The organism is Rhodococcus gannanensis, from assembly GCF_042681175.1.
In the GTDB taxonomy this organism is placed as follows: Bacteria; Actinomycetota; Actinomycetes; order Mycobacteriales; family Mycobacteriaceae; genus Rhodococcus_G; species Rhodococcus_G gannanensis.
In genome coordinates this window covers 1-56,970 of record NZ_JBHUFB010000012.1, presented here as the reverse complement: position 1 = coordinate 56,970, position 56,970 = coordinate 1, and the positions used below count along the sequence as shown (strand labels likewise).

Below are 56,970 nucleotides of genomic sequence, written 5' to 3'. Positions count from 1 at the left end.
GGTCTCGTCGACGTACCGCTTCCCCAGCGCGGTCCCCTCGGCGAACCGGCCGTCGAGCGCCGCCCCGGACCGTTCACCGCCGATCTCCACCATCGCCGCACCCCCGCATCGCAGATCGGCGAGCGATTCGGCGGTCCTGACGACGATCACCTGGGTGTCGCACACCTGACTCTCCAGCCGGGTACCGGTCGTGTACATCACGTACTCCTCTGCTGTTCTGTTGCGGTGGAACGAAGTTCGTCGACGAGGACACGGCGGAGAAGCTTTCCCGTCGGGGTGGTCGGAAGGTCGGAGCGGAAGACGACACGATCGGGTGTCCGGGACCCCCGCAACCGACTGCGCACGAACGACCGCAGGTCCTCGGCGTCGGCGCCGGTTTCGTCGCGCAGGACCACGACGGCGGCGATCACCTGTCCCCATTCGTCGTCGTCGACACCGACGACGGCGACGGCCCGAACGTCCGGGTGTTCGACGAGCACGTCCTCGATCTCGGCGGGTGCGATGTTCTCGCCGCCGCGGATGATGGTGTCGTCGGATCGTCCGCCGATGTACAGGTAACCGTCGGAGTCGACGGTCGCGACGTCGCGGGTGGGGAACCAGCCGTCGGAGTCGAGGACCGAACCGATCTCGGAGTACCGCCCCGAGACCTGCGGTCCCCGAATGAACAACTCCCCCCGCTCACCCGCCTGCACGACCGTCCCGGCGGCATTCCGGATCTCCGCCTCGACGCCCGGTACCACGCGCCCGACCGATCCGAGCCGACGCGCGACGACGGGATCGTCGCTGCCGCACGCCGCCCGGTGGTCCTCGGGACCGAGGACCGCGATCGTCGAACTGGTCTCGGTGAGACCGTAGGCGTTGACGAGACCGACCGAGGGAAGAAGGTCGAGGGTGCGTCGTACCAGCGGCAACGCCACCTTGGCGCCGCCGTAGGCGAGGGTGCGCAGGCTCGGCAGTGGGCGTGGCCTCGCGTCCAGTTCCGCGACGATTCGGTCGAGCATCGTCGGCACGACCGTTGCGTTGGTGACGGCCTCGGCCTCGACCAGGTCGAGCCAGTCGACCGGGTCGAACCGGCGCTGGTACACCATCTTCCGCCCTGCATAGAGGTTCGACAGGGCGGCCCCGACACCGGCGATGTGGTAGGGCGGAACACAGATCAGGACTGCGTCGTCCGGCGCAGCCGAGGCGAAGTCGACAGTGCCCATCACGTAGCTCGTCAGGTTCGCGTGCGTCAGTTCGACGGCCTTGGGTCGCGAGGTGGTGCCCGACGTGAAGAGCACGACGGCCACGTCGTCCGGTGCGACGTCCGTGACCGGGCCGCCCACCTCTGCCCGTGGCGACGCCAGGAAGTCGGCGGACTCCAGAACCTCCCACCCCGAGTCCTGGCACGACTCCGCGTACTCGCTGTCGGCGACGACCACAGGATTCGGCAGCCGACCGATCAACTCGCGCAGTGCGTCCTCACCCAACCGGTAGTTGAGCGGTGTGAACGGCAGACCAGCACGAGCCGACGCGAAGAGCAGCAGCGGCAGCATCAGCCCGCCAGTGCCCACGTAGGCGACGTGTCCTGCGCCGCTGCCCGCCAACCGTGCACCGGCGCACGAGGCGAACTCGGCCAGCTCACGCACCGTGACCCGACTGTCGTCGGACACCACCGCAATGCGGTCGGGGTCGGCAGATTCCGCCATCTCCAGCAGCAGTGACACGGTCATCGCGAATCTCCTTCTCCGAGAAGCCAGTTGTCCCCGAGTCGACGGCGCAACCGCCAACGCGCGACGCGCATCGTGACGTCGACGATCGTCCGCGCACCACGCCCGAATGGCTGGACGGCGCTGGACGTGGTCAGCATGAACGGGAGGTCGGAGCCGACGACCGTGCGCCGGTGACTGAACGTGTCGAATCCGGCCTTGCCGTGGTACGCGCCCATCCCGCTGTTCCCGACTCCGCCGAACGGCGCGCCGGACGGGAGCATCTGAAGTCCGAACTCGTTGCGCGCCACCCCACCGCTGCGAGTCCGCCGCAGGTAGTCCCGGAAGTCCGACCCGTCGGACCCGAACCAGTAAGTCACCAACGGCGCCGGCCCCGCATTGACGTGGTCGATCACGTCGGCGAGGCGTGTGTAGGGACGGACCACGAGCACAGGCCCGAAGATCTCCTCCCGGGCGATCGCCATCGCGTCGTCGACGCCGCGCACGATGGTCGGTGCGATCTTGCGTGCGACCGGATCCGGCAGGTGCTCCCCCGGCGGCACCACCGAGTCGATAAACGCGCCGCGCCGGCGAGCGTCCTCGATCAGGTCCAGGATCCGCTCGTAGTTGGCCCGGTTGACCACGGCCGGGTACTCCGGGTCGGCGACGATCGACGGGAAGGCCCGGGCGAGGGTGGCCTTGGCCGCGGCGACGAACTGTTCGGCTCGATCCTCCGGCACGAACACCTGGTCCGGGCAAATGCACACCTGCCCGCCGTTGACCATGCGGCCCAGCGCGATTCGTCGCGCTGCGCGGTCGATGTCGGCGTCCGGCGCCACCACCACCGGGTTCTTGCCACCGAGTTCCAACGTCACGGGCACCAGGTTCTGCGCCGCGGCTCGCTGCACGAGCTTCCCGACGTCAGAGGATCCGGTGAAGAACAGGTGGTCGAACGGCAGCGCCGCGAACGCGGCGGCGACGTCCGCGCCGCCGGTGACGACGGCCAGCTCGGTCGCGTCGAAGTAGCGGGGCGCCAGCCGGCGCAGCAGATCCGCCGTCGCGGGCGTCACCTCGGACATCTTGATCATGACGCGATTGCCTGCGGCGAATGCCGCGGCGCAGGGCAGGATCACCAGGTGCAGTGGGAAGTTCCAGGGCCCGATGATCCCGACGACACCGAGCGGCGTCGGCTGCACCTCGGCCCGCAGCCCTGCAACCCTGGCCACGCGTAGCAACGTCGTGTCCCGCATCCACCGACGGAGATGAGATCGCGTGTGCTCGATCTGCGCGATCGCCCCGACGATCTCGGTGGACACCGTCCCCAGCCGGGACTTGCTGCCGAAGTCGTCGACGAGCGCGTCCACGAACGCGTCGGCGTTGTCGACCACGAGGGCGACGAGCCGGTCGATGCGGTTACGGCGCAGCGCGAGATCGGGCGGCCCGTCCGCGACGAACGAGCTGCGCTGTCGTTTCAGGACCTCAGCCGGCTCCACTACGGCGGTTGCGTCCACGTGATCGTTCACCGCACTCATCGACACCCCTTCACGACAGGTCGAGCGGCCCGGAGTCCACGACCGACCGCAGCCAGCCGAGCTCGATGCCCGCCGCGTCGGCCGCCGTCGCGCACGCGGCGACATCCTTGCGCAGGAACGGCGCCGCGACCGCCCCGAATCGGTCCAGCCCGCCGAGCAGCTTCACCGAGTTCAGGGCATGACTGCGGCCGCTGGACAGCGCGACGGCCGACAGCAGTTCCGCGTCCCCGATACCGAGCTTCTGCCCGAGTTCGACGGCAGCGGCGACGAGTTGGGCGTTTGCGGCGAACAGGACGTTGTTGACGAGCTTCAGGTTCAGTGCCGACCCGAGCCCGCCGGTCCGGACGATCGGGTCGGCGTAGGCGACGAGCACCGACTCGGCACGCTCAACCGAGCCTTCGGCACCCCCCAAGAGCACGGTGAGCTTCCCTGCGGAGATGTCGTCGGCCGAACCGCTGACCGGTGCATCCACGACACTCGGCCCATCCGGGTGATCCGCGACCAGCGCCTCGAGAGTCGCGACGTTGCCGGTCACGTGCGAGACCACGACGGCACCGGGTTTCGCGTTCGCCATGAACCCGGTCTCACCGCTCGCCACCTCGCGAAGCTGCGCGTCCGAGAACAGGCAGAGGACGAGGACATCGGCCTGCGCGGCGACGTCCGCCACTGAATCCGCCACGGACACGCCCGCGTCCGCGAGCCGCTGACGGACCTCTGCCCTCCGCGCGTAGACCACTACCTTGTGCCCGGCGCCCAGCAACCGGTGCACCATGGGCTCACCCATCTGACCCGCGCCGATGAATCCGACGACGGTGCCTGCACCTGCCCTGCTCACCACCCTCACCCCTTCCGTGCTGATTCCCACCCTCATCCCCGCCAGGGAATCTGCTTGACGTAGCCGCCCGCGTCGATCCGCAACTGTGTGCCCGTGATGTACCGGGACGCGTCCGTCGCCAGGAACACCACCGCCTCGGAGACGTCGCTGGGTTCGATGTACGGAACCTTCATGGCCTGCATGGCAGGGAACGCGATCTCGGCGTCCTCGCGGGTGGGGTGCTCGAGATCGGGCCGGAACACCTTGTACATACCCTCGTTGTGCAGCATGTCGGTGTTCACGTTCGTGGGATGGACCGCGTTGACACGGATGTTCTTGCGCGCCAACTGGACCGCCAGATCGTTGACGTAGCGAGCCACGAGCTGCTTGGCGAGGCTGTACGCCGATCCGCCGGGCCCCTGGTTGGTGGCGCTGCCGAGCTGCGCGGCCAGCGAGCCCGTCGCGATGATCGAACCACCCGATCCGAGGTGCGGGAGGCTCCCCTGGATGACGTTGAAGACACCGGAGAGGTCGGTGTCGATGGTGTCGGACCACGACTGCAGCGTCTGGCCCGCGCCCATCGGGCAGATCCCTGCGTTGGCGACGACGACGTCGAGCTGGCCGAGGCGCTCCACTCCCTCGGCGATCGCGTTCCAGACGTCACGCCGTTCGCGGACGTCCGCGACGACGGTGTGCACCCGCACGCCCTCCTTCTCGACGAACCTGGCGGTTTCGGCCAGGTCGTCGGGCCGGGCCAGCGGGTAGGTGTTGCCGTCGAGGTCTGCGCACAGGTCGAGGGCGATGATGCTCGCACCCTGCGCGGCGAGATGAATCGCGTGGGATCGTCCCTGGCCACGTGCGGCCCCCGAGACGATCGCGACCTTGCCGTCGAGCTGTCCCATGCTTCTCACTCCTTCGTCGTCCTCGGCCGCCGCCAGCCGATGGTCTTGGTTTCCAGGTACTGCTCGAATCCCTCGAGGCCGCACTGTCGTCCGACGCCGCTGTTCTTGTAGCCGCCGAACGGTGCGTCGGCGCCGTAGAACATCCCGCCGTTGACACCGAGCGCGCCGGTGCGGATGCGGCGGGCCACCGCCATGCCCCGCTCGATCGACCCCGACATGACGGCCCCGGCTAGGCCGAAGGCGCTGTCGTTGGCGATCCGCACGGCCTCGTCGTCGTCCTCGAACGGAATCAGCACGACAACCGGACCGAAGATCTCCTCCTGCGCGATCGCGGAGCTGTTGTCGACACCGGTGACGACGGTGGGTGCCACGAAATGACCGCCCGACAGGTGATCCGCGAGCCCCGGCACGTCACCCCCACCGACGCGGAACTCGGCGCCGTCGTGACGTGCCCGCTCCAGGACCGCCACCACGCGGCTCTTCTGCGCGGCGCTGATCAACGGACCCACGAACGTCCCCGGCAGCGCCGGATCACCCACCGGAATCGCCGCGTACGCGGCCGTCACGTTCGCGACGACCTGGTCGTAGAGCGAACGGTGCACCAGGACACGGGTGTTCGCGGCGCAGGCCTGCCCGGCGTGCGCGCACGCACCGATCGCGGCCATCGTCACCTTCGCCGGGTCTGCGTCGTCGAGGACGATCAGCGCGGACTTGCCGCCCAGTTCGAGGAACGTGCGCTTCATCGTCTCCGCGCCGACGCGCATCAACTGCCTGCCGACCGCGGTCGAGCCGGTGAACGAGACCAGGTCGACGCGGGGGTCGGAGGCGAGGAGGCCGGCGACCGCGTTGTCGGGGGTGGTCACGACGTTCAGCACGCCGGCCGGGACATCGGTTCGTTCGGCGACGAGCCTGCCCAGCCGGGCCGCGTTCCACGGGGTGTGGGGATCGGGCTTGAGCACCACCGTGTTTCCGGCGGCGAGAGCAGGGCCGAGTTTGTTGAGGATCACCTCGACCGGGTAGTTGGACGGCGTGATCGCCGCGACGACGCCTGCGGGTTCCTTCGTCACCACGCGGACGTTGCGTGGGCCGAACAGTCCCCCGCCGTCGAGGGTGCGTTCCCACGGGAAGTCGTCGACGAGCGACGTGGGGTAGCGCAGCGCGTCGGCCAGTGGCCAGTCGAGCTGGGCGTCGGCGGTGGACATCACCGGGCAGCCGACCTCGGCGACGAGTTCCTCGCGCAGGTCCTCCTTCTCGGACTCGAGCGCGTCCTGGAGTTGGAGGAGGCACCGCTTCCGCAGCTCGCGGTCCCTCGACCACGCCGACTCGTCGAACGCTCGTCGCGCGGCGCCGATCGCCCGGTCCATGTCGACGGCGGTGGCTGCCGCCGCCTGCCCGAGGACCAAGCCTGTCGCCGGACTGTGGTTGTCGTACGTCGCTCCACCGGTGGCCTCCACCAGGTCGCCGTCGACGAGCATCCGCGCCTCGCTCCTGGCGGCCGCACGGCGTCCCAATTCGACACTCGTCACCGCCTCGGTGCCCACATCCGTCACCGCATCCTCCTCATCCGAAAGTCACCGCGTCAGCACCATCGACGCGCACTGTGGTCCGAAGCCGTTGGCCACGACGGACACCCGCGCCCCGGGCACCTGCCGGACACCGGCCTGGCCGCGCAGTTGCAGCACGGCCTCCGCCAGGAAGCTGAGCCCGTGCAGGCGGCCCTCGGCCAGCTGGCCGCCTGTGGTGTTGAGCGGCAGCGCTCCGCCGGGGCCGATGGTGTCGCCCTTGTCCACCCAGTCCCCGAACTCGCCCGGTCCGCAGAAGCCGAGTGCCTCGGTCCAGGAGATCGCGATGTGGGTGAACCCGTCGTACAGTTCGGCGACGTCGACGTCGGCCGGTGTCACGGTCGACTTGCGCCACATGGTGTCGGCGCACGCCTGGGTGCCGCCGAAGACGAAGTCCGGGGTGTAGGTCCAGTCGGCACGACGACCCGTCCCCATCGAGCTGGCGTCGATGAGCACCGTCGGCTGCGCGAGGTCGGCGGCCCGCTCGGCCGTCGTGACGACCACGGCGCAGGCGCCGGTCACGGGGTAGTCGCAGTCGAGCAGCCGGAGCGGTTCGGCAACGAACCGGGAGCCGAAGTAGTCGTCCGCGGTGACGGGGTCGCGCAGGACCGCGCGCTCGTTGAGCGCGGACCACTTTCGCGCTCCCACCGTGACGTGCGCGTACTGGTCCTCGGTGCCGCCGAACTCGGCGAGTCGACGCTGCTTCCGCATCCCCATGACGGGGATGACGCCGCCCATCACGCCGTACGGCAGTTCGAACTGGGCAGGCCCGGCGGCGGTGGGCAGTCGCTGCCCGCTCATGGTGCCCCATTCGCGGGTCACCGACCGGACGACCAGAGCCACCTCGCACGCGCCGGACAGCACCGCCATTTCGGCGCCGAGGGCGGCGGTGATCGCCGACGGGCAACGGGCGGTGTAGTCGGCGTAGGTGGCGAGGTTCTCGATGCCGAGCATGCGCTGGATGTCCTGGGCGCCCTCGTCTCCGGCGTACTCGAAGATCCCCTCGACGTCGCGGACCGCGAGTCCGGCGTCCGAGATCGCCGCTCGGCATGCGTCCACGACCAGTGGCCGCACGTCGACACCCTTCTCCCGGTGGATGGTCGAGTATCCGACGCCCACGACCGCGGCACGGGTTCGACTCATGCGGTCCCCTCCTCGCGTACGGGCCGGAACTGCGGAATCCGGAACTCCCCGCGGTCCTCGAACACCACTTCCAGCGCCATGTCCACCACCAGCTCGGACGGATCCACCTCCACCAGGTTCGTCAGAATGCGTATCCCGGGCGCGTCGTCCAGTTCGGTCAGCGCCAGCACGAGCGGACCGGAATCGGCATAGGCGGGATGGAATGCCTGGTGCAGCACCGTGTACGCGTAGAGGCTCCCGCGACCACTCACCGGAACCGGGATGCTCGCACCGACCGGCCCGGGCACTCCCTCCGCGACGGGTTGCGGCGGGAACTGTAGGACGTCGCTCCCTTCGAAGCCCTGCACCACCAGTTCGCCGCGACAGGCGGCCTCCCAGTAGAACGCGGTGACCGCATCGGGAATCGGAACCGACTTGTCCACCTCACGCCTCGCTTTCCCGGGTTCTGACACTGTCGACCGGACGTCTCACTGTAAGTCTTACAGTACTATCAATCAACAGTGCAGAGACACGTCTTCGGAAAGGGGACTCGAATGTCCGATCTACTGCGTGGTGTCGTCGTCGTGGAGCTCGCATCGTGGACATACGTCCCCAGCGCGGGAGCGATTCTGCGCGACTGGGGGGCCGACGTGATCAAGGTCGAGGACACCCGCGGCGGCGACCCGTGCCGCTACCTCACCGTCGGGGGCCTGCAACCCGAGGATTCCCGAGTGAAGGCCAATTTCATGATGGAGATCGGCAACCACGGCAAGCGCAGCATCGCCATCGACGTCAAGACAGAGGAGGGGTTCGCCATCCTCGGTAAGCTCATCGCCAAAGCCGATGTGCTGCTGACCAACTGGCTACCCGGCGCCCTGGACCGGGCGGGTCTGACCATCGAGAAGATCCGCGAGTTCAACCCGAACGTGGTCATCGCACGCGGCAGCGGGCAGGGTCCGGCAGGTCCCGATCGCGACCGCGGCGGATTCGACGCGTCCGGGTACACCGCCCGCGGCGGCGTCGCCTACGCGCTCACCCCCGACGGAGCGGAGTTTCCCTTCGCGCAGGGCCCCGCGTTCGGCGACCTACAGGGCGGCAGCACCCTCGCCGGCGGCATCACCGCCGCGCTGTTCCATCGCGAGCGCACCGGCCACGCGCCCGTCGTCGACGGTTCCCTGCTGGCCCAGGGGATGTGGGCCGTCGCCCCGGACATCGCGGCGGCCGACTACTTCGGCATCGACCGCATCCCGCCGTACGCCCCCGGCGACGCCCCCAACCCCGCGGTCAACCGCTACAAGACCCGGGACGGACGCTGGGTGCAACTCGTCTTCCTCCAGGCGGACCGGTACTGGCGCGGGTTCTGCGAGCGCATCGGCCGCCCCGATCTCGCCGACGACGAACTCTTCACCCCACTCGCGAACCTCACGCTGAACAAGGACGAGGCGACGGTCGTCCTCCGCGGGATCTTCGCCGAGCGTGACCTCGTCGAATGGCAGAAGATTCTCGGCGACGAACCCGGCGTGTGGGCGACGATCGCCTCGCCCGCGGAGGTGCTCGACGATCCGCAGGCCGTCGCGAACAACTACCTGATGAGCGTGCCGGACGCCGACGGCGCCGTGTACCGAACGGTGGCCGCCCCCGTCCAGTTCGACCAGAAGCCCGCGACCCCGGCCCGCTCCCCGGAGCACGGCGAACACACCGACCAGATCCTCGAGGAGCTGGGCATGTCGTGGGACGACATCATCGCCGCGAAGGTGTCCGGCGCGGTCCTCTAGAACGTCGGGGCCGGCACCCCCTGGGGTGCCGGCCCTGACGCGATGCCCTCGGTCAGCGGGACCGGGCGTAGCTCGGTTTCCCGAGCCCCAGTGCGTGCTGCGCGATCATGTTGCGGAAGACGTCGAGGGTGCCGCCGTAGACGCCGCACAGCGGCGCCCACCGGAACAGGTAGCCGCTCGCACCGTCGTCGATCGCGCCGTCCGTCTCGATCGGCAGGACGGACGCCGACCCCAGCACATCCATCAGTTCGGGTGCGACGTCCCGCATCGCCTGCGCCAACGCCACCCGGCCGTACATGTTCGGGGTGCTGAGCGCGGACTCGACCCGGGCGACACTGTGTCCCAGCCGGTACGCGACCGATCCGTCGTCGACTCGGCGTAGTCCGGTCACGTCCTCTCGGCCCACCACCGACGACACCCGGTCGAGCACCGCAGCCATGAACGAGCCCTGGTGCTGGAGGATCGAGACGTCCGACAGTCCGTCCGGATTCGGTGCCGTGACGCCGTGCTCGGTGTCCAGTGGACCGCGGAGCACTGTCCAGCCCTCGTTCACGTCGCCGAGCCGGTACCTGTCGGGGACACGCACGTTGCTGTAGTAGACGATGTTCGTGCGGTCGCCGTCGACCGTCCACAGCGGCTGGATCTCGATGCCCGGCAGGTCGAGCGGCACCAGGAACATTGTCAGACTCTTGTGCTTGCGGGCGTCCGGATCGGTGTTGGTGATCAGGAAGACGTACTGGCAGTTGTGCGCTCCGGTGGTGAACATCTTGGAGCCGTTGACGATCCAGTCGTCACCGTCGCGGACCGCGCGTGTCTTGCAGGTCGCCACGTCCGAGCCACCGTCGGGTTCGGTGTATCCGAGGCACAGACGCACGTGGCCGCTCATGACCTTCGGCATCACCTCGTCACGGATCTCCGGCGACCCGTACGTCTCGACGGACCGGGCCACGATGAGGGTGGTTCCCCAGGTCACCCAGGGGACATGGACGCGCCGCTTCTCCAGTTCCCACAGGCGCCGCCGAACCCTGTCGAAACCGCCCCTGTCCTCGGGGAGGTACTCCCGTTCGAGGTAGCCGGCCGCGCCCATCGCGAGGTGCACGGCCTCGTCGAAGTTGTCGCCGGTCTCGCGATCACGGCGCCGAACGTCGTCGGTGACGTGTGTGTCGAGAAAGTCGCGGATCTCGTCCTGGAAGGACTGCTCGTCTGCGGTGAGTGCAACGCGTGAAAAGTCCATCGATACTCAGCCTTTCACCTACACCGCAGCGACTGCGGGTACGGACGAAACATCAACGGGACGCGAGGCGACCAGGTGCGCGACCCGCTTGGCCGTCGCCGCCGGGTCACCGCCAGCCAACGCCCAGCCACGTGCCCGGACGAGGTACGCCGTGGCCGCGGCCTCGGTGGTCACGCCGAGACCGCCCTGGACGTGCACCGCGAGAGTCGCCGCGCGAGGCGCCTCCTCGGCCATGAACACGAACACCGCGCCCGCCAGTTCGGGTCGCACCTCCGGCTCGACGTCGAGGAACCACGCGGCCTTGCGGGCAAGCGCACGCCCACCCTCGACGGTGATCGCCATGTTGGCCAGCGGGTGCGAGATCGCCTGAAGTGACGAGATCGGCACGCCGTAGGTGTAGCGGGTGGTCGCGAACTCGGCCGCGATCCGCATCGTCTGCTCCACCAGGCCCACCAGCGCGGCTGCCGTCAGCACGCGCCACTCGTCGAGGGCACGCAGGTACGCGGCGACGGCGTCGGGTCCGCTGGCGACAACCGTTCGGGCGCTCGCGGACGCCGGATCCACCCACGCCATCGGCAGTTTCCCGAGGTTGTCGACCCGCGACGGCGTGTTGTCGAACGTCAACAGGACGACGTCGTCGCCCTCGCGCACGACCACGTGATCCGCGATCGCGCCGGCAGGGACGAGCCTCGCCCCGACCGTGACGTCGAACTGCGCGTCGACAGCGACGATCCGCGCACCCGACACGACGTCGCCCGCGGCACCAGCGGCGCCGAGCGCATCCAGCCGGGCGAGAAGCCTCGAGCCGACCACGTGGTCGATCCACGGAACGGGCGCGAGCCACCGCCCGAACTCCTCCGCCACCAAGGTCAGGTCGACAAGGGTCGCGCCGTCCCCTCCCACGTCTTCGGGCAGCGCCATCGAGGTCGCGCCCGTTCCGCAGAGCCTGGTCCAGAGGTCGCGGTCGAATCCGGTGCCCTCCGCTGCCCGCACGGTCTCGATGGTCGAGTGCTGTTGGAAGAACTTGGCATACGCGGCCTGCAGGTCGGTCTGGTCGGCCGACAGGCTGTAGTCCTCCCTGCGCAGTTCGTACCGATCCATCGTCAGTTCTCCTGTTCGATTGCGTCGGACCCGAAGAAGAACTCCCGGGCGTTGTCGTGGAGGTACTTGTCCAGAACGTCCGGCGGCAGGTCCAGCGCCCGCGCCTCGGGAACGACCCGGCGCATCGTCAGGACGGGCCAGTCCGACGCGTGGATCACCTTGTCGGAGCCTCGGGTTCGCATGTAGTGCACGAGGGATTCGGGCAGCCGTTTCGGCGACCACGCCGACGTCATCAAGCGCAGGTTCGGGTACTTGACGAGCAGTCGGATCGCGACATCCCACCACGGATCGGCGCCGTGGATCATGCAGAGCTTCAACTCCGGGAACCGCACGCAGACCCGGTCGAGATGGATGGGGTTCTGCACCTCACCGGGAATCGGAGGCCCGGGGATCCCGGTGTTGACGCAGAGGGGAAGCTCCAGTTCTGCGCACTTGGCGTACAGCGGGTAGTAGACGGCGTCGCTCGGCGGGTACATGCCGTCGCCCCAGAAACTCGGCCCCACCGCCGCATACGACACCGGCAGGTCGGCGACGACCGCGGCCAGGTCGCGCAATGATGCGACGGGGCGAAGCAGGTCGACCCCTCCGATGCCGAGCGAGAACCGGTCGGGGTGCGCCTCGGCGAACTTGCGTGCGGTGACGGACGGTTTCGCCAGGGAGTCCATCAGGATCGCCCGGCGTACACCCTGCTCGTCCATCTCGTCGAGCAACTCGGCGAGATCGACGGGGGCGAACATGGACGTGGGGCCCTTGAAGTAGTTGTCCCGGACCGCCGTCATCCATCCCGGCTGCTGCTGCGTCTCCCCGAAGTGGACGTTGACGAGGCAGTCGATCACGTTGCGTGACATGAACACTCCGTGTTATCGGGCGACGGACGGAACGGGGACACCCAGGTACTCCAGCGCGTTGGTGCGCATGACCTTCTCGATGTCGTCGTCACTGTTGAGCGGCGACAGGTCCTTGGCGTAGGAGACCGGAGTCTCGAGCCCCTCGCCGTGCGGCCAGTCCGAGCCGAACAGGATCCGCTCGACACCGATCACGCCGGCGAGCCGCTTGACGTCCTCCTCGTAGTACGGAGCGACCCATACGTGCTCACGCAGTTCCTGCACCGGGTCGGCGGCGAACGCCCGCGGGTACTGGTTGGCGAGCTTGCGCAATCTCTTCGCGAGCCGGTGCACCCATTCCGAGCCGTTCTCGATGCTCGCCACGCGAAGTCCGGGATGCCGCGTGAAGACTCCGTGCACGATCAGCGACGCGATGGTGTCGTGGATCGCGCGGTCGTCGGTGACGATCTTGTCGAAGGGGTCGGTGAAACCGAATCCCTCGAAGTTCTCCTTGCCACCCCACATCGCCGAGATGGTCAGGTAGCCGCTGTCGCCGAGGTGGAAGGCGACGGGTACGCCGGCCTCGGCGAGTCGCGCCCACACCGGATCGTGGTCGGGGTGGCCGAGTGACCGGGGCTTGACCTCGCCGGGGACGGGCGCGGGACGGACGTGCACGAGGCGCGCGCCGCGTTCCAGTACGAAGTCCACCTCCGCGGCGGCGGCGACGGGATCGGCGAGCGAGATCATCGGGGCGGCGTAGACGTGGTGGTCGGGGCGGTCGAATCCCCAGTCCTCGTCCAGCCACAGGTTGAAGGCGTGCAGGGACGCCATGGTGGCCGGGATGTCCTTCTTCAGCGCTTCCTCGACACCGCACCCGAATGTGGGGAACAGGAAGATCGATTCGAGCTGCTGACCGGCCAGGACCTTCAGCCGCGCATCGCGGTTCTGGTACTCCGGCCGAAGGTCGAGCTCCTCGACCTTCATCAGCGACACCGGGTCGACGCCCTCCGGAACCTGGCCGCGGAACATCAGGTCGAGGCAACCCGGTTCGATGATCGGGTCGAACGTCGGGTTCGGAATGAAGTGGTTGACCCGTTCCCCGATGACCGCGACCGAATGCCGCCCGTCCTTCATGATCTGAACGCCCCGGCGCCGGAACTCTTTCGGCAGGTGCCGGGTGAACGCGTCGAGCGGTTCGTAGTAGTGGTTGTCGACGTCGATCGACAGGTAACCGAGCTCGTTCATGATGTCCTCCGGGTGCAGCTCGTCGGTGGTCGATGGTCGGTGTGCTGTCAGGACAGCGGGGGAAACTCCGGGGTGCGCTTCGCAAGGAACGCCGTGATCCCCTCGATCACGTCGGGCCGGGTCAGCGACTCGGCCATGGCCTTCTCCGCGCGTTCGGTGGCCGATGCGACGTCACTGTCGACGTCGGCCGCGAGCTGGCCCTTGATCACGCGATGCGAGGCCGGAGAACAGTTCGCGGCGAGGTCTTCTGCGTAGCGCAGTGCGCGCGGCAGCAGCTCGTCCGCCGCCACGACCTCGGTGACCAGCCCGAGCCGCTGCGCCTCCTCTGCGGGGAAGGTGCGCCCGCTCAGCAGCAGCTCGCGTGCCACACCGGGTCCGGCGAGCCGCGCGAGGATCCAGGAGATCCCGTGTTCGGCGATCAGGCCCCGTCGCGCATAGGGGGCGGCGAACTTCGCGCCGGCCGCGGCGAATCGGACGTCGCACATGAGTGCGTGGGTGAGTCCGATTCCCACGCAGGCCCCGTTGATCGCGGCGATCACGGGCTTCCGAAGTTCGAGAAGGAAGTGCGGCGGCCGGTCCCCCACCACCGCGCTCACGTCGACATCTCCGTCCAACTCCCCGAGCCGGTCGAGTGATCCCATGTGAGCGCCTGCGCAGAAGCCCCTTCCGGCGCCGGTGATCACGACGACCCGCACGTCGGGGTCGGCCTCCGCATGGTCGATGTGCCGGTAGAAGTCGGCAGCGATGTCGGCGGCCCACGCGTTGAGGCGGTCGGGCCGGTTGAAAGTGAGCACGGCGACCCCCGTCGCGGACCCCTCGTACCGCACCGCGGGCTCACCAACCATTTTCGACATACTTACTGTATACCTATCGGTAGTGTGTTCCGCAAGGCTTCGGGCCGCATGGTCAGGCTGGTCACCGCGCTGCCACCGACACCGGGACGTTGTGCCAACCGCCGACGTTCTGCATGGCGACCCGGGTGCACTTGCCGAAGTCGACCTCGTACTCCGGCATGAAGTCGAGGAGCCGTTCCAGCGCGATCGCACTCTCCATGCGCGCCAACGACGCGCCGAGGCAGCTGTGGATCCCGAGGCCGAATGCGAGACTCGGCGCACCCATTCGATCGCGGTCGACGTCGAGGACGTCGGGGTCGGGGAAGACGTCGGGGTCACGGTTCGCCGACCCCAGCATGAGGAAAACGGGCTTGCCCGCGGGGATGGTCACGCCGTGCAGCGTGACCTCCTTGAGCGAGTAGCGGACGTTGTACTGGTTCGGCGACTCGTACCGCAGGAGTTCCTCGACGGCGTCGGGAATCCGGTCGCGTTCAGCCTGGAGCTTCTTCCACTGGTCGGGAAACCGGGCGAACGTGACCATGGCGCCGCCGATCAGCTTGGCCACGGTCTCGGCGCCGGCGCCGCCGAGCAGGGACGCGAACATCGCGATCTCCATGTTACTCAGGGTCGGCGGCTCGTCGTCCTCACGCTCGATCTCCGCCTGCACCAACCTCGTGATCATGTCGTCCTGTGGGTTCTTGCGGCGATCCGCGGCCAACCCGTAGTAGAAGCGCGTGAGCTCCACGACCGCGTTGAAACCCTTCTCCGACATCTCCATCTGGCCGACCTCGCGGTACAGCAGCTCATCGGTCCACAGTCGTACCTCGGTGCGCGACTCGGTCGGCACGCCGAGCATCTGCGAGATGATCTCGATCGGGAAGAGTGCCGAGAAGTCCTGCACGAGATCGAAGTTCCGCGCATCCACCTGCCCGAGGAAGCGGTCGATCTGCTCCTCCGCCATGGGCCGGAGTTCGGCGATCGCCCGCGGGGTGAACACCTTGCTGACCAGCCTGCGCATGTGCCGATGCTCCGGCGGATCCAGCACGATCAACGACTTGTGCGGCGGAATCTTTCCCTCCCGCACCGTGGCGAGATCGATGCCGTACGCGGAGGAGTACGTCTCGAAGTCCCGGTATGCCGCGGCGACGTCGGCGTGGCGACTGAGCGCGTAGAAGTCGTATTCCTCGCTGTAGTAGACCGGCGCCTCGTCCCGCATGCGCGCGTAGGTGTCGTACGGGTCGTCGAAGAACTCCCGGGAGAAGGGGTCGAAGACGAGCTTCGTGTCGGTCACGGCATCCTCCTGTGCTGCATCCCCGCATTGCGCCGGGGTCGCCCGAAGCTTTACTGTAAGTCTTACGATAGTGCCATACAACACCTGCAGGGAACGGAGATCCCATGGGAGCGACACAGCGGAGAGTCGTCGTGATCGGCGCCGGATCCGGTATCGGTGCGGCTACCGCATCCCATTACCACGGTCGTGGGGACCATGTTCTCGCCGTTGACATCCGGCCGAACGAGACACCGGCCTCCGAGCATCGTCAGGTGGATCTCCGCGACGCCGACGCGGTCGCGGCACTGCTCGAGTCGATCGGTCCCGGCTGGGATCTTCTCGCTCACGTGGCGGGCGTGCCCGGAACGGCGCCGGACAGCGACGTGCTGAGGATCAACTACCTCGGCGCCCGCCTGATGGTCGAGGGCATGCTGCCGTTGCTCAACCCGGGCGGCGCGGTGGTGGTGGTCGCCTCGACGGCGGGCATGGCCTGGCAGCAGCGACTCGACGCCATCGAGGGACTCCTCGCCGCCGGCGACGCGGACGCCGTGGACCGGTGGCTCGCGGACCAGGAACCCGGATACCCCGCGTACAACACCTCGAAAGAAGCGGCGCTCGCCTATGTGAAGCGCGTCAGCGGGCCCGCGTGGGCGAAGTACGGCGTGCGCGTGAACTCGGTGAGCCCGGGGCCGGTGGAGACACCGATCCTCGCGGACTTCGAGGAGTCGATGGGCAAGGACACACTCGACTACGTACGCACCACGGTTGGCCGGCACGCGACCGTCGACGACATCGTCCCCGCCATCGACTTCCTCGGCTCCCCCGAGGCGCGCTGGCTCACCGGCCAGAACCTCGAGGTGGACGGCGGCTTCCTCGCCTCCATCGTCGCGGGTGCACCGATCGAGCTGTGAGTCAGAACGGTGGCGGCTCCGGATCGGCCGGCAGGACGAGAGCGCTCGGCCGACCGGCACGTCGCCCGAGAATACGGGGCCGCAATCCTCCAGCGGCTGGCGTGCCGGTCGCGCCACCGGGGAGCGTCACGACAGCGGATCCGAGTGTCGAGGTCCAGAGCAGGGCGTGACCGGCAATCCCGTGACCACCGACGGTGACGACCTCCCACAACCGGAGCGTCTTCATCTGATGGTGAAAGGCACAGAGACACTGCAGGTTCGCGACGATTGTCCAGCCACCGGCGCGAGGATTGCGAACGTTGAACTCGACGATGTGGTCGAGTTGGCACTGCTCAGCGGGCCGGCGACAACCGGGGAACCGGCAGTGCCGATCCCGGGCGCGCACGAGCGCCACGGTTTCCGCATTGGGCCGGTACGTCAGCGCCCCGGCTGGCGGGGCGTGCAGTCCGCCGTGCCCGTCTCGGTAGACACCGTTGGCGAGACCCGGGTTCGCGCGCACGGCTGCGAGAATTGCGTCAGCCATCGTCCCGACACTCGACGACACGACCCGCGCACCGTCGAATTGCGAAACCGTCAGCGAGTCAAGGCCGCGTGGTCGTGATGCACCCGGGCTGCTCGTACAAGCCGTCGGGGCCAGGCTCGACAACGCAGTGTCCGTGCCGTCGTCTCTGTCCATCGAATCCGGTGGCGATGCGGCCGGCGCCGGAACCCGCCCCGCGGGCGAGGCGCTTGCCCCGAGCCAGGAACGACCGCACGCAATATCGCAGTGGCTCGCCATGCTCGCTTCCTTCGTCGCCTGGCCCGGCTTCGGGATGGCGTGGATCGTCGGCATGATCGACGAGGCCGAGTTCGTCAGCGAGCTCGTGCAGTTCGATGAGCATCGCCTGCCACGTCCCCGACGCTGCGAGCTGTCGTGCCAACTCCGGATCGATCAGTCCGTGCCCGTGCAGGTACGCCGGCTCGGACATCAGACCGAGCAGGGTTGCGACGTCGAGAGTGATCTGAGTCAGAGGTGCGCGCCGCCCGGGCAGCGCATCACCTTTGGGTGCATCGCAGTCGTCTCGCCCGCATGTGCACGCCAGGTACGGCTCTCCATGTACCAGTGCGAGGATCGAATCGACCAACTTCTCCTGGGCGCCGCGTCGGTCCTGCGCGCACACGGTTCTCGCGAACTCACCGAGCAGTTGCATGACCGCCTCCCCCTCCTCGGGGGACACGGTCACCTCCACAGTCGCGCAGCCGCGACCACGCCGTTTGACGATCCGGCGCTGCCACGCCTGCGGGTCTCGCGCTGTTCGGCCACCTCAGCGGGCGCACACGCCAGAGCAAGGCGTTCGATCTCGGTGGCCAGTGGCCCTGGTGACAGGTGCCGAGCGGACGCGAGCAGATGCGGTTCCAACACCGCGAGGGTTGCGACCGACAGACCGGTCGTCTCCCGGGAGATCGCCCGCACCCGCGCCAGATCCAGATCACCGGCTTCGAACGCAGCCCGCGTCCTCGGCAGCCGCAACCTGAGGTCGACGCCCAGCGCCGCCCATGATTCGGCAATGGCCTTCGAACATCCCAGTCGGACAGCCAGTTCCGCGATTGCCGCGTTCCCGCAGTCTGCGATCTTTCCCGACCCCAGTTCCACGTCCCGTTCGATCGACGCATCCCACAGTGCACCCGCAGCCAGCACCTTCCGGGCCGCCGCCCGATTCTCGGCCCGGCTGGAGTCGTTGATCTCAGCCAGCAACGCCACATCGACCGCAGTCACCGCTGGCGCAGACAATCCGGGCCGCGACCTGCGGTCGCGCGACCCTCCACCCCTCAACTCCACCCCTGAGTCGAACATACATTCGACTATAGTCGATCCCACCGACAAGTTCGGCGGACAGACAAACGGATCGACCCGCGCAGCATCCTCGGGAAGTAGCGCAACCACATCACGGCACGCTCAAAGCGCAGCAACTCACCGCTCTGTCCGCAGGAACAGATACCGACCACCGACGAGGATCGTCATGACGCATACGACAGACAACGCCGTGCCTCCTTGACCGCATTGGCGTCCTCGGGGAAGAACATCTCGATGTCGGGCCATACGGTGTTCTGTCTCGCTGTGTCATCGACGCTCACGAGCGAAGGACCGCCTGGAACGACTGTCACGGCCTGTCCCTCAACAAGGGGCAAGTTCGTACCCATTCCCCAGATGCCGTCGACGTTCGATCCATCCGGCTTCTGAAACTCCATGGCGATGACGTAGTAATGCTCGTAGGGCATAGACCCTCTGCTGCGTATCCACGGGTCGTGAACAGCTACCGCAGTGATCGGCTCGAGTGGTTCGGCGGCGGGCCGGTTCGCGATCGAGTCCATCAGGCTGGAATCGACGGCGATGCAATCCGCATCGGGCGCGCGGCGAAGGTCGGCGCTCACGACCCATGCCAGCCACGCGGTCGCAACCGTTGCCGCCACCACCGCCGCGGCCGATCGCCACGACCAACCCCTACGACGGGACATCTGCCGTCTCCCCGACTGCGCCCAGCACGCCTCCGCTCACCCGAATCCACTGCACCGTGCCATCAAACCGCATCGGTCGTGGTCCGCCGGGAATGCGAGCACCCGCGACTAGGTGAAATCGGTGCCCCCGTCGACGTTGACGTTCGCGCCGGTCATGTACGAATTGCGCCGTGACCCGAGGAACGCGACCACGGGGCCCACCTCCTCGGGCAGCCCGACGCGCGGCAGGTGCGCGGGATGCCCGAAGTGTTCGGTGATCGCCGCCATGAGGGCGTACGGGTCCTCGGAGTCCACGCCCACCGACCGTGCCCACGCGAGCAGCGAATCCGAGGCGACGCTGCCCGGCGAGACGACGTTCACGAGGATCTCGTCGGGGGCGAGCTGCAGGGACAGGTTCTTCGAGATGCTGGTGACCGCTGCCTTCGCGGCGGTGTACGCGGCGAGCGAGACCGTCTGACGCTGAGTCGAACTCGCGGAGAAGTTGACGATCCTCGCCCAGTCGGCGCGGCGCAGCAGCGGCAACGCGGACCGCACGGTGTGCACGATGCCGAGGACCCCGTCGTCGAAGGCAGTGCGCCACTGGTCGTCGGTGAGGCTCTCGACTGTGCCGCGGACGTCGGGGCCGACGGCGTTGACGAGGACGTTCAGCCCGCCCCACCGGTCGGCCAACTCTGCGAATGCCCGCTCGACCTGAGTGGCGTCACGAACGTCGACGACGATGCCGACCGCGTCCGGGCTCCCCCGGCCGTGAAGGTCGTCCACGGCCTTGTCGAGGTCGGTGCGGGTTCGCGCGAACACCGCGATCCGCGCGCCCTCGTCGGCGAAGCACCGGGCGGCGGCCAGGCCCATGCCCCGGCCGCCGCCCGCGACGACGACTGTCGCGTCGCGCAGTCCCAGATCCACTCGTGACTACTTGGGCGCGAAGCGCTGCGCGCCGTCGATGCGGACGACCTCACCGTTCATGTAGCTGTTCTCCAGCAGGTACTGCGCCAGGCTCGCGAACTCCTCGGGTGTCCCGAGCCGCTTCGGGAACGGCACACTGGCTGCGAACTTGCCGAGGGCTTCCTCCCCCAGGAAGTCCATGATCGGCGTGTGCATGGTGCCGGGCGCGATGCTGTTCAACCTGATCCCGACGGCACCGAGATCGCGTGCGCCGGTGAGGGTCAGCGCGATGACGCCGCCCTTCGCGGCCGAGTACGCCGACTGCCCGATCTGGCCCTCGTAGCCGGCGATCGAGCTGGTCATCACGATCGCGCCGCGCTCCCCGTTCGACTTCGGTTCGTGCGTGGCGACCTTCGCCGCGACGAGCCGCAGCACGTTGTAGGTGCCGGTCAAGTAGAGCGCGATGGTGTCCGTGAAGCCCTTCAGCGTGTGCGGGCTGCCGTCCCGGTTGACGACCTTCTCCAGCACGCCGAACCCGCCGTGCGCGATGACCGCGTACCGCAGGACACCGAGCTCCCCGGCGGCCTCGATTGCTGCCGTCACGGAGTCCTCGTCCAGCACATCGGTGCGAACGTAGACGGCCTTGTTGCCGAGTTCGTCCGCGAGCTTCTGTGCGTGCTCGTCGTTGACGTCGGCGATGACGACCGCGGCGCCCTCGGCGTGCAGCTTGCGGACGGTGGCGGCTCCCAGTCCCCCGGCGCCGCCGGTGACCAGTACAACTTCCCCTTCGAATGACACGGTGGCTCCTCGTCGTTGGTTGTCGAGAGTCGTTGGTTGTCGAGAATGTCGAGGTGATCCGGCTCAGGTCCCGGTCCAGTTGGGTGTGCGCTTCTCCGCGAAGGCCACCGCACCCTCCTTGGCGTCCTGCGAGCCGAAGACCGGTGCGATCAGTTCGATCTGTTTCTGGAACCGGTCGTCGGCGCTCCACCCGCGGGACTTGACGATCACCTCCTTGGTGACCGCCACCGCGAGAGGGCCGTTGGCCGTGATCCGTTCGGCGAGCGCGAGTGCGGCGTCGAGCGCGCCACCCGGTTCGGCGAGGGTGTTGACGAATCCGAATCCCGCGCCCTCCTCGGCGGTGAACGGATCTCCGGTCAACGCCAGCTCGAGCGCCTTCTGATACGGAATTCGATCGGGAAGCCTGAGCAGTCCGCCGGCACCGGCCACGAGGCCGCGCTTCACTTCGGGGATACCGAACTTCGCGTTACATGCGGCCACGATGAGATCGGTCGCCAGAACGAGCTCGGTACCCGCCGCGAGCGCGTTGCCCTCGACGGCCGAGATCAGCGGCTTGACAGGAGGCTTCTCGGTGAAGCCCACACCCCGGCCCGGAACGTAGGGCAACTCGCCCGCAGCGAACGCCTTCAGGTCCATTCCGGCGCTGAAGTTCCCGCCGGCCCCGGTGAGGACGGCGACCGACAGTCCGGGATCAGAATCGAGTTCGTCCAGCGCGTCTGCCAGTCCCTGGCTCACCGCGAGATTGATCGCGTTGCGAACCTCGGGACGGTTGATGGTGATGATCTGGATGCGCCCGCGGCGCTCGACAAGTACCTCGTCGGACATTCCCGTTACCCCTTCACCTCGACGACGACTGCGCCGCCCTGTCCCCCGCCGGCGCACATCGCGGCGACGCCGATGCCGCCGCCCCGACGGCGCAGTTCGTACAGGAGGGTGGTGACCATCCGCGCTCCGGAGGCTGCGATGGGATGCCCGAGGCTGCAGCCACTTCCGGAGGTGTTGACGCGATCCTCGTCGATTCCGTGTTCGCGGCAGGCGGCGATCGGCACGGAGGCGAACGCCTCGTTGATCTCCCAGAGGTCGACGTCGGCGACGGTCAGGCCCGCGCGTTCGAGAACCGGGCCGATCACCTTGACGGCGCCGAGGCCGCAGTCCCGGGGCGCGACGCCCACCGCCCCCCAGGCGCGTACCGATCCCAGAGTCGTCAGTCCGTTCGCGGTCGCGTAGTCCTCGTCGACGACGGTGACGGCGGCCGCGGCATCGTTCATCCCGCTGCTGTTGCCTGCCGTGATCGAGAACCCCTCGATCTCCGGGTGCAGTACGCGCAGAGAAGCCAACTGTTCGAGCGAGGTACCCCGCCTGGGGAACTCGTCTACGGCGAAGTCGATCATCGACCCGTCGGGACGCTGCACCTTCAGCGGCATGATCTCGTCCACGAACTTCTCCGCGTCGATGGCGGCGATCGCGCGCTCGTGCGAGCGAACAGCCCAGGCGTCCATCTGCTCGCGGCTGATTCCGACCTTCTTGGCGGTGTTCCAGCCGACGGTGATCGCCATGTCGAGTGTCGGCGCGTCGGGTGTCTCGGGGTGGCTCGGAGGGATCCACGGCTCGACGAAGCTGACATCTGCCGCGGCAGGGTCAGGCACGCGCCACTTCATGATCGGACCCGTGGAGAGCGACTGGACTCCGCCCGCCACCACGACCCGCTCCATCCCGGAGCCGATCTGGGCCGCGGCGTTGCCGATCGCGGTCAGGCTGCCCGCGCAGTGCCGGCTGACGGACTGGCCCGGCACCGCCTCCATGCCACTCGCGACTGCCGCGTAGCGGGCGATGTCGCCTCCGCCGTAGTTCGTTTCCGCGAGGATCACGTCGCCGACCTCGGTCGAGTCGATTCCCGATCTGCGGATCACCTCGGGGAGCACCGCGATCGCGAGCTGTTCGGCGGACGTGTTGACGAGGGTTCCTTTGAAGGAGCGGCCGATCGCGGTGCGGACCGCTCCGACGATGACTGGCTTGGGCATGAATTCTCGACCTCGTTGACTGGGCTGCGCGGAGCAGCGTGCGGAATCGTGCATCTGGCCAGTTCGGTAGTGATATCTACTGTATATACAACAGTATAGCGATCTGACAACCCGAGCTCCAGGAAACCGGAGCTCAGGCCGGATCCGGCTCTGGCACGTGAAAGTGCTCGTCACGCAGACGAAACGCCTCTTTCGTTCCGTGTTCGGCCCGCGTCTTGACGAAGTTGAACTCCCCCGGCGAGAACTGCAGATTCGTGCCGTAGGCGTGGAAGAGGTAGCTGGCCACCTCTTCACCCTGATACGCCTGACTCTGCTCGACGAGGCGGAACGCTTCCTTGGCGATCACCACGCCGTCGGCCGGCATCTTGGCTGCCTTCTCAGCCCAGTAGCGGGCACGGGCCGTGGCGTCGGCAGCCTCGCAGGTTTCCGTGAACACCCCGAGATGCTCGACGGCCGCCGCGTCGACGATGTCGCCGGTGAGCAACAGGCGCCGCGCCAGCACCGGCCCGAGGCGGTGGAAGAACATGTGCAGGCTGCCGAGCGCCGGTCCGAGAAATCGGGTCGCGGGCATACCGATTCGGGTGTCGCGGGCGATCACCGAGATGTCGGTCATCAGTGCCAGCTCGAATCCTCCACCGAGCGCGAAGCCACTGATCTCACCGACCGTCACCTTCGGGAACCCCAGGAACTCGTGGTAGAAGCCGAATGTCTGGCGATCCACGATCAGCCTGCGTCGCTGACTCGGCCTGCTCTTCGCCGATCGCTCGGCACCGTTCGCAGAACCGCTCGACCTGTACCAGCCGTACGCATTGTTCATGTCGGCGCCGGTGCTGAAGACCCCGTCGGCCCCACGCAGCAGCACCACCGTAATGTCGTCGTCGTCGACCACAACGTCGAGGCATCGGGCGATCTCGTCCCGCATCGGCTTGTCGTACGAGTTGCGCTGACCGGGATTGTTCAGCGTGATCGTGGCGATCCGGCTGCCCCGGTCGAGGTCGAACAGCACCTTCGGAGTGCTCGATTCAGTCATGGGATGCGCCTTTCCGGTCGTTGGGCCACGAGTGATGGGCCATGCCCAGTTCCGCGAGGATTCGGTCGTTGTCCGCTCCGAGCGCGGGAATCGGTCCCAGCGCCACCGTCCACTCGGAGCTGGGGGCGGGCGGGAGGAGGGTGGGAACGGTGCCCACGGGAGACTCGACGTCGACCCACCTGCCCCGGTCGACGAGCTGCGGATGGTCGGCCAACTCGGCGACCGAATTGATCCTGGCGCAGGCCAGGTCGGCATCGAGGAGCGCCCGTTCGGCGCCGGCGAAGTCGACGGATGCCAGCCACTTCTCGACGAGAGCGTCGACCTCGGCCCGGTTCTCCACCCGCGCGGCGTTCGTCGCGAAGCGGGCATCCTCGGCGAGGTCGTCGCGACCCAGCACCTGAGTGGCGAGTCGCACCCACTCCCGATCGTTCTGCACGCTCAGCGCGATGCGGCTGCCGTCGCCGACCGGGTAGGCGTCGTACGGCGCGATCGCGGGATGACTCATGCCGACGACCATCTGCGGCGTGCCGCCGTGCCTGCTCACCGTGAGCGGGTATCCCATCCACTCGGCGACGGCGTCGAGCATGCTCACGTCGAGGACGCATCCGCGTCCGGTCCGTTCGCGGGCGAGCAGCGCGGCGAGGATCGCGGAGTAGGCGTAAGTGCCGGCCGCGATGTCGGCGATCGCAATGCCGGGCTTGATCGGATCGTCAACCGTACCGGTCACTGACACGACCGCCGCCTCGCTCTGGATCAGCAGGTCGTACGCGCGGCGCGATGCGTACGGCCCGCTGCTGCCGTACCCGGAGATCTCGCACACGATCAGCCGGGGATGCTTCCGGGTCAGGTCGGCTGCGTCGAGACCCAGTTCGGCAACCGCTCCCGGAGCGAGGTTGTGCAGGAAGACGTCCGCCCGATCGAGGAGGGCACGCAGCGCCGATCCGCCGTGCGCTGTCTTCACGTCGAGCGCCAGCGATTCCTTCGTTCGGTTCAACCAGGCGAAGTGGGCCCCGAGTCCGCTGGCGAGGGTGTCGAAACCACGCGCGAAGTCGCCGCCGTCGACCCGCTCGATCTTGATCACGCGAGCACCCTGGTCGGCGAGGTGGCGGGTCGCGAACGGGCCGGCGACGGCCTGCTCCATGGCGACCACCATGACGCCCTCGAGTGGACGAGTTCCTGCGTCGTCACCCACCGTCACCGGCGTTCCTGTCTGCCGTTGCCCGCGTTTCGCGCGGCGAGTTCCTCGACGGACCGGGCGACGGCATCCAGTTCCCCCGTGCAGAGCACCTCACCGCCGAGAAGCAGCCGGGCCGTCGAACGCACTCCCCGGTCGGTCGGCTCCCTCGTGATGCCGAAATCCAGGGTGGTGAGCAACGGCGTGGGCCGCCGGTACGTGATCGTCAGCGACCGCGTCTTCCCCGCCACGCCCGCCGCGCAGTTGTGGTGCTGGATGACGCAGTCGAAGAAGGCAGCGAGCACGCCGCCGTGCACCAGACCCGGCGGTCCCTCGTAGAGGATCGGGAAGTTCACCGTCCCCGACGCCGTTTCGGTGTCGAACCGTTCGAAGTCGTACTCGGGGAAGCTCGGGTTGAACGATCCGATGTCGTAGGCGTGGTCGAGGTAAACCCGCTGATCGGCTGTCTGATTCGGGCCGAATCGCGGCCTCGGATCAGCGGGTGCGACGGAGGCCAGTTCCTCCTCCCATGCACCGAACTGCGCGATCATGGCCTCGACGGCGGGGTGTTCGTGCTCGAGCGAGAGCAGCAGTCCCGCGAGCCGCCGAAGCGTTGCGGCGGCCTCCCTGGTCTGCTGCAGGGGCTGAACACCGAAGCGCGACGCCGGCCGAGAATCGGCGACCGCCGCAGTCGAGCCTTCGTCATCCGTCATGCGATTCCTCTCCCGTGCCGTTCCACCGATGGCCATTCCCTGCTACCGTGCACACCATAACGGTAGTGCCTACCGTAGTACTAACAGTAATGACAGTTCCAGCGATGTCCACCTGGAAGGTGCGGTTTCGACGGTGACCGGAGATCACGACCCGACAGCCCACGACGGCAGCATCGGCATCGCCCGCGACGGCGAGGTTCTGCGCCTGACGCTCGACCGCCCAGCCGCGCGCAATGCACTGACGCCGTCGATGGTCGACATCCTGGTCCGCGAGCTCACCGCCGCCGCCACCGACGACTCACTGCGAGCGATCCATCTCACCGGCACCGGCGAGAACTTCTGCGGGGGCGCCGACTGGGTGTCCACCAACAAGGGAAACGAAGACCGCGAGAACCGCCCACGCACCGGCAACCTGCTCCGCCGGGTTCCGCACGGCCCACACCGCGTCATCGAACTGGTCCACACGATCCACCTCCCCGTCGTGTGTTCCATCCGTGGCTGGGCGGTCGGCCTCGGCTGCAACCTCGCACTCGCCGCGGACTTCACCGTCGCCGCCGAGGACGCCACCTTCTGGGAGCCGTTCGCGGACCGTGGATTCAGCCCGGATTCGGGCGCCACCTGGCTGCTGCCCCGACTCGTCGGTGTCGCGCGGGCGAAGCGCATGCTCATGCTCGGCGAGAAGGTCCGCGCCCACGACGCCGAGGCCTGGGGGTTGATCCACCGATCCGTGCCCGGGCCCGAGCTCGATGCTGCAGTGGAGAAGCTGGTGACGCAGGTAGCCGCCGGTCCGACCGTCGCCCTCGGCCTGGCGAAGCACGCGATCAACAACAGTCAGCACACCACGCTTGGCGAATCCATGACCGAGGAACTCGAACTACTCGAACTATCTTCCCGCACAGCAGATTTCAAAGAAGGTCTCGCCGCGTTCCGGGAGCGGCGGACACCGGAATTCCGCGGACGCTGACCGACGAGACGAAGGGACACCCGTATGTCGTTCGACACGATCAAATACGAGGTCGGCGGGCACACCGCGACGATCACGCTCAACCGGCCCGATGCCCTCAACGCCCTGAGTCCGCACATGATCACCGAACTTCGCAGCGCGTACGCCGAGGCGGAGGCGGACGAGCAGGTGTGGACGCTGATCGTCACCGGAAACGGTCGCGCGTTCTGCACCGGCGCGGACGTCAAGGAGATCCCCGGGGACGGCAAGGTCGTCAACGAACGGCCCTACCTGTCCACCTACGAGCAGTGGGAGGCACCGCAGGAGGGCACCCCGCCGTTTCGCGTCATGGCCAAGCCGGTGATCGCGGCGATCAACGGCATTTGCTGCGGCGCCGGCCTGGACTGGGTGACCACGGGAGACATCGTCATCGCCTCCGACCAGGCCACCTTCTTCGATCCGCACGTCAGCATCGGACTGGTGGCCGGACGCGAGGTCGTCCGCCTCGCACGCGTCCTCCCGCGCTCGGTGGCACTGCGCATGGCGTTGATGGGCAAGCACGAGCGGATGAGCGCCACGCGTGCACTGGAACTGGGCATGGTCAGCGAGGTGGTCGACCACGACGGCCTCCTCGACCGCGCACACGAGATTGCGGCGATCGTCAATTCCAATGCGCCGCTCGCTGTCCGCGGAACGCGCCTGGCGATCCTCAAGGGCCTGGATCTGCCCCTCCACGAGGCGGAGATGCTGGCCGAGTCGTTCCGCGAACGGGTCACCCGCACCGAGGACGCCCTCGAAGGTCCCCGGGCGTTCGTGGAGAAGCGGGCGCCGGAGTGGCAGTGCCGATGAACGCGTCACCCCGACCGCGGCCCCACCGGGACCACGATTTCGAGACGCTGCTCCTCGACATCGACGTGGCAGACCGGGTCGCCACCGTCACTCTCAACCGACCCGAACGGCTGAACACCTTCAACCGGGCGATGTGCCACGAAATGCGGCGCGTCTGGGAGATCGTCAAGTCCGACGACCGGGTGAACGCGGTCGTGCTGCGCGCCGCCGGCGACCGCGCGTTCAGCGCGGGCCTCGACGTCAAGGAGTCCTACGGCCAACCCGACAACATCTGGAACCACGAGGATCCCGGCGAACTCCTCAGCCCCAAGTGGCAGAAGATGTGGAAGCCGGTGGTGTGCGCGGTCCAGGGCATCTGCACCGCGGGCGCACTGTACTTCGTCAACGAGTCGGACGTGGTGATCTGCTCCACGACCGCTACGTTCTTCGACTCACACGTCACCGCGGGTCTGGTGTCGGCGCTCGAGCCGGTCGGCCTGATGCGGCGTGTCGGACTCGGCGAGACACTGCGCATAGCGCTGATGGGCAACGACGAACGGGTCGGGGCCGAGACCGCCCTCCGCATCGGCCTGGTGTCCGAGGTGACCGAACCCAAGGATCTGTCGACGCGGGCACACGAGATCGCAACCGCCATTGCCGCGAAACCACCGACCGCCACGCAGGGCACCGTCAAGGCCATCTGGGAGTCGCTGGACAAGCCGTACCGCGCCGCAATGGATCAGGGTCTGATCTACACCCGGCTCGGGAACCCGCTCGGCAAGGCCGAACTCGCGTCCGACCCGAGTGCCGCCGCCCGCACCCCGAGGATCCGCTGATGACCGACTCCGGACTCGCAACGGCGAGCGCCACGCATCGCCTCGCGCGGCGCCTCGAGGCGGTTCTCGCCCTCGACCCCGACGCCGGTGCGATCGAGTACGAGGGCGACTGGACCACCTGGGGGCAGATCGCCGAGCTCGCACGGCGGGTGGGCGACGTGTGCCGGCGGCACGGCGGCGACTCCCCCACCGTCGGAATCCTGTTGCGCAACCGGCCGTCCCACGTCGCGGCCTTCCTCGGCGTGCTGCTCACCGGCGGATGCGTGGTCACGATCAACCCGGCACGTGGTGACGCACGGACCCGGTCGGACATTGCCTCGTTGGAGCTCGCCCTCGTGATCGGTGATGCCGACGACCTGGCGAACCTGGTCGATCCGGCCACGTCCGGGACCCTCGTCGCACTCGGTGACGTCACCGACGCTCTCACTGTGACTGTCTCGGGGCACCTGGTCGGCAACACCCCGACGCGGCCCGGTGTGGCGGTCCGAATGCTCACCAGTGGGACGACCGGGCCTCCCAAGCGGGTCGATCTCACGTACGACATGCTGGCGCACAGCGTCCTCGGCCCACCCGCGGCGACGGACACACCTCCGACCACGCTGAGTTCGGGCGTCGCGATCGTCAACGCACCGCTGGTACACATCGGCGGCGTCTTCCGCACGCTCCAGTGCGTCGTCGCGGCACGGCCCTACGTTCTGCTCCCCCGGTTCGAGATCGAGTCCTGGGCGGAGGCCGTCCGTCGGTACCGCCCGCGCGCGGTGTCACTGGTACCCGCTGCCGTACGCACGGTGTTGCACTCGTCCCTCACCCGCGACGATCTCGCGAGCATCATCGCGGTGACCTCGGGTACCGCTCCCCTGTCGGCCGAGGATGCCGACGCCTTCACGGAGAAGTTCGGCATTCCGGTCCTCACGTCGTACGCGGCAACGGAGTTCGGCGGCGGTGTCGCGGGATGGTCACTCGCCGACCACCGCGAGTTCTGGGCTGCCAAACGTGGCAGTGCCGGCCGTGCCACCGGCGGGGCGCGGTTGCGGGTCGTCGCCGATGACGGGACGGTGCTCGAGCCCGATCGGATCGGACTGCTGGAGGTCAAGCCCGGTCAGCTCGGACCTGCCACCGACTGGATCCGCACCACCGACCTGGCCCGGATCGACGCCGACGGTTTCGTCTGGGTCGTCGGGCGCGCCGATCAGGCCGTGATCCGAGGCGGGTTCAAGGTGATCCCCGATGACGTGCGCGTCGCCCTGGAGAACCACCCCGCGGTCGAGGGGGCAGCAGTCGTGGGACGCCCTCACGACCGTCTCGGAGCGGTGCCCGTCGCGATGATCGAACTGCGGCCGGGGGCGTCGGTGTCCGTTGCCGAGATCGAGGCGTTCCTCGCGGAACGGTTGGCACGCTACGAGATTCCGACGGAGTTCTCCGTGGTCGCGGCGATTCCTCGTACCCCGTCCGGGAAGGCGGACCTCGCCGCCGTCCGCGACCAGTTCGACGGTGGGAGCGCAGACGGTGAGTGAGCACACGATCGGGGCGCTGCTCCGCGACCGCTCGGCGCAGTGGCCGGACAAGCCGATGGTGATCGACCCCGCCGACCGCGTGACGTACCGCGAGTTCGACGAGTCCACCCGCGACCTCGCGGCAGCGCTCGTCGCCGGGGGCGTCGGTCCCGGGACTCGGGTGGGCCTGGTCATGCCCAACTGCACCGACTGGGTGCGGATCGCGCTGGCCGTCACCCGCATCGGGGCCGTCCTGGTGCCGCTCAGCACCCTCCTCACCGGCCGGGAACTGCGGGCACAGCTGACCGTCGCGGCGGTGACGTGTCTGGTCACGGCCCCGGAATTTCGCGGACACCGCTACCTGGACGACCTCTCCGCGGAGTTGGGTGATCGCATCCACCCAGGCGTCGTGATGCATCCCGGGGTACCCGCGCTCCGGCGGATCTGGACCACGGACGAGCTGCTCGGTGCTCGCCCCGAGGTTCGGTGCGCGGCTGTCGTGTCGGCGCTCGACGACGCTGTCACCCCCGCCGACCCTCTGACGGTCGTCTTCACCTCCGGCAGCAGTGGCACCCCGAAGGGCGTGATGCACTCGCACGGCGGAGCGCTCGGCGCGGTCGCGTCCGGCCTGCGTGCCCGTCGCATCGGCGCGGACACGCGCCTGTACCTGCCGATGCCGTTCTTCTGGGTCGGGGGCTTCGGAGCCGGGATCCTGTCGGTGCTGCTCGCCGGCGCCACACTGGTGACCGAACCGATCCCCTCACCCGAGACGACTCTCGCCCTGCTCGAACGGGAACGGGTCACGCTGTTCCGCGGCTGGCCCGATCAGGCAGCGGCACTCGTCCGCCGCGCGGGCGATGCCGATCTGTCGGCCCTGCGGGTGGGCAGCCTGGACGCACTCCTGCCCCCGCAGGCGCGTGCGGCGCGCGGCGCGCGAGCGAACCTGTTCGGGATGACCGAATCGTTCGGTCCCTGGTGCGGGTTCCGCGCCGACCGGGACATGCCGCGCTCGGCGTGGGGAAGCTGCGGGAAGCCGTTCGACGGCATGGAGGTTCGCATCACCGACCCCGAGACCGGATCACCGGTGCCACAGGGGGGCACCGGCGAGATACAGCTACGCGGTCCGCATGTCATGCAGGGGATCTGTGGGCGCAGCCCGGAGGAGGTGTTCACACGCGACGGCTTCTACCCGACCGGGGATCTCGGTCACGTCGACGCCGACGGATTCGTCTTCCACCACGGGCGTTCCGACGACATGTTCAAGGTGGGCGGGGCGACGGTGTATCCGAGTGAGGTGCAGGCGGCGCTCGCGACGATCGACGGCGTCGAGTCCGCATTCGTCACCCGGGTGGACGAGGCCGGCGGGCCTCGGGTGGGCGCGGCAGTAGTCTGTCGCGGCGGTCTCACCGTCGACGACGTGCGCGCGACCGCCCGCACCGTCCTCAGCTCGTTCAAGATTCCGACCGTGTGGCTGCTGCTCGATTCGGACGAGTCGGTGCCACGCGGCGGAACGGGGAAGGTAGACGGCCGCGGGTTGCGCGAACTGCTCACCCGCGCTCACCACGAATCACCGGAGTCGGCAGCCACCGGCCCGCATCGGACGGAGGGGTCATGAGCGTCGTGAAGACCAGAGGCGCGATCATTCGCGAGGCCGGCGGATCGTGGTCGGTGGAGGACATCGAGATCGGCGAGCCACGCCGCGGCGAGGTCCTGGTCCGGGTGGAGGCGGCCGGCCTGTGCCACTCCGACCATCAGGTCGTCTCCGGCGACGTCCCGGGTGCGCTGTTCCCGATCCTCGGGGGGCACGAGGGCGCCGGCGCAGTGATCGTCGTCGGTGACGGGGTGTCCGACGTCGCCGTCGGCGATCACGTCGTGACGTCGTTCCTCCCGTCGTGCGGCAGGTGCCGAATGTGTCAGGCAGGCAACCGCAACCTCTGCGACATGGACGCGAACCTGCTCGGCGGCGCGGCGATCGCCGACGGTACGTTCCGGGTGCACGCGAACGGTGAGGACGTGCATCCGATGTCGCTGCTGGGGACCTTCGCGCCCTACGCGGTGGTGCATCAGAACTCGGTGGTGCGGATCGACCCGTCCATTCCGTTCGAGGTCGCGTGCCTGGTGGGATGCGGCGTGACGACGGGCTACGGCGCCGCCGTGCACACCGCGGACATCCGGCCGGGTGACGACGTCGCGGTCATCGGTGCGGGCGGAGTCGGTGCCGCCGCCCTGCAGGGCGCTCTGTTGTCGGGTGCCCAGCGCGTGTACGTCGTCGATCCGGTGGCGTGGAAGCAGAACCACGCCGTCGAGCTCGGTGCGACGCGCGCCTTTGCGGACCCGGACTCTGCCGAGGCCGTGATCGCCGAGGAGACCGGCGGCCGCATGTGCACGACGGTGTTCGTCACTGCGAGTCACGGCCACGACGCCGACGCATGGTTGCGCCTCACCGCCAAGAACGGGACGTGCATCGTCACCGGGATGGGCAGCGTGCAGGCCAACGGAACGGCGATCGACCTCGCCTCGCTCGCCGCGGCGCAGAAGAATCTGCGCGGAAGTGTGTTCGGCGGCGGGAACCCGCATCTCGTGATCCCAGAGGCGCTCGCGCTCTACAAGCTCGGTGACCTCGCGATCGGTGGCACACCCACCCGCGAGTACCGCCTCGACGAGATCGACGACGGCTACCGGGACATGATCGACGGCAAGAACGTGAGGGGTGTCATCCGGTTCGGCGAGACCGACTGGTGACACCCTGACCTTCACAACTTTCGGCAGCACCACGACTACCGGCGGTGGTCGACGCACCATCGCCGACAGGAGGAACGGATGTCCGATCGACTGACCGGCAAGGTCGCCTTCATCACCGGCGTGGCCCGCGGACAGGGCCGAGCCCACGCGGTGCGGATGGCCGCGGAAGGCGCCGACATCATCGGCGTCGACATCGCCGGCCCGCTACCCGATTTCGTCCCCTACGACTCGGCGACGCCGGACGACCTCGAGGAGACGGTGAAGCTCGTCGAGGCGACCGGGCAGCGGATCGTCACCTCGGTCGTCGACACCCGCGACCACGCCGGAATGAAGGCTGCCGTCGACGCCGGGGTCGAGGAACTGGGCAGGCTCGACATCGTCGTCGCGAACGCAGGAATCGCGTCACCGCAACCGTGGGATCAGATCACCGTCGAGTCCTTCCGGGAGCTGATGGACGTCAACGTCACCGGCACGTGGAACGCCGTGATGGCGGGCGCACCGCGGATCATCGACGGCGGCCGGGGCGGATCCATCGTCCTCATCAGCTCGGCCGCGGGCATCAAGATGCAGCCGTTCATGGTGCACTACACCGCAAGCAAGCACGCGGTCACCGGCATGGCGCGCGCCTTCGCGGCGGAGTTGGGCAAGCATCGGATCCGGGTGAACAGTGTCCATCCCGGCCCGGTCAATTCCGCAATGGGGTCCGGTGACATGGTCGACCGGATCATGGCCGCGACGGAGACCAATCCGCAGCTGTCCCACATGCTCACACCGTTCCTCCCCGACTGGATCGCCGACCCGGAGGACGTCGCGGACGTGGTGCTGTGGCTCGCGAGCGACGAGTCGCTCAAGGTGACGGCCGGTGCGATCGCCGTCGATCTCGGCAGCACCCAGTACTGATCGAGGGGGACCGATGAAGTTCACGCTCGAATACCCGAGCGAGTTGCCCACCGCGCCCGACGACTTCCTGCGGCCGGACGTCATCCGGGAGGTCGCACAGAGCGCGGAGCAGTGCAGCTTCTCCGCCGTGGCACTCAGCGAGCATCCGGCCCCTTCACTGAAATGGCGCCGGAACGGCGGCCACAACACGCTCGATCCCGTTGCGGCGCTGAGCTTCATGGCCGGGGCGACGGACCGGATTCGGCTGATGACGAACCTCTACGTGCTGCCGTTCCGGAACCCGTACCTGTCGGCGAAGGCGCTCGGCAGCCTCGACATCGTCTCCGGCGGGCGGCTGATCGCGGGTGTCGGCGCAGGCTATCTGCGGTCGGAGTTCGCGGCGGTGGGCATCGACTTCGACCGGCGTCCGGCACTGTTCGACGAAGCACTGACCGCGCTGAGGTCGATCTGGACGGATCCCGAAACCCCGGTCGGGGGCGAGTCGTTCGCGGCGACCGGTCCGCTGTGGCTCCAGCACCCGCCACAACGTCCGCATCCGCCGATCTGGATTGGCGGCAACAGCCGGGCCGCGCTGCGCCGGGTCGTCGAATCGGGCGACGGCTGGACGCCGCTGATCGTCGACGAGGCGATGGCCGCGGCGATCCGCACGCCTGCCATTGCGACTCCCGACCAGTTCTCCCGGGAACTCGACGTCCTGCGCAAGCGACTCGCCGATGCCGGACGCGATCCTGCATCCGTCGACGTCCAGGTGGTGTGCCCGCCCACCGACCTCGACGACCCGGTGTCGGTGCGGGCTGCGTGGGACTTCCTCGACGATTTCGGCACTCGCGGCGCGACGTGGGCGGTCGTGCACGTCGACGGGTCCGGACCGCAGGCTGCGCTGGAGTACATCACGCGTTTCGCCGCAGAGTTCGTGGATTGATCCGACCCGACACGCTCAGTCCAGGGTGTACCGGATCGGGAGGTGCTTGAGGCCGCCCACGAACGTCGTCGCGATCAGTTCCGGCTCACCGGCGAGTTCCACCGACTTCAGCCGGGGCAGCAACTCGCTGAAGAAGCTGCTGATCTCCATTCGCGCGAGTGCGGCACCCAGGCAGAAGTGCACGCCGTATCCGAACGCGACGTGCTTGTTGTTGCCACGACTGACGTCGAATCGGAACGGATCCGAGAAGACGTCCTCGTCACGGTTCCCCGACACATACGACAGCAGCAGTGAGTCCCCGGCGGAGATCGGGGTACCGCCGAGCACCGTGTCCTCGGTCGCGGTGCGCATGAACGCCTTCACCGGCGTGACCCACCGGATCATCTCCTCGGTCGCGGCAGGCATGAGTCCGAGGTCGTCGGTCAGGCGCCGACGTTCGTCGGGATGGTCGATCAGCGCCCGCATACCGCCCGCGATCGTCGAGCTGGTCGTATCGTGGCCGGCGGTCGCGATGAGCGCGTAGTACGAGACCGTCGCGATGTCGTCGAGGGGCTGCCCGTCGACCGTGGCGTTGGCGATTGTGGACGCCATGTCGTCGGTCGGGTTCGCGCGCCGCTGCGCGGTGATGTCGGTGAAGTAGGCGAACATGTCGAGCAACGCGTTCATCTGTTCGTCGATGCCGGTGGTGCGCTGTAGCTCCGGATCCTGCGCGCCGACGAGTTCCTGGGTCAGCTGCAACATCCGCGGCAGATCCGATTCTGGGATACCCAGCAGCGACATGATCACGAACAGCGGGAAGGTGGTCGACACCACCTGAACGAAGTCGCATTCACCGCCGGCGTCGCGCAACCTGTCCACGTGCACCTTCGCAAGCTCGTCGATGCGCTGCTTCATCGCCTTGAGCGTCTTCGGGCGGAACCAGTCCATCGCGACGGCCCGCATCTTCTTGTGCTCCGGGTCGTCCATGTGAATCAGGGTCTTGATCGCGACCGCTGCTTGCATCTCCTCCTCGCGTGCCGTCATGAGCACCGGCCGCGGGGAGTTGGTGAAGAGATCGTTCGCGCGTTCGACGGCCATGATGTCGGCGTGCTTCGTGACCGCCCAGAACGGGTTGTATCCCGGTGCCTCCACCCGCGAGACCGGCGCCGTCGAGCGGAGTTGGGTGAGTGCCGCGTGCAGTCGCTTCTCGTCCGCGTACGCGGTGGGGTCGGCTACTGTCCTGGCCGCTTCGGTCGTGGTGGGTGCGGTCATCCGGTGCTCCTGTGGTGAGTCGAGATCGCTGGTGTGGTGGGCTGTTTCACGGTGAATTTGGTGGCGTCGAGGATCATCACGACCCGGTCGTCCACATCGTCGGGAGCCTCGGGGGCGCTGTCGCCGTAGCGCCTGCACAACTCGAGGAAGAACGACCCCTGCACGTCCGGTTCGACTGTGACGAGCCAGCCGCTCACTTCGAGGCAGCGGCTGGGCACATCCGGGTCGGTGACGACGAACGAATAGTTGGGGTTTGCCTGCAGGCTCACGAACTTCCGGCGGGGAATGGTCTGGCTGACTCGCAGATGCGACCCGTCCCAACCGAACCGCATGGGGGTGAGGGTGGGCGAGCCGTCCGGCCGCACGGTTCCGAGAATGCCGACGATGGGGCGGCGGAGCAGGTCCTCGAATTCCGGTGGGACTGTCGAGATCATGTCGTCACTGTAGGCGGCGAGAGACGATATTGACAGCCCAACGGTAAGGTTGACAGGACATTGTTGCGATAATTACCGTCGCACTTACCGTAGTAGCTACGAACGGTGGGGGCGAAACCCCGAAGTCGACGACAGGAGCTCGACGATGCGTGTCGTGGTGGACACCTCCCGGTGCGTCGGACACGGAATGTGCGAAGCCGCAGCACCGGACGCGTTCGAGGTCAACGACGACGGGTACGTCACCGTCGACCACGCCGCCGTGACGAACCTGGACGACGCCGTTGCCCGTGCAGCAGTGGCAGCGTGCCCGTCTGCGGCCCTGTCGCTCGATCCCGAGTCCTGAAGCCCGCGGGACCGACCACGCCGGTCGGTCTCTGAGCGCTCGGACACCGGTCGCCATAGCATCCAGCGTCGTGCGGCGACACCCGCCGCCCGGCTGATCCGGGGGGGCGATCCCATGAGCGACCTGACCGTGATCCGGCGTTCGCCCGATCCCGAACGGCCCCCTGCGCGTACCGAACGCCGCATCTCCGTGGCAGCGCGGATCCTCGTCGCATCCGGTCCGGCTACGAACACGCGTGGGGCGTGGTGATCTCCACGGACACCGCGTTTCTCGTCGGCGCGCTCGCACTGATCGGTCCTCGGGTGGCGGGCCGGCTACGCGTGTTCCTCCTCGCCCTGGCAGTCGTCGACGACATCGGGGCGCTGTCGATCATCGCCCTCGCCTACACGGAGGACTTCGACCCGATGCCGCTCGCCGTCGCGGCACTCGGGCTCGTCGGCGTGTGGTGCACCCGCTACCCACCGCGAACCCGCGGACCTACGTACGTGACACTGGCGGTGGTCGTGTGGTTCGCGTTCCTCGCGTCCGGGGTCCACCCGACGCTGGCCGGCGTCGCGATCGCCCTGCTCGTTCCGGTGTACCGGCCGGACCCGCGTGAGGTCGAGCAGGCACTTGAGATGGCGCACACGTTCCGCCAGTCACCCAACGGATCCGCAGTCGTCCTGCGGCTGCTGCGGATCGGAGACTTCGGCCCCGGTCTCACACTCGACCGCATTTCGGGCGGCGGCGCACTGTGCGGCATCGGGTTCACGATCTCCCTGTTCATCGTCGGACTCGCGATCGAGGACCCCGCGACACAGAACGAGGCGCGCGTCGGCGTACTCGCGGCCTCCGTCATCGCCTTCGTCCTGGCGCGATCCTGTTCCGAATCTCCGACGCCATCCGCCCGACCGAGGAAATCGGAAAGACCTTGCTGCGTCCCGTGGATCCGGTGCGGGACCACTGTTCCGGCCCGAACGACGCACCACTGACGATCGTCGAGTACGGCGACTTCCAGTGCGGCCTCTGCCTGCGTGCGTCAGGGTCGATCGACGAGGTGCGGCGGGAACTCGGCGACGAGCTGCGCTACATCTGGCGGCACGCTCCGCTCACCCGGTATCACCCGAACGCGCTGGCGGCAGCGGAGGCGGCCGAGGCTGCCGCGGCCCAGGGCTCCTTCTTCGCCTACGCCCGGAGCCTGTTCGCGGACCAGGAGAACCAGCGGCCCGCCGACATCGTCCGCCGCGCACGGGACCTGAATCTCGACGTGGAGCGGTTCGAGTCGGACCTGACGGCTCCTGCCGTCACCGCCCGGGTGCAGTCCGATCTACTCGATGCCGAGGCGATGAACATCTCCGCGGTCCCGACGTTCTTCGTCAACGGCCGGCGTCACGTCGGACCCTACGATGCGCGTGCCTTGATCCGCGCGCTCCGGGCCGGTGACGGTCGATACGATTCGGAGCCGTGAACAGGTCGGCAATCACCACACTGCGGCGGCGTTGGTCGGACTCGGACGTCGACGACCTGCGTGGGCAGCTGCTCGCCCAGTCGCGGATCGTGACACCCCCGCACACCGTCGCCGCCCGGTGGCCGCAGACCGACGACGGGCTCGTCGATCTGCGTGGCCTCACCGTCGGCGACGGTGGCCTCGACATCCGATTCGTCACCCTGCACAACGTCGACCTGAGCTTCGCCCGCGGCGCGATCTCTGCGTTCGAATCCGACCTGTTCGACTGCCGGTTCGACTCCGTCGCGCTCACCCGGCAGCCCCGTGTCAACCGTCGCGTCGAGCGGTGCACCTTTCGCGACGCCACCCTCAGTCGGCTGGCGGTCGGGCCGACTGTCGTCGACTGCGATTTCACCGGCGCGACAGCGCGCAGGCTCCGCTCGGTTCCCAACACTCGCTTCGAGCGGTGCGTGTTCGACGGCGCCGACCTCTCCGGTGCCGAATTCCGTGACGCCTCGTTCGTCGACTGCATGTTTCGGGACGCGAGGTTCTCGGCCACGACGACGTTCGAGCGGTGTGCCTTCACCCGAACCGACATCGAGTTCGGCATGTCCAGGGTGATGCGGACGACGATCGACGGTGTCGCGACGGCCGACCGATGGGACGGCGAGACGGACGCGGAGGCCGCGCTCGACCGCTACGTGGCGCGCTATGCGCGAGGAGTGACGGCCGGGGACTCGGCCACCATGCCGCTGGATCCCGAGTAGCGGCACCCGCTCCCCCGAACACAAAGAAGCCCTGGTGAGAAACTCTCACCAGGGCTTTTCTGTCGGGCTGACAGGATTTGAACCTGCGACCACCTGACCCCCAGTCAGGTGCGCTACCAAGCTGCGCCACAGCCCGTCCACTCCCTTGCGGGCGCTCGATGAGATTACATCAGTGGCACTCCCAAGAGCGAATCGGCTGGTCACGCGGCCCGTCGCGTCAGGTTCAGCGCTTCTTGCGGTCCCGCTTCTCGCGCACCCGCACCGAAATGCGGACGGGGCTGCCGTCGAAGCCGAACTCCTCACGCAGCCGGCGCTCGAGGAACCGGCGGTAACCCGCCTCCAGGAATCCCGACGTGAAGAGCACGAACGTCGGCGGGCGCGTGCTCGCCTGCGTCGCGAACAGGATGCGAGGCAGTCGTCCACCCCGCATCGGCGGTGGCGTCGCCGCGACGACCTCCTTGAGCCACGTGTTGAGCCGGCCCGTCGGGACCCGCTTGTCCCACGACTCCAGCGCCGTCTCCAACGCCGGAACGAGCTTCTGCACGGCCCGACCTGTGTGGGCGGAGATGTTGACGCGCTGCGCCCACGGGACCCGCACCAGTTCCCGGTCGATCTCCTTCTCCAGCATCAACCGGCGGTCCTCGTCGACGAGGTCCCACTTGTTGAACGCCAGCACCAGAGCGCGACCGGTCTCGGCGACCATCGACAGCACCCGCAGGTCCTGTTCGGTGATCGGCAGCGACGCGTCGATCAGCAGGATCGCGACCTCGGCTGCTTCGATCGCCGACTTGGTGCGCAGCGACGCGTAGAACTCGTGCCCGCTCGCGTGGCTGACCTTGCGGCGCAGACCTGCGGTGTCGACGAAGCGCCACACCTTGCCACCGAGCTCGACGAGCGAGTCGACGGGATCGACGGTGGTGCCCGCGACGTTGTGCACAACGGAACGCTCGTCACCGGACAGCTTGTTGATCAGGCTCGACTTGCCCACGTTCGGCTTGCCGACCAGCGCGACGCGACGCGGACCCTGCCCACCGGTGCCCTCTCGGGGCGTCTCCGGCAGCACGGCCAGCACCTCGTCGAGGAGGTCACCGGTGCCGCGCCCGTGGATGGCGCTGACCGGGTACGGCTGACCGAGACCGAGCGACCACAGGGCCGCCGCTTCCGCCTCGGTGCGCTCGTCGTCGACCTTGTTGGCCACCAACAGCACCGGTGTCTTCGACCGCCGCAGCACTCGCGCCACGGCTTCGTCTGTGGCGGTGGCACCGACGACCGCGTCGACGACCAGGATGATCGCGTCCGCGGTCCCCATCGCCAATTCCGCCTGACGCGCCACGGACTGCTGCAGTCCCTTCGCGTCCGGCTCCCACCCACCGGTGTCCTGCACCATGAATCGGCGACCGGCCCAGTTCGCGTCGTAGGACACACGGTCGCGGGTGACTCCGGGGATGTCCTCGACGACGGCCTCGCGGCGTCCGATGATGCGGTTCACGAGGGTCGACTTGCCGACGTTGGGCCGACCGACGATCGCCAGGGTCGGGACGGCGATGTGTTCCTCGTCCTCCACCCCCGACTCGAGATCGGCGATGTCCCAGTCGGATTCCTCGCTCCAGATGCCGTCTCCGGCGTAGGCGTCTCCGCCGAATTCGAACTCGTCGCTCACTGCACCACTCCAGTCCTGTCCCGAACCACCGTCAGCAGCCGGTCGATCACGTCGTCGATCCCGATCTCGCTGGTGTCCACGAGCACCGCGTCGTCCGCGGGTCGCAACGGTGACACCGCACGGGTCGAGTCGAGGTGATCGCGCCGCTGCACGTCGGCGAGCACGGCGTTGTAGTCGTCGCCGCGGCCCTCCGCGACGTTCTGCGCGTTGCGCCGCGCGGCGCGGGCCTCGGCCGACGCCGTGAGGTACACCTTCACGTCCGCGCCCGGCAGGACGACGGTCCCGATGTCGCGTCCCTCCACGACGATTCGCGGGTGCTGCCCGATGAACTCCCGCTGCTTGTCGACGAGGAGCTCTCGCACCCGCGGTACTGCGGACACCGCCGACACGGCCGCGGTGACGGCTGCGCCACGGATCTCGTCGGTGACATCCTCGCCGGACAGCAGCACGCGGTCCGACGCCGGATCGGTGCCGACCGACAGGACGAGCGCCTCCGTCGCGGCGGACACGGCGTCGACATCGTCGACGTCCACCCCGGACCGCAGCACATTCAGCGTCGCGATCCGGTACATCGCGCCGGTGTCCAGGTAGCGTGCGGCGAGGGCGACGGCGAGCCGGCGCGAGACGCTCGACTTCCCGGTGCCCGCCGGTCCGTCCATGGCGACGACGAGCGGTGTCGTCACGTCGTCGCTCACAGGCCCACCGCCTTGTAGAGGCTGCCGACCTCACCGCGGCCCAGCACCCGCAGGGTGCCCGGGCGTCCGTCACCGAGTGCCACGGAACCGATGTCGGTCCGAACCAGCCGAACCACCGGGTGCCCTACGGCCTCGAGGAGCCGGCGCACGATGTGCTTGCGACCCTCGTGCAGCACGATTCGCACCAGGGACTGCTTGCCGCTGACGTCGAGCAGCTGGAACGAGTCGACCTTCGCGGGACCGTCCTCCAGCTCGACACCGGCCTTGAGCGTGCGGCCGAGGCTGCGGTCGACGACGCCGTTGACGGTCGCCAGGTACGTCTTCGGCACCTCGAAGGACGGGTGCATCAGCCTGTGCGCGAGGTCGCCGTCGTTGGTCAGCAGGATCAGGCCCTCGGTGTCGGCGTCGAGACGTCCGACGTGGAAGAGCCGCTGCCCTGCGGACACCCGCTCGGACACGATGTCACCGATGCACGGGCGACCCAGGTCGTCCGACATGGTGGACTGCCAGCCTCGCGGCTTGTTCAGCGCGATGTGCACGAGGTCCTTCTTCACGACGACACGAATGCCGTCGACGCGGACCACTGCGTTCTCGGGATCGACGCGCAGGCCCTGCTCGATGACGATGGCGCCGTCGACCTCGACGCGCCCCTGCTCGATGAGTTCCTCGGCGGCGCGGCGCGATGCGACACCCGCCTGCGCGAGCACCTTCTGCAGGCGCACGCCCTCGCCCACGGCGAGCTGCTTGGGAGCGACACTCTCGGTGTGCTGGTGACGCGCCGGCTTGGCGTTGCTGATCTTCGGGCTCACCGGCACCTGCTGGCGCTGCGGCTTCGCCTGCTTCGGCTTGCCACGCTTGTTGGTCGCGCCGGCTGCGCCTGCGGTCGTGGACTGACCGCGGTGCGGCTTCTTCGGTCCGCCGGTGCGCGAAGCGCCTCCGGTTGCCCCGCGCGGGGCGTCCTTCTTGCCTGTCGTGCTGCGGGCGGGCTTACCCCTGCCCCTGTCCGGTGTGCCATCACGGCGAGCGGATCTGTTCACTTTTCTTTCCTGTTCACTTCTCAGCATCCGGGTGAACGGTTCCGTTCACCCGGTCAGTTGTCGTCGTCGACTCCCGTGTCGACGACGGGTTGGGCATCCGGTTGCGCGCGTCGCAGCTTCGCGAAACGCGGGTCGGACTCCATGTCCTCGCTGATGTCGTCGATCACGTCGACATCGGGCAGCAAAGGTGCCACCGGCGGCAGATCCGCCAGCGAGGACAACCCGAGCCGTTCCAGGAACAGCTCGGTCGTCGCATATGTGGTCGCGTTGGTGTCGGGATCGTTCCCGGCCTCGGCGATCAGACCCCGGGCGATGAGGGTGCGCATGACGCCGTCGACGTTCACTCCGCGCACCGCGCTCACCCGTGCACGGGTCAAAGGTTGACGGTACGCAACTACGGCCAATGTTTCCAACGCTGCACGTGTGAGCTTCGACCGAGCGCCGTCGAGCAGCAGTCGCTCCACGTAGGGGGCGTACTCGTTGCGGGTGTAGAACCGCCACCCTTCGGCCGCCGGCCGCAGGTCGATCCCGCTGCGGCGGGCCGTCAACGCACCAGACATCCGGCGCAGCATCTGCTCGACGCGGGCCGCAGGCTCCCCCACCGCGGAGGCGAGCGCCGCGGTCGCGGCGGGCGCGTCGATGACGAGCAGGACCGCCTCGAGCGCGGCCTCGAGTTCGTCGTCGTCGAGGGCGTCGGCCTCGTCGTTCCCTGTCTCCGCGGCCGCGGACGCGTCGACCGCCTCGGTCGGGTCGTCGTCGATCGCATCCACTGCGTCGACCTCTGCCTCGTTCATCCGTAGTCCTCCGCGCTCACCAGCACCCGTGCGTCGTCGCCCTCACCCGTCCAACTCACCAGCAGATCGCCGAGCGGCTCGAGCTGCTCGAACGCCACCGCCCGCTGGCGGTAGAGCTCCAGCAACGCCAGGAACCGGGCGACAATCTGCACCGTCGCCTCGCACCCCACAACGAGGTCGCCGAACCCTGCCCACGCACCCTCACCGCGCTCCCTGAGCATGTCGAGGACGATCGCCGCCTGCTCCGGCACCGAGACGGGCGACGCGTGCAGATGGTCGAGCCCGACCGTCGGCACCGGACGTGGGGCGAGAGCGGCGGCGGCGATGTCCGCGAAGGCGGTGGCGTCGACGCCGAGCAGCACCTCGGGCAACAGTCCGACGTACCGCTCCTCCAGCGCGACCGCGCGCGGGTAGCGGCGCAACGCCGCGGACTCGAGCTCGGCGAACAGCTGCGCGATCTGCTTGAACGCCCGGTACTGCAGCAGGCGGGCGAAGAGCAGGTCCCGCGCCTCCAGCAGTGCGAGGTCCTCGGCGTCCTCGACCTCGCCCGCAGGCAGCAGCCGTGCAGCCTTGAGGTCGAGGAGCGTGGCCGCGACGACGAGGAACTCGGTGGTCTGGTCGAGGACGTTGCCCGCACCGGCCCCTTGGGACTCCAGATCGGCGCTCAGCGCGCGGGTGTACGCGATGAAGTCGTCGGTCACCTGGTGCAACGCGACCTCGGTGACGTCGAGGCGCCGCTGACTGATCAGCGTCAGCAACAGGTCGAAGGGTCCTTCGAAGTTCCGTAGCCGGACCCGGAAGCCGCCGCCCTCCCCGGTGCCCTCGGTGGAGTCGGTGGAATCCATCTACCGACCGGACCGCGCGATCACTTCACGTGCCAAGGACCGATAGGCTTGCGCACCACCGGATTTCGGCGCCCACGTCGTGATGGGTTCACCCGCGACACTCGTTTCCGGGAACCGGACGGTGCGGCTGATCACGGTGTCGTAGACCAGATCCCCGAACACCTCGACGACGCGCGTCATCACCTCGCGGGCGTGCAGGGTCCGGGCGTCGAACATGGTGACGACGATGCCAGACATCTGCAGCCGGGGGTTCAGCCGGTCTCGGACCTTCTCGACGGTGTCATTGAGGAGCGCGAGCCCGCGCAGGCTGAAGTACTCGCATTCCATCGGGATGATCACACCCTCGGCGCAGGCCAGAGCGTTGACGGTGAGCAGGCCCAGCGACGGCTGGCAGTCGATCAGGATGTAGTCGTAGCGGTCGAGCACCGGATACAGCGCCCGTCCCAGCGACTGCTCCCTCCCCACCTCGGTGACGAGCTGGATCTCCGCGGCGGACAGGTCGATATTGCTCGGCAGCAGGTCGAGGTTCTCGACACGGGTACGCATCAGCACATCGTCGATCGAGACCTTGCGTTCGACGAGGAGGTTGTGGACCGTCAGTTCGAGGTCGTTGTGGGCGACACCCAGACCTGCGGACAGCGCACCCTGCGGGTCGAGGTCGACGAGCAGGACACGGCGTCCCTGCTCGGCCAGCGACGCGCCCAGATTGATCGTGGAGGTCGTCTTGCCCACTCCGCCCTTCTGGTTGCACATCGCGATCACCTTGGCCGGACCGTGCGAGGTCAGGGGCTGCGGATCGGGAATCACACGCAGTGGGCGGCCGGTCGGGCCGAGTTCGGGGTCACCGCCGGGCGGGTCGTCGGAGGTCTGCTGTGGCGTGAGGAACGGGTGGTCGGTGTCGGTGGGGGCGCCCCCTCCGGCGAAGCCGTCTGCCGACGTCGCCGAGGGCGGCTGAGGTGTCATCACGGTTCGATGGCCCCTTCCTCGCTCGTGCATGCTCGCCCACGACGCTACCGCCTGGCTCCCCGGATGCCGTCACGGACACGCGGCGCGCCCGGCGACCTGCGTCACGAGCACGTCGGCACCCCTAACGGGCGCGAGGATGGGCGCCGGCCCAGACCTCCCAGAGCGAGCTGATCGTGACCAGCGTGTAGATCTGCGTCGTCGTCACGGACGCGTGGCCGAGCAACTCCTGGACGACGCGCACGTCGGCGCCGCCGTCGAGGAGGTGAGTGGCGAAGGAATGCCGCAGGGTGTGCGGGGAGACGCCGTCGGCGAGACCCACCCGGTCGGCCGCAGACCGGAGCACCTGCCAGGCGCTCTGCCTCGTCAACCGCCCACCACGGGAATTGAGGAACACCGCGGGACCGCCACGGGACACCAGAGCGGGTCGACCCCGGACCAGATACGCCTCGAGGGCCGCGAGCGCCGGCCTGCCGATCGGGACGATGCGCTCCTTGCCGCCCTTGCCACGCAGCAGCACCGCCCGATCGACGGCGTCGATGTCATCGAGATCGAGTCCGACGGCCTCGGAGATGCGGGCGCCGGTCGAGTACAGGAGCTCGAGCAGCGCACGGTCCCGCAACGCGCGCGGTTGGTCACCGGCGTCCTCTCCCCCCGTCGATTCGAGGAGTGCCAGCACCTGGTCCACGGGCAGCGACTTCGGCAGCCGCCGGCTCGGGGACGGCGGCTTGACGCCGTGCGCGACGTCCGTCCTGGTGAAACCCTCCGCCGTCGCGAACTTGTGCAACCCCCGCACGGCGATGAGCGCGCGAGCCGCCGACGCAGGCGCCAGCGGCCGCACGCCGTTCGAGGTGTCACCGCGACGCAACACGACGACGAAGTCGGTCACGTGCCGTTGCGCGACCCTGTCGAGGTCGTCGATGCCGCGGCTGGTCAGGTACTCGCTGTAGCGCTCCAGGTCGCGGCGGTACGACACAAGGGTGTTCGCTGCCACGCCTCGCTCGACGGCGAGGTGGTCCAGGTAGCTCGACACCTGTTGCGCGAGCACCTCAGGAGCCGTCCCCGCGGCGGTCGAACGCGGTCGGCCGGTCCGGCCACGGCGAGTCGACCGGTCTGCCCTCGGTCCCACCTCCCGCGCGCAGTGCCGCCAGCGCGAGGATTCCGGCCAGTGCGGTGGCGTTGACGATCTCACCGGACAGCGCCTGGGCGACGGCGTCGTCGACGGAGACCCGGGTGATCTCGAGGTCGGCTTCCTCGTGTTCCGGGTCGGGACGGTCCACGACGGTCAGGCCGGTCGCCAGGTAGACCCGGATCGCCTCGTCGGTGAACCCGGGCGACACCGCGACGTCGACGAGCACCGACCAGGTGTCGGCGGCGAGACCGGTCTCCTCGGCGAGCTCGCGCCGCGCCGCGTCGACCGGGTCCTCCCCCGCCGCGTCGAGCAGCCCGGCGGGCAGTTCGCGGATCCGGCGTCCGAGCGGATGCCGGTACTGGTCGATCAGCACGAGGCGGTCCCGCTCGTCGACGGCGACGACCGCGACCGCTCCGTGGTGCTCGACCACCTCACGGTTCGCGGCCACGCCGCCCGGCATCGCGACACGGTCCACCCGGAGCGCGACGATCGCGCCCTCGTACACCGTCCGACTGTCGAGCGTGTCGAAGTCGTGCCGTCCGGGTTCCGTCGACAGACCCTGTTCGGGTTCCACGGGCAGGTCAGCCCGCGGTGACGTCGGTCGCGTCCTCACCGACCGGCTCGGCTGCGACGGTGGCCGCCTTGCCGTTTCCGGCATGCACGTCGACCTCGAGTCGCTCGGCCACCTTGTACTTCACGGCCTCCCCGATGAACGCCGCGAACAGCGGGTGCGGGCGGGTGGGACGGCTCTTGAGCTCCGGATGTGCCTGCGTCGCAACGAAGAACGGGTGCTTGTCGGCGGGCAACTCGACGAACTCGACGAGGTGGCCGTCCGGAGAGGTGCCGCTGAACTTCAGGCCCGACTTGGCGATCCGGTCGCGATACGCGTTGTTCACCTCGTAGCGGTGTCGGTGCCGCTCGGAGACGGTCTCGCTGCCGTACGCGCGGGCGACGACCGAGCCCTTCTCGAGGACGGCCGGGTAGGCGCCCAGGCGCATCGTGCCGCCGAGATCCGCCTCACCCGCGACGATGTCCTCCTGATCCGCCATCGTGGAGATGACAGGGTGGGTCGTGTCCGGCTCGAACTCGGCGGAGTTCGCGTCGGTGAGTCCGACCGACCGGGCGGCCTCGATGACGACGGCCTGCAGGCCGAGGCACAGCCCGAGGAGAGGAATCTTGCGGGTCCGCGCGTACCGGATGGCACCGAGCTTGCCCTCGATGCCGCGGATGCCGAAGCCGCCGGGAATCAGGACTGCGTCGACCTCGCCCAGCGCCTCCTGCGCGCCGGCCTCCGTCTCGCACACGTCGGACGGCACCCAGTCGATCTCGACCTTCGCACGGTGCGCGAACCCGCCGGCGCGCAGCGCCTCGGTCACGGACAGGTAGGCGTCGGGCAGGTCGACGTACTTGCCGACCAGCGCCACCCGCACACTCTCGCGCGGGTTGTGGACGCGCTCGAGCAGGTCGCCCCAGACCGACCAGTCCACGTCGCGGAACGGCAGCCCCAGCTGACGAACCACGTACGCGTCGAGTCCCTCGCTGTGCAGCACCTTCGGGATGTCGTAGATGGAGCGGGCGTCCGGGGTGGAGATACAGGCGTCGACGTCGACGTCGCACATGAGCGCGATCTTGCGCTTGAGCGCCTCGGGGACGTCCCTGTCGCATCGCAGGATCAGCGCATCCGGCTGGATACCGATGTTGCGCAGCGCGGCAACCGAGTGCTGCGTCGGCTTGGTCTTGAGCTCGCCGGACGGGCCGAGGTACGGCACCAGCGAGACGTGCAGGAAGAAGACGTTGTCCCGTCCCACGTCGTGCCGGACCTGACGTGCCGCCTCGAGGAACGGCTGAGACTCGATGTCACCGACCGTGCCACCGATCTCGGTGATCACGACGTCGGGAACGTGGCCCTGCGCGTCGGCACCCGCCATCGCGAGGATCCGGGACTTGATCTCGTCGGTGATGTGCGGGATGACCTGGACCGTGTCACCCAGGTACTCACCGCGGCGTTCCTTCGCGATCACCGACGAGTAGACCTGGCCGGTGGTCACGTTGGCGAACGCGTTGAGATCCCGGTCGAGGAAGCGCTCGTAATGGCCTACGTCGAGGTCCGTCTCGGCACCGTCCTCGGTGACGAAGACCTCACCGTGCTGGAACGGGTTCATGGTGCCGGGGTCGACGTTGAGGTAGGGATCGAGCTTCTGCATCGTCACGCGGAGTCCACGTGCGGTGAGCAGCTGTCCGAGGCTGGATGCCGTCAGACCCTTGCCGAGGGAGGAGGCCACGCCCCCACTGACGAAGATGTGCTTGGTGGCGGTACGCGAATGACTGCGTGAGAGTGGCAAGAAGGGCTCCCGTGACGACTTGCAGGACTTGACCAAGGGTATAGCTGGGGCCTGCCGACCCACGGGTCTTCACGGTAACACCTTTGCAACCCGCAGCCGCGCACGGCACGCCTCGTTCGGCGAAACGGCCGTGTGATCCTCAGCCGAGCGGCACACCCACGGTGACGGCCGTCGCATTGGGCCCCGTCCCGAACCTGCCCGCACCACCGCCGAGCTGCTCCTGCAGCGCGAGGACCGTCGTGATCCGACCGGATTCCCGGTCCACGTTGTCGACGGTCGACACGCCCGACGACAGTGCGGTGTCGGATCGAACGACCGCGACCGGCCCGTTGCCCTGCGCGGACGCCGGCCGACCCGCCAGCACGGTTCCGGCGCCACGGCCGTCGAGCGCGCCCGCGAACCGCGCGACGACTGCGCCACGGTTTCCGCTGTCCGCCTCGCCGTCTCCGGTCAGGACGACCGCGAGCTGTGCGGGCGCGACGGTCCCGTTGTCGTAGGCGACGAATCCGCCGGCGCGAAGCGCGTCGAGCGCCAGCGCAAGTTCCTCCGGCGTGCTCTGCGGCTGCGCGCTCTGCGCGTTCAGCAGGAGTACCGAGCCGAGGAGATCGCCGGCGAGGCTGCCCTGGTCGACGGCGCCGGTGCGCAACTGGATTCCGGCGGGAACGACGTTGGTGACGGTGGTGCGCAACTGGTCGCCGCTCGCGGCGTCGACGAACGCCTCGGTGAGCGCGACCTTTCCGGTCACCGTTCCACCGGAGGCGCCGATCAGCCGGGTCACCTCGTCGAGGTCGGCGGGATCCGCGTCGGGGGTCGTGACGACGACGACCGACCGTTGGGTCAGTGCGTCCCGGACCACCCGATCCGCCACGGCCGCGTCGAACCCGTCTGCGGCGCTGAGCTGCTCACCGAGCTGGTTGTTCTCGTCGGTGAGGTCGTTGATGCGGTTCTGCATCTCGGCCTTGTCGTCACGCAGTCCGGACAGCAGCGAATCGGACAGGGTTCCCGACCCCAGAACCACTCCGATGGCGAGGGCGAGGAAGATCGCCGCGATCGAGATCGCGTGTTGACGCAGAGAAATCACGTGAAGAGTCCCTGAACCCAGATCGCGAAGCTGTTCCACGACTCCACGGCCCAGTCGATCGCCTCGCCACCGACGTTCGACACGACGAGGGCGACGATCACCGCGGTCAGCGCCGCCAGCACCAGGAGCGCGACGGCCGCACCCGAGACCCTGCTGCGGTACAGCGTCGCAACGGCTTTCGCGTCCACGAGTTTCGGGCCGACCTTGAGCCGCGTCATGAACGCGGCCGGGTTGTCCTCGCGGCGCCCACGATCGAAGAACTCGTCGAGGGAGACGGTCGTGCCGACCGTGACGATCAGCGAGGCCCCGTGATGATCGGCAAGCAACAGCGCCAGGTCTGCCGGCGCCGCCGCAGCAGGGAACGTCATGGCGCCGATCCCGAGATCCTGGATCCGTTCGAGGCCGGGCGCGTGGCCGTCCGGGTCCGCAGGGAGCACCACTTCGGCACCCGATTTGAGGGTTGCCGCGGTCACATCCTCCGGATCACCGACGATGAGGTCCGGGCGATACCCGGCCGCGGACAGCGCATCTGCACCCGCACCGACGCCGATCAGGATGGGCGAGTACTCCTTGATGAACGGCTTCAGATTCTTCAGATCCGCGGCGTGGTCCGGTCCGTCGGCGACGACCACCACGTGCCGGTCCGTCATCTCGACGTCCACCTCGGGAACCCCGACGCCGTCGATGAGCAACGGGCTCTCGGTGCGGATGAACTCGATGGTGTTACCCGAGAACGCCTCGAGGTGGTCGACCAAGCCGGTCTTCGCCTCGATCATCAGGTCCGAGATCTCCGCCTCGGTCTGCTCGACGCCTGCGGCCAGCCGTCGTTCGCCGGTGTAGATCCCGCCTTCGTGGAGACGAACCTTGGAGCCGTCCTTGGTCTTCTTGAACACCTCCTCACCGACGGAGTCGACGAGGACGATCCCGTTGGCGACGAGCACCTCGGGACCCAGGTTCGGATAGCGACCGGAGATCGACGCAGACGCGTTGACGACAGCGGTGACGCCGGCCTCGACGAGCGCATCCGCGGTGACGCGGTCGAGGTCCAGTTCGTCGAGGACGACGATGTCGCCCGGGCCGACGCGGCGAAGCAGCTTCGCCGTGTTGCGGTCAACCCTGGCGATGCCGGACACTCCCGGCAGCGATTCGGTGTTTCGTGACAACAGAGCGGGCATCTTCATGCCCACGATGATGGCCCTCGGACCTGCCGGCGGCGGGGAGGCGCGCCGAACCTTTTACCTCATGAGTCACACGAACACCACCAGCGACACACGGAATCGTGGGCGGATCGTCCCTTCCCCGCGCTGCCCAGCCGCGGTCAGGACTTCCGCTCGAGGCTCGCGGTCGCGAGCAGCTCCTCGGCGTGGGCGCGCCCCGTCTCGGTGTCTCCGAGGCCGGCCAGCATCCGTGCCAGCTCGACCACACGTTCGTCGTCGGTGAGCGTGCGAACCCCGGAGTCCGCGCCGCGCTTGCCGTCGACCTTGTCGACGACCAGATGGGTGTCGGCGAAGGCCGCCACCTGCGGGAGGTGCGTGACGACGATGACCTGGTGCGTGCGTGCCAATCGGGCCAGCCGTCGCCCGATCTCGACGGCCGCGCGGCCTCCGACACCCGCATCGACCTCGTCGAACACCATCGTCGCGCCCGACTGTGCGCCCGCGAGCACCACTTCCAACGCGAGCATGACTCGCGACAGCTCACCTCCCGAGGCGCTCTTTCCGAGCATGAGCGACGGAGCGCCGTCGTGCGCGGCGAGCCGGAACTCGACCTCGTCGACCCCGGCGGACCCGGCATGCACTGCCGCACCGCCGACGTCGAGTGGCGCCGAGTCCTGAGCGGTCGCCGGCATCGGTCGGACCACGACCTCGAGCTTCGCCTTCCCCATCGCGAGCCCGGCGAGTTCGGCTGTCACGGCCTTGCCGAGCTTGCCCGCCGATTTCGCACGCGCCCGACTCAACGCCGATGCAGCCTCGGCGAGCGCGGTCGCAGCCGAGTCGACACGAGCCGCGAGTGACGCGAGTGCATCCGCGGAGACGTCGATGCGGCCGAGCCGCTCGCGGGCCTGCGCTGCCCAGTCGAGCACCCCGTCCACGTCCGCCGCGTACTTGCGGGTCAGCGTCTTCAGCTCGGCCTGCCTGCTCAGCAGGGTGTCGAGCGCACCGGGATCCGAAGGCAGGTCCTCGAGATAGCCGGTCAGGTCCGACGCCACGTCCGTGAGGATCGTGATCGCCTCGGCGAGTCTGGGGGCCAGCGCGGTCAGTGACTGGTCGTCGGCGGACTCGACGCGTGAGCGGGCCTCGCCGAGCAGGTCGAGAGCACCGACGGCACCCGGACCGGCATCCTCCGCGAGGTCCCCGGGGCCTGCCAGTGCGGCCTGCGCCTCCGCCGCCGCGGAACGCAGCGAATCGAGGGCACCGAGTCGCTTGACCTCGGCGACGATCGCCACGTCCTCGCCCGGCTGCGGGGCGACGCCGTCGATCTCGTTCAGCGCGAACTCCAGCCGGTCCGCCTCCTGCGCGAGTTCACGGCTGCTCCGGGTTCGCTCGTCCAGCTCGGCGCGCGCCTGCAGCCACTCCGACCGCAGGGCGCGGTACTTGTCGAGCAGTGAACCGAGTGGAGCACCACCGAACTCGTCGAGAGCCTGCCGCTGCTGGTCTGGACGTTGCAGTCGGAGCTGGTCGTTCTGGCCGTGAACAGTCAGCAGGGGTGTCGTCAGGTCGGCGAGTACGCCCGCAGGCACGCTCCGACCGCCGAGATGCGCCCTGGACCGACCGTCCGCTGCGACGGTGCGGACGGCGATGACCGTCCCGTCGTCGTCGCGTTCGGCTCCCGTCGACTCGAGCATCCGGTCGATGTCGGCGGCCGTCTGAGCGCCGACGTTCGTCGTCGAGAAGCGGCCCTCGACGACCGCGCGGTCGGCTCCCACCCGCACGCGGCCCGCGTCGGCGCGTGCACCGCCGAGCAGGTGGAGACTGGTCACGACCATCGTCTTGCCCGCGCCCGTCTCACCGGTGAGCACCGTGAATCCCTCGTGGAACTGGGCTGCGGCCGACGCGATCGCGCCGAGCGAATCGATGCGGAGTTCAGTGAGCACGCCGATCGTCCCCCTCCCCGCGGCCACGCAGACCGCGCCAACCCTTCACCGGCAGTTCGAACTTGCGCACCATCCGGTCCGCGAAGGGTGCCGAGTCCAAGCGGATCCACTTGACGGGATTCGCTCCGCGGACGATCTCGACGCGACCGCCCGCGGGAAGCTCGAGGGTGCGACTGCCGTCGCAGAACACCAGACCGTCGTGACCGCCGGCGTAGGTCTCGACTGCGATGGTCGATTCCGGGCTGGTGACCAGCGGCCGCGCGAACAGTGCATGCGCGTTGCTCGGAATCACCAGCAGCGCTTCGAGTTCCGGCCACACGACGGGACCACCCGCCGAGAACGCATAGGCGGTCGAACCCGTCGGGGTCGAGACGAGCACGCCGTCGCACCCGAACGACGACACCGGCCGGCCGTCCACCTCGAGTACCAACTCCAGCACCCCGAGCCGGGAGACGTTCTCGATGCTCGCCTCGTTCAGCGCCCATCCCCGGTCCACGATCACGTCGTCCACCCGGATCGCGATGTCGATCGTCATCCGATGCTCGACGCGATAGTCCTGGCGGATCAGATGAGCGAGTGCCTCTTCGAGGTGCTCCGCCTCGGTCTCCGCGAGGAATCCGATCCGGCCGAGGTTGATCCCGAGTACCGGAATGTCCGCGGCTCGCGCCAGTTCGGCGCCGCGCAGGAACGTTCCGTCACCACCGAGGACGAGCACCAGTTCGCAGCCGGCGGCTGCGTCGGGGCCCGGCTCCACGGCGACGACGTGGAGTTCGTCCGTCTCGGTCGGCTCGGCCGGATCCACCCCCACCGCCGGGTCGGTCCGAGTCGCGAGCACGCGCAGCCCGATTCCGGCTGCAGCGAACACCCGGGCGATACGTCTCGTCGTGTCGGTGATCTCGGCGCGCCCCGTGTGGGCGACGACCAGGATCTCGCGGTGAGCCGCACTCACTGAGGACCCTCCTCGACCGCGCGCCTCACGAGATCGTCGACATCGGGAGCACCGGGATCGCCCTGCTTGCGCAACCACAGGAAGTACTCGACGTTCCCCGAAGGACCGGGTAGCGGACTCGCCACCACACCGAGGGTGCGCAGACCCAGTCCGTCGGCCGCCCGCGACACCTCGAGCACTGCCTCCGCTCGCAATTTCGGATCACGCACCACACCGCCGGAACCGACGCGATCCTTGCCGACCTCGAACTGCGGCTTGACCATCGGCACCAGATCCGCGCCGTCGGCTGCACACGTCACGAACGCCTCCAACACCAGCTTCAACGAGATGAACGAGAGGTCGGCGACGACGACGTCGACCTGACCGCCGATCTGGCCGGGTTCGAGCGAACGCACGTTGGTGCGGTCGACGACCGTCACGCGGTCGTCGGACTGCAGCCTCCACACGAGCTGTCCGTATCCGACGTCCACCGCAACCACCTCGGTTGCACCGCGGCTGAGGAGGACGTCGGTGAACCCTCCCGTCGACGCTCCCGCGTCGAGGCACCGCTTCCCGGAGACCGTCAGCCCCACCGGCTCGAACGCCTCCAGTGCGCCGAGCAGCTTGTGCGCCCCGCGGGACGCCCAGGACACCTCGTCGGTCTCCTCGGTGATCAACAACGGAGTTCCCGCCTCGACACCGGTTGCGGGCTTGACGGCGACGGAACCGTTGATCAGAACCCGCCCGTCCGCGATCAGCTGTGCCGCATGCTCCCTGGAGCGAGCCAGACCACGCCGAACCAGTTCGGCGTCGACTCGTGCGCGCCTGGCCACCTCAGATCTTGTCCACGGTCTCGAGGGCCTGCACCAGAACCTCGTGCGCGCGCTCCAGGATGTGCGCCTGGTGCGGAATCGACTGCTGGTCGTCCGGCGAGTCGACGGCGGGCAGACCCGCGAGGAGATCGTCGACCTCGGCATGGATCTGCTGCGGGTCGACTGTCCGGGGCGGACCCGGCAGGTGCTGCCCGGGTTTGGGTGTCGGCGTACTCATCGCACACAACGCTATCCGATCGACCCGACAGCGCGCAGTCGGCCGCGTCAGTCCCGCGGGCCGCTCAACCGGTCGGCGACGGCGGAGGCCACCGGACCGCGACCACGGACGTCGGCGATGCCGTTCGCTTCCCATGCCGCGGCCAGGGCGGCACGGAGAACGACGGACTCGTCGACGTCGTCACCTGCCTCGATCCACAGCGTCGCGCCGTCGACCTGCGCGGAAACGTCACGATGCGGCGCGATCCGCAGTGCCTCAGGGGCCTTCTCCAGCGCCGCGAGCGTGTGTGCGAGATAGGTGGGGCGATCGGACGGCGCCGCGACGAGCAGATCAGCGGGGGTGCTCACCCCGCTCAACACCAGCAGGGAGTCGAGTCCGGCGTCGTTCGCACCCGCGATGTCCGTGTCGATGCGGTCGCCGATCACCAGCGGACGCTCCGCACCGCTGCGACGCACGGCGTCGTCCATGAGTGGGCGCGCAGGCTTACCCGCCACGTCGGGTGCGCGGCCGGTGGCCGTCCGCAGCGCCGCGACCATCGATCCGTTGCCGAGACACAGACCGCGCTCGGTGGGCAGTGTGGAGTCGACGTTCGATGCGACCCAGTACGCACCGGCCCGGATCGCGAGTGTCGCCTCGGCGAGAATCCGCCACCCCGTGTCAGGCGAATGTCCCTGCACCACCGCGACGGGAGCGTCGTCGTAGCTCCGGACCGGATTCAAACCCACGAGTTCGACCTCGTGCGCGAGTGCGTCCGTTCCGACGACGAGCACCGCAGACCCGGCGGGGATCTGCTGCGCCAACAGTCGCGCTGCCGACTGGGAGCTTGTCACGACCTCGAATTCCGTTGCAGGAAAACCGAGTACGTTCAGGTGGCCGGCCACGTCCGCCGGGCTTCGGCTGGCATTGTTGGTGACGTAGAAGAGCCGAGGCCCGCCGTCGACGACGAGCGCGTCCCGCGCCCCGGGGATTGCGTCCGCACCCGCGTAGACGGTGCCGTCCAGGTCGAGCAGCAGAACGTCGTACCGATCGCGCAGCCTCGAGGCGGCGGGGGCGCCTGCTGTCACTGGTCGTCGGACAGGTCGGCGACCCGCTCCTCGGCATCCGTGTCGCCGTCGTGGTCGGCGGCGGCTGCATTGAGGAACCACTTCAGCCCGTCCTGCTTGCGACCGGCAGCGACGAGCGCATCCGCATACGCGTAGAACAGCCGGGCAGCCGTCGGTCCGGACTTCGATGCATCCAGTTCGGGGGTCTGCAACGTCACGACCGCCTGATCGAACTGCCCGAGATCCATCCGGGCACCGGCAACCACGATCCGCAGTTCGGTGGCCTCGTCACCGGTCAGTGCGCGCGCTTCCTCACTGCGTCCGAGTTCGATCGCCCGCTCGGGTCGACCGAGGCCACGTTCACAGTCCGCCATGACGGCGAGAAGTCCCGGACCGCCCGCCATACGGCGCGCCGCCCGCAGCTCGGACAGCGCCTCCGCCCATTCGCCGGCGTGGTACGCGACGATGCCGGCGGTCTCGCGGACCACCGCGACGCGACCTGCGCGATTGCGCGCAGCGCGCGCGTGAGCCAGCGCGAGTGTCGGATCGTCCTCGATGAGCTTGCTCGCCATCACCAGGTGGCGTGCGACCGTGCCTGCGTTCGACTTGTCGAGACTCAGCAGGTCACGACGGACAGCCGGATCGAGCTCGCCGGGCTGGACGTCCTCGGGCAGTTCCGGCTCGTCGGGCCGGGCAGAGCGTCGTTCGGGAAATGCTCCTCCGTCACGCGGACGCGGGACGAAGCCGCCCTCACCGCCGCGCCGCTGGGGGCCACCGCTGCGGCGGTCCGGTCCACGACGATCTCCACCGGGCCGGTCGCCACGGAACTCGCCGCGAGCACCGTCACGACGCTCCCCGCCGCTGGAGCGGCGGTCGCCGCCTGATCTGCGATCGTCGCCACCGCGTTCGCCCTGGTAGCTGCCGCCCGATCGTCGGTCGCCGCCTGCGCCCCTCTGCTCGCTTCGGCCGGAGCCGTCACGGCGGTCGCCACCGGGGCCACGGCGGTCGTCGCGGTGACCGGAGCCGCTGTCGCGTCGGGGTCCGTCGTGCCGCCGGCCGCCCCGCGAGGGATCACCACCGCGACGTCGTTCCGAATCGTCGCCTCCGTGGGATCGACGCTCTCCGTTGTTGTCCGCCACAACGTCTCCTTCGAACACAAACCGGAACCAAGTCAATGAAAACACGAAAGGGGACCCAGTAGTATGGGTCCCCTTTCGGATGTTATGTACGGCGGTGTCCTACTCTCCCACACCCTGTCGAGTGCAGTACCATCGGCGCTGGAGGGCTTAGCTTCCGGGTTCGGAATGGGACCGGGCGTTTCCCCTCCGCTATGGCCGCCGTAACTCTGTGAAACTGTCACACGGATTCAGAGAAAACCATCCACACCCGAAAGATGTGGTGGGTTCTCCATCCGATACAACGTGTGTTGTTTCAGATACCGCACAGTGGACGCGTAGCTTCTTTGTGGTAAGTCCTCGGCCTATTAGTACCAGT

58 protein-coding genes, 1 tRNA gene and 1 rRNA gene (1 of these 60 only partly in view) are annotated in these 56,970 nt (G+C 68.5%); 15 read left to right on the top strand and 45 right to left on the bottom strand.

Going from position 1 to position 56,970, the window contains the following annotated elements; all coding sequences use genetic code 11:
• The 8 genes in view from ACFSJG_RS15105 to ACFSJG_RS15070 are tightly spaced (at most 32 nt apart) and all read right to left on the bottom strand, a layout consistent with a single transcriptional unit that may run on beyond the window.
• Positions 1-198, bottom strand: the 5' portion of a protein-coding gene (locus tag ACFSJG_RS15105; protein ID WP_378486057.1) for a hypothetical protein. The gene continues 102 nt to the left of window position 1, outside the view; only the first 198 of its 300 coding nucleotides appear in the window; it begins with the start codon at positions 196-198; its stop codon lies off the left edge, out of view.
• Positions 198-1,712, bottom strand: a complete 1,515-nt coding sequence (locus ACFSJG_RS15100) for a class I adenylate-forming enzyme family protein (RefSeq protein ID WP_378486056.1) — start codon at positions 1,710-1,712, stop codon at positions 198-200. Before ACFSJG_RS15100 ends, ACFSJG_RS15105 begins: the two co-directional genes overlap by 1 nt.
• Entirely contained in the window at positions 1,709-3,220 is a 1,512-nt protein-coding gene (locus ACFSJG_RS15095; RefSeq protein ID WP_378486055.1) for an aldehyde dehydrogenase family protein, read from the bottom strand. The genes ACFSJG_RS15100 and ACFSJG_RS15095 overlap by 4 nt, the downstream gene beginning before the upstream one ends.
• Before the next feature lie 10 nt (positions 3,221-3,230).
• A complete protein-coding gene (locus tag ACFSJG_RS15090) occupies positions 3,231-4,055 on the bottom strand; it encodes an NAD(P)-dependent oxidoreductase (RefSeq protein WP_378486054.1) in 825 nt (274 codons plus the stop codon).
• Between the two features lie 32 nt (positions 4,056-4,087).
• Positions 4,088-4,936, bottom strand: a complete 849-nt coding sequence (locus tag ACFSJG_RS15085) for a mycofactocin-coupled SDR family oxidoreductase (RefSeq protein ID WP_378486053.1) — start codon at positions 4,934-4,936, stop codon at positions 4,088-4,090.
• Positions 4,937-4,941: 5 nt separating this feature from the next.
• The gene (locus ACFSJG_RS15080) at positions 4,942-6,486 is read right to left on the bottom strand and encodes an aldehyde dehydrogenase family protein (RefSeq protein ID WP_378486052.1); all 1,545 of its coding nucleotides are present in this window, start codon (positions 6,484-6,486) and stop codon (positions 4,942-4,944) included.
• A gap of 21 nt (positions 6,487-6,507) precedes the next feature.
• Positions 6,508-7,641: a thiolase family protein gene (locus ACFSJG_RS15075; protein WP_378486051.1), complete on the bottom strand. Its 1,134-nt coding sequence runs from the start codon at positions 7,639-7,641 to the stop codon at positions 6,508-6,510.
• Complete coding sequence (locus ACFSJG_RS15070; protein WP_378486050.1) at positions 7,638-8,063, bottom strand: Zn-ribbon domain-containing OB-fold protein; 426 nt, start codon at positions 8,061-8,063, stop codon at positions 7,638-7,640. Before ACFSJG_RS15070 ends, ACFSJG_RS15075 begins: the two co-directional genes overlap by 4 nt.
• Before the next feature lie 111 nt (positions 8,064-8,174).
• On the opposite strand from ACFSJG_RS15070, the gene ACFSJG_RS15065 reads away from it, so the two are divergent.
• Positions 8,175-9,395 (top strand): CaiB/BaiF CoA transferase family protein, encoded by a 1,221-nt coding sequence (locus tag ACFSJG_RS15065; protein WP_378486049.1) that lies wholly within the window; start codon positions 8,175-8,177, stop codon positions 9,393-9,395.
• 52 nt (positions 9,396-9,447) lie between these two features.
• Here ACFSJG_RS15065 and ACFSJG_RS15060 read toward each other — a convergent pair whose 3' ends face one another.
• From ACFSJG_RS15060 to ACFSJG_RS15035, 6 genes are all read right to left on the bottom strand, one after another.
• Entirely contained in the window at positions 9,448-10,629 is a 1,182-nt protein-coding gene (locus tag ACFSJG_RS15060; protein WP_378486048.1) for an acyl-CoA dehydrogenase family protein, read from the bottom strand.
• 18 nt (positions 10,630-10,647) lie between these two features.
• Entirely contained in the window at positions 10,648-11,730 is a 1,083-nt protein-coding gene (locus tag ACFSJG_RS15055) for an acyl-CoA dehydrogenase family protein (RefSeq protein WP_378486047.1), read from the bottom strand.
• A 2-nt stretch (positions 11,731-11,732) separates the two neighbouring features.
• Positions 11,733-12,578 (bottom strand): amidohydrolase family protein, encoded by an 846-nt coding sequence (locus ACFSJG_RS15050; RefSeq protein WP_378486046.1) that lies wholly within the window; start codon positions 12,576-12,578, stop codon positions 11,733-11,735.
• A 12-nt stretch (positions 12,579-12,590) separates the two neighbouring features.
• On the bottom strand, positions 12,591-13,799 hold the full coding sequence (locus tag ACFSJG_RS15045) for an amidohydrolase family protein (RefSeq protein ID WP_378486045.1): 1,209 nt from the start codon (positions 13,797-13,799) through the stop codon (positions 12,591-12,593).
• 47 nt (positions 13,800-13,846) lie between these two features.
• Positions 13,847-14,653, bottom strand: coding sequence for an enoyl-CoA hydratase (locus ACFSJG_RS15040; protein ID WP_378486044.1), 807 nt, complete (start codon positions 14,651-14,653; stop codon positions 13,847-13,849).
• Positions 14,654-14,714: 61 nt separating this feature from the next.
• Positions 14,715-15,923 carry a cytochrome P450 gene (locus tag ACFSJG_RS15035; RefSeq protein ID WP_378486043.1) on the bottom strand — a complete coding sequence of 403 codons (1,209 nt, stop codon included), beginning with the start codon at positions 15,921-15,923 and terminating at the stop codon, positions 14,715-14,717.
• A 104-nt stretch (positions 15,924-16,027) separates the two neighbouring features.
• Between ACFSJG_RS15035 and ACFSJG_RS15030 the strand changes: the two genes are divergently transcribed.
• Positions 16,028-16,813, top strand: coding sequence for a coniferyl-alcohol dehydrogenase (locus ACFSJG_RS15030; RefSeq protein WP_378486042.1), 786 nt, complete (start codon positions 16,028-16,030; stop codon positions 16,811-16,813).
• A gap of 166 nt (positions 16,814-16,979) precedes the next feature.
• Complete coding sequence (locus ACFSJG_RS15025; protein WP_378486041.1) at positions 16,980-17,414, top strand: hypothetical protein; 435 nt, start codon at positions 16,980-16,982, stop codon at positions 17,412-17,414.
• Here ACFSJG_RS15025 and ACFSJG_RS15020 read toward each other — a convergent pair.
• The 10 genes from ACFSJG_RS15020 to ACFSJG_RS14975 all read right to left on the bottom strand — a co-directional run bounded on the left by ACFSJG_RS15020 (position 17,395) and on the right by ACFSJG_RS14975 (position 25,927).
• Entirely contained in the window at positions 17,395-18,036 is a 642-nt protein-coding gene (locus ACFSJG_RS15020) for a DUF222 domain-containing protein (protein WP_378486040.1), read from the bottom strand. The genes ACFSJG_RS15025 and ACFSJG_RS15020 overlap by 20 nt on opposite strands.
• Positions 18,033-18,569 (bottom strand): DUF222 domain-containing protein, encoded by a 537-nt coding sequence (locus ACFSJG_RS15015; RefSeq protein WP_378486039.1) that lies wholly within the window; start codon positions 18,567-18,569, stop codon positions 18,033-18,035. The genes ACFSJG_RS15020 and ACFSJG_RS15015 overlap by 4 nt, the downstream gene beginning before the upstream one ends.
• A 242-nt stretch (positions 18,570-18,811) precedes the next feature.
• Positions 18,812-19,225, bottom strand: a complete 414-nt coding sequence (locus tag ACFSJG_RS15010) for a hypothetical protein (protein WP_378486038.1) — start codon at positions 19,223-19,225, stop codon at positions 18,812-18,814.
• 192 nt (positions 19,226-19,417) lie between these two features.
• Entirely contained in the window at positions 19,418-20,212 is a 795-nt protein-coding gene (locus ACFSJG_RS15005) for an SDR family NAD(P)-dependent oxidoreductase (protein WP_378486037.1), read from the bottom strand.
• 6 nt (positions 20,213-20,218) lie between these two features.
• On the bottom strand, positions 20,219-20,989 hold the full coding sequence (locus tag ACFSJG_RS15000; RefSeq protein ID WP_378486036.1) for an SDR family oxidoreductase: 771 nt from the start codon (positions 20,987-20,989) through the stop codon (positions 20,219-20,221).
• Between the two features lie 63 nt (positions 20,990-21,052).
• Positions 21,053-21,814 (bottom strand): crotonase/enoyl-CoA hydratase family protein, encoded by a 762-nt coding sequence (locus ACFSJG_RS14995; protein WP_378486035.1) that lies wholly within the window; start codon positions 21,812-21,814, stop codon positions 21,053-21,055.
• A gap of 5 nt (positions 21,815-21,819) precedes the next feature.
• Entirely contained in the window at positions 21,820-23,010 is a 1,191-nt protein-coding gene (locus tag ACFSJG_RS14990; RefSeq protein WP_378486034.1) for a thiolase family protein, read from the bottom strand.
• Positions 23,011-23,143: 133 nt separating this feature from the next.
• Positions 23,144-24,040 (bottom strand): enoyl-CoA hydratase/isomerase family protein, encoded by an 897-nt coding sequence (locus ACFSJG_RS14985; RefSeq protein WP_378486033.1) that lies wholly within the window; start codon positions 24,038-24,040, stop codon positions 23,144-23,146.
• Positions 24,033-25,238 (bottom strand): CaiB/BaiF CoA transferase family protein, encoded by a 1,206-nt coding sequence (locus ACFSJG_RS14980; RefSeq protein WP_378486032.1) that lies wholly within the window; start codon positions 25,236-25,238, stop codon positions 24,033-24,035. Before ACFSJG_RS14980 ends, ACFSJG_RS14985 begins: the two co-directional genes overlap by 8 nt.
• Positions 25,235-25,927 carry a hotdog family protein gene (locus ACFSJG_RS14975; protein WP_378486031.1) on the bottom strand — a complete coding sequence of 231 codons (693 nt, stop codon included), beginning with the start codon at positions 25,925-25,927 and terminating at the stop codon, positions 25,235-25,237. Before ACFSJG_RS14975 ends, ACFSJG_RS14980 begins: the two co-directional genes overlap by 4 nt.
• A gap of 133 nt (positions 25,928-26,060) precedes the next feature.
• On the opposite strand from ACFSJG_RS14975, the gene ACFSJG_RS14970 reads away from it, so the two are divergent.
• The 8 genes from ACFSJG_RS14970 to ACFSJG_RS14935 all read left to right on the top strand — a co-directional run bounded on the left by ACFSJG_RS14970 (position 26,061) and on the right by ACFSJG_RS14935 (position 34,591).
• Positions 26,061-26,891: an enoyl-CoA hydratase/isomerase family protein gene (locus ACFSJG_RS14970; RefSeq protein WP_378486030.1), complete on the top strand. Its 831-nt coding sequence runs from the start codon at positions 26,061-26,063 to the stop codon at positions 26,889-26,891.
• A 24-nt stretch (positions 26,892-26,915) separates the two neighbouring features.
• Positions 26,916-27,719, top strand: a complete 804-nt coding sequence (locus tag ACFSJG_RS14965) for an enoyl-CoA hydratase/isomerase family protein (protein ID WP_378486029.1) — start codon at positions 26,916-26,918, stop codon at positions 27,717-27,719.
• Positions 27,716-28,534 carry an enoyl-CoA hydratase/isomerase family protein gene (locus tag ACFSJG_RS14960; RefSeq protein ID WP_378486028.1) on the top strand — a complete coding sequence of 273 codons (819 nt, stop codon included), beginning with the start codon at positions 27,716-27,718 and terminating at the stop codon, positions 28,532-28,534. The genes ACFSJG_RS14965 and ACFSJG_RS14960 overlap by 4 nt, the downstream gene beginning before the upstream one ends.
• The gene (locus ACFSJG_RS14955; protein ID WP_378486027.1) at positions 28,534-30,048 is read left to right on the top strand and encodes a class I adenylate-forming enzyme family protein; all 1,515 of its coding nucleotides are present in this window, start codon (positions 28,534-28,536) and stop codon (positions 30,046-30,048) included. The genes ACFSJG_RS14960 and ACFSJG_RS14955 overlap by 1 nt, the downstream gene beginning before the upstream one ends.
• A gap of 55 nt (positions 30,049-30,103) precedes the next feature.
• Positions 30,104-31,642: a class I adenylate-forming enzyme family protein gene (locus ACFSJG_RS14950; protein WP_378486436.1), complete on the top strand. Its 1,539-nt coding sequence runs from the start codon at positions 30,104-30,106 to the stop codon at positions 31,640-31,642.
• A 5-nt stretch (positions 31,643-31,647) separates the two neighbouring features.
• A complete protein-coding gene (locus ACFSJG_RS14945) occupies positions 31,648-32,769 on the top strand; it encodes an NDMA-dependent alcohol dehydrogenase (protein ID WP_378486435.1) in 1,122 nt (373 codons plus the stop codon).
• A gap of 78 nt (positions 32,770-32,847) precedes the next feature.
• Positions 32,848-33,669, top strand: coding sequence for a mycofactocin-coupled SDR family oxidoreductase (locus ACFSJG_RS14940; RefSeq protein ID WP_378486026.1), 822 nt, complete (start codon positions 32,848-32,850; stop codon positions 33,667-33,669).
• 13 nt (positions 33,670-33,682) lie between these two features.
• Positions 33,683-34,591, top strand: coding sequence for a TIGR03619 family F420-dependent LLM class oxidoreductase (locus tag ACFSJG_RS14935; protein WP_378486025.1), 909 nt, complete (start codon positions 33,683-33,685; stop codon positions 34,589-34,591).
• Between the two features lie 15 nt (positions 34,592-34,606).
• Here the strand turns inward: ACFSJG_RS14935 and ACFSJG_RS14930 are convergent, their stop codons facing one another.
• Complete coding sequence (locus tag ACFSJG_RS14930) at positions 34,607-35,842, bottom strand: cytochrome P450 (RefSeq protein WP_378486024.1); 1,236 nt, start codon at positions 35,840-35,842, stop codon at positions 34,607-34,609.
• On the bottom strand, positions 35,839-36,276 hold the full coding sequence (locus ACFSJG_RS14925; protein ID WP_378486023.1) for a pyridoxamine 5'-phosphate oxidase family protein: 438 nt from the start codon (positions 36,274-36,276) through the stop codon (positions 35,839-35,841). The genes ACFSJG_RS14930 and ACFSJG_RS14925 overlap by 4 nt, the downstream gene beginning before the upstream one ends.
• Positions 36,277-36,421: 145 nt before the next feature.
• Between ACFSJG_RS14925 and ACFSJG_RS14920 the strand changes: the two genes are divergently transcribed.
• From ACFSJG_RS14920 to ACFSJG_RS14905, 4 genes are all read left to right on the top strand, one after another.
• Entirely contained in the window at positions 36,422-36,619 is a 198-nt protein-coding gene (locus tag ACFSJG_RS14920) for a ferredoxin (RefSeq protein ID WP_378486022.1), read from the top strand.
• A gap of 242 nt (positions 36,620-36,861) precedes the next feature.
• Positions 36,862-37,590, top strand: a complete 729-nt coding sequence (locus ACFSJG_RS14915; RefSeq protein WP_378486021.1) for a Na+/H+ antiporter NhaA — start codon at positions 36,862-36,864, stop codon at positions 37,588-37,590.
• Positions 37,551-38,066: a DsbA family protein gene (locus ACFSJG_RS14910; protein ID WP_378486020.1), complete on the top strand. Its 516-nt coding sequence runs from the start codon at positions 37,551-37,553 to the stop codon at positions 38,064-38,066. The genes ACFSJG_RS14915 and ACFSJG_RS14910 overlap by 40 nt, the downstream gene beginning before the upstream one ends.
• Positions 38,063-38,812 carry a pentapeptide repeat-containing protein gene (locus tag ACFSJG_RS14905; RefSeq protein ID WP_378486019.1) on the top strand — a complete coding sequence of 250 codons (750 nt, stop codon included), beginning with the start codon at positions 38,063-38,065 and terminating at the stop codon, positions 38,810-38,812. The genes ACFSJG_RS14910 and ACFSJG_RS14905 overlap by 4 nt, the downstream gene beginning before the upstream one ends.
• Before the next feature lie 62 nt (positions 38,813-38,874).
• Here the strand turns inward: ACFSJG_RS14905 and ACFSJG_RS14900 are convergent.
• From ACFSJG_RS14900 to rrf, 19 genes are all read right to left on the bottom strand, one after another.
• A tRNA-Pro gene (locus ACFSJG_RS14900) sits at positions 38,875-38,948 on the bottom strand.
• A gap of 87 nt (positions 38,949-39,035) precedes the next feature.
• Positions 39,036-40,472 carry a ribosome biogenesis GTPase Der gene (der, locus tag ACFSJG_RS14895; protein WP_378486018.1) on the bottom strand — a complete coding sequence of 479 codons (1,437 nt, stop codon included), beginning with the start codon at positions 40,470-40,472 and terminating at the stop codon, positions 39,036-39,038.
• The gene (gene cmk / locus ACFSJG_RS14890) at positions 40,469-41,131 is read right to left on the bottom strand and encodes a (d)CMP kinase (protein ID WP_378486434.1); all 663 of its coding nucleotides are present in this window, start codon (positions 41,129-41,131) and stop codon (positions 40,469-40,471) included. Before cmk ends, der begins: the two co-directional genes overlap by 4 nt.
• Before the next feature lie 32 nt (positions 41,132-41,163).
• Entirely contained in the window at positions 41,164-42,204 is a 1,041-nt protein-coding gene (locus ACFSJG_RS14885) for a pseudouridine synthase (protein ID WP_378486017.1), read from the bottom strand.
• A gap of 53 nt (positions 42,205-42,257) precedes the next feature.
• Positions 42,258-42,998 carry an SMC-Scp complex subunit ScpB gene (gene scpB, locus ACFSJG_RS14880; protein WP_378486016.1) on the bottom strand — a complete coding sequence of 247 codons (741 nt, stop codon included), beginning with the start codon at positions 42,996-42,998 and terminating at the stop codon, positions 42,258-42,260.
• Positions 42,995-43,843: a segregation and condensation protein A gene (locus ACFSJG_RS14875; protein ID WP_378486015.1), complete on the bottom strand. Its 849-nt coding sequence runs from the start codon at positions 43,841-43,843 to the stop codon at positions 42,995-42,997. The genes scpB and ACFSJG_RS14875 overlap by 4 nt, the downstream gene beginning before the upstream one ends.
• Complete coding sequence (locus ACFSJG_RS14870) at positions 43,844-44,809, bottom strand: ParA family protein (RefSeq protein ID WP_378486014.1); 966 nt, start codon at positions 44,807-44,809, stop codon at positions 43,844-43,846.
• A gap of 121 nt (positions 44,810-44,930) precedes the next feature.
• Positions 44,931-45,854 (bottom strand): site-specific tyrosine recombinase XerD, encoded by a 924-nt coding sequence (gene xerD / locus ACFSJG_RS14865; RefSeq protein WP_378486013.1) that lies wholly within the window; start codon positions 45,852-45,854, stop codon positions 44,931-44,933.
• A gap of 1 nt (position 45,855) precedes the next feature.
• Positions 45,856-46,512: an NUDIX domain-containing protein gene (locus ACFSJG_RS14860; RefSeq protein ID WP_378486012.1), complete on the bottom strand. Its 657-nt coding sequence runs from the start codon at positions 46,510-46,512 to the stop codon at positions 45,856-45,858.
• A 7-nt stretch (positions 46,513-46,519) separates the two neighbouring features.
• Entirely contained in the window at positions 46,520-48,280 is a 1,761-nt protein-coding gene (locus ACFSJG_RS14855) for a CTP synthase (RefSeq protein ID WP_378486011.1), read from the bottom strand.
• Between the two features lie 139 nt (positions 48,281-48,419).
• Positions 48,420-49,361 carry a copper transporter gene (locus ACFSJG_RS14850; protein WP_378486010.1) on the bottom strand — a complete coding sequence of 314 codons (942 nt, stop codon included), beginning with the start codon at positions 49,359-49,361 and terminating at the stop codon, positions 48,420-48,422.
• Entirely contained in the window at positions 49,358-50,542 is a 1,185-nt protein-coding gene (gene steA / locus ACFSJG_RS14845) for a putative cytokinetic ring protein SteA (RefSeq protein ID WP_378486009.1), read from the bottom strand. Before steA ends, ACFSJG_RS14850 begins: the two co-directional genes overlap by 4 nt.
• Before the next feature lie 137 nt (positions 50,543-50,679).
• Entirely contained in the window at positions 50,680-52,455 is a 1,776-nt protein-coding gene (gene recN, locus ACFSJG_RS14840; protein WP_378486008.1) for a DNA repair protein RecN, read from the bottom strand.
• Positions 52,445-53,404 (bottom strand): NAD kinase, encoded by a 960-nt coding sequence (locus ACFSJG_RS14835; protein ID WP_378486007.1) that lies wholly within the window; start codon positions 53,402-53,404, stop codon positions 52,445-52,447. The genes recN and ACFSJG_RS14835 overlap by 11 nt, the downstream gene beginning before the upstream one ends.
• Entirely contained in the window at positions 53,401-54,216 is an 816-nt protein-coding gene (locus ACFSJG_RS14830; protein WP_378486006.1) for a TlyA family RNA methyltransferase, read from the bottom strand. The genes ACFSJG_RS14835 and ACFSJG_RS14830 overlap by 4 nt, the downstream gene beginning before the upstream one ends.
• Position 54,217: 1 nt before the next feature.
• On the bottom strand, positions 54,218-54,433 hold the full coding sequence (locus ACFSJG_RS14825; protein WP_378486005.1) for a hypothetical protein: 216 nt from the start codon (positions 54,431-54,433) through the stop codon (positions 54,218-54,220).
• A 47-nt stretch (positions 54,434-54,480) separates the two neighbouring features.
• Positions 54,481-55,497, bottom strand: a complete 1,017-nt coding sequence (locus ACFSJG_RS14820) for an HAD-IIA family hydrolase (RefSeq protein ID WP_378486004.1) — start codon at positions 55,495-55,497, stop codon at positions 54,481-54,483.
• The gene (locus tag ACFSJG_RS14815; protein WP_378486003.1) at positions 55,494-56,615 is read right to left on the bottom strand and encodes a hypothetical protein; all 1,122 of its coding nucleotides are present in this window, start codon (positions 56,613-56,615) and stop codon (positions 55,494-55,496) included. The genes ACFSJG_RS14820 and ACFSJG_RS14815 overlap by 4 nt, the downstream gene beginning before the upstream one ends.
• 86 nt (positions 56,616-56,701) lie before the next feature.
• A 5S ribosomal RNA gene (gene rrf / locus ACFSJG_RS14810) occupies positions 56,702-56,818 on the bottom strand.
• Positions 56,819-56,970 lie beyond the last annotated feature (152 nt).

Bases quoted from the DNA above. Each gene is read 5' to 3' on its own strand.
- ACFSJG_RS15100 (WP_378486056.1), bottom strand. From the start codon at position 1,712: ATGACCGTGTCACTGCTGCTGGAGATGGCGGAATCTGCCGACCCCGAC.
- ACFSJG_RS15095 (WP_378486055.1), bottom strand. From the start codon at position 3,220: ATGAGTGCGGTGAACGATCACGTGGACGCAACCGCCGTAGTGGAGCCG.
- ACFSJG_RS15085 (WP_378486053.1), bottom strand. From the start codon at position 4,936: ATGGGACAGCTCGACGGCAAGGTCGCGATCGTCTCGGGGGCCGCACGT.
- ACFSJG_RS15075 (WP_378486051.1), bottom strand. From the start codon at position 7,641: ATGAGTCGAACCCGTGCCGCGGTCGTGGGCGTCGGATACTCGACCATC.
- ACFSJG_RS15065 (WP_378486049.1), top strand. From the start codon at position 8,175: ATGTCCGATCTACTGCGTGGTGTCGTCGTCGTGGAGCTCGCATCGTGG.
- ACFSJG_RS15060 (WP_378486048.1), bottom strand. From the start codon at position 10,629: ATGGACTTTTCACGCGTTGCACTCACCGCAGACGAGCAGTCCTTCCAG.
- ACFSJG_RS15055 (WP_378486047.1), bottom strand. From the start codon at position 11,730: ATGGATCGGTACGAACTGCGCAGGGAGGACTACAGCCTGTCGGCCGAC.
- ACFSJG_RS15050 (WP_378486046.1), bottom strand. From the start codon at position 12,578: ATGTCACGCAACGTGATCGACTGCCTCGTCAACGTCCACTTCGGGGAG.
- ACFSJG_RS15045 (WP_378486045.1), bottom strand. From the start codon at position 13,799: ATGAACGAGCTCGGTTACCTGTCGATCGACGTCGACAACCACTACTAC.
- ACFSJG_RS15040 (WP_378486044.1), bottom strand. From the start codon at position 14,653: ATGTCGAAAATGGTTGGTGAGCCCGCGGTGCGGTACGAGGGGTCCGCG.
- ACFSJG_RS15030 (WP_378486042.1), top strand. From the start codon at position 16,028: ATGGGAGCGACACAGCGGAGAGTCGTCGTGATCGGCGCCGGATCCGGT.
- ACFSJG_RS14995 (WP_378486035.1), bottom strand. From the start codon at position 21,814: ATGTCCGACGAGGTACTTGTCGAGCGCCGCGGGCGCATCCAGATCATC.
- ACFSJG_RS14990 (WP_378486034.1), bottom strand. From the start codon at position 23,010: ATGCCCAAGCCAGTCATCGTCGGAGCGGTCCGCACCGCGATCGGCCGC.
- ACFSJG_RS14985 (WP_378486033.1), bottom strand. From the start codon at position 24,040: ATGACTGAATCGAGCACTCCGAAGGTGCTGTTCGACCTCGACCGGGGC.
- ACFSJG_RS14975 (WP_378486031.1), bottom strand. From the start codon at position 25,927: ATGACGGATGACGAAGGCTCGACTGCGGCGGTCGCCGATTCTCGGCCG.
- ACFSJG_RS14965 (WP_378486029.1), top strand. From the start codon at position 26,916: ATGTCGTTCGACACGATCAAATACGAGGTCGGCGGGCACACCGCGACG.
- ACFSJG_RS14960 (WP_378486028.1), top strand. From the start codon at position 27,716: ATGAACGCGTCACCCCGACCGCGGCCCCACCGGGACCACGATTTCGAG.
- ACFSJG_RS14955 (WP_378486027.1), top strand. From the start codon at position 28,534: ATGACCGACTCCGGACTCGCAACGGCGAGCGCCACGCATCGCCTCGCG.
- ACFSJG_RS14950 (WP_378486436.1), top strand. From the start codon at position 30,104: ATGGTGATCGACCCCGCCGACCGCGTGACGTACCGCGAGTTCGACGAG.
- ACFSJG_RS14940 (WP_378486026.1), top strand. From the start codon at position 32,848: ATGTCCGATCGACTGACCGGCAAGGTCGCCTTCATCACCGGCGTGGCC.
- ACFSJG_RS14935 (WP_378486025.1), top strand. From the start codon at position 33,683: ATGAAGTTCACGCTCGAATACCCGAGCGAGTTGCCCACCGCGCCCGAC.
- ACFSJG_RS14930 (WP_378486024.1), bottom strand. From the start codon at position 35,842: ATGACCGCACCCACCACGACCGAAGCGGCCAGGACAGTAGCCGACCCC.
- ACFSJG_RS14925 (WP_378486023.1), bottom strand. From the start codon at position 36,276: ATGATCTCGACAGTCCCACCGGAATTCGAGGACCTGCTCCGCCGCCCC.
- ACFSJG_RS14920 (WP_378486022.1), top strand. From the start codon at position 36,422: ATGCGTGTCGTGGTGGACACCTCCCGGTGCGTCGGACACGGAATGTGC.
- cmk (WP_378486434.1), bottom strand. From the start codon at position 41,131: ATGGACGGACCGGCGGGCACCGGGAAGTCGAGCGTCTCGCGCCGGCTC.
- scpB (WP_378486016.1), bottom strand. From the start codon at position 42,998: ATGAACGAGGCAGAGGTCGACGCAGTGGATGCGATCGACGACGACCCG.
- ACFSJG_RS14875 (WP_378486015.1), bottom strand. From the start codon at position 43,843: ATGGATTCCACCGACTCCACCGAGGGCACCGGGGAGGGCGGCGGCTTC.
- steA (WP_378486009.1), bottom strand. From the start codon at position 50,542: ATGAAGATGCCCGCTCTGTTGTCACGAAACACCGAATCGCTGCCGGGA.
- ACFSJG_RS14825 (WP_378486005.1), bottom strand. From the start codon at position 54,433: ATGAGTACGCCGACACCCAAACCCGGGCAGCACCTGCCGGGTCCGCCC.